The organism is Streptomyces sp. PSU-S4-23 (assembly GCF_055632315.1).
In genome coordinates, this window is sequence record NZ_JBVMUU010000002.1 from 1,800,430 (window position 1) to 1,855,774 (window position 55,345).

The 55,345-nt window shown below is 72.1% G+C and carries 54 protein-coding genes and 1 pseudogene (2 of these 55 running past the window's edge); 20 read left to right on the forward strand and 35 right to left on the reverse strand.

The features are described 5' to 3' along the window. Together ACZ79I_RS09015 and ACZ79I_RS09020 are read left to right on the forward strand one after the other, a co-directional pair. Positions 1-631: the 3' portion of a maleylpyruvate isomerase family mycothiol-dependent enzyme gene (locus ACZ79I_RS09015; protein ID WP_471495837.1), read on the forward strand. It extends 56 nt beyond the left edge of the window; only the last 631 of its 687 coding nucleotides appear in the window; its start codon lies beyond the left edge, outside the window; the stop codon is at positions 629-631. 43 nt (positions 632-674) lie between these two features. After that, a complete protein-coding gene (locus tag ACZ79I_RS09020; protein WP_471495838.1) occupies positions 675-1,331 on the forward strand; it encodes an MBL fold metallo-hydrolase in 657 nt (218 codons plus the stop codon). 376 nt (positions 1,332-1,707) lie between these two features. On the opposite strand, the gene aroQ is transcribed toward ACZ79I_RS09020, so the two are convergent. Next, positions 1,708-2,181 (reverse strand): type II 3-dehydroquinate dehydratase, encoded by a 474-nt coding sequence (aroQ, locus tag ACZ79I_RS09025; protein ID WP_471495840.1) that lies wholly within the window; start codon positions 2,179-2,181, stop codon positions 1,708-1,710. A 103-nt stretch (positions 2,182-2,284) separates the two neighbouring features. Between aroQ and ACZ79I_RS09030 the strand changes: the two genes are divergently transcribed. Continuing rightward, the gene (locus ACZ79I_RS09030) at positions 2,285-3,331 is read left to right on the forward strand and encodes a S66 family peptidase (RefSeq protein ID WP_471495841.1); all 1,047 of its coding nucleotides are present in this window, start codon (positions 2,285-2,287) and stop codon (positions 3,329-3,331) included. A 132-nt stretch (positions 3,332-3,463) separates the two neighbouring features. Further along, positions 3,464-4,735: an MFS transporter gene (locus tag ACZ79I_RS09035; protein WP_471495843.1), complete on the forward strand. Its 1,272-nt coding sequence runs from the start codon at positions 3,464-3,466 to the stop codon at positions 4,733-4,735. 75 nt (positions 4,736-4,810) lie between these two features. Here the strand turns inward: ACZ79I_RS09035 and ACZ79I_RS09040 are convergent, their stop codons facing one another. From ACZ79I_RS09040 to ACZ79I_RS09065, 6 genes are all read right to left on the reverse strand, one after another. After that, positions 4,811-5,917: a calcium:cation antiporter gene (locus ACZ79I_RS09040; protein WP_471495845.1), complete on the reverse strand. Its 1,107-nt coding sequence runs from the start codon at positions 5,915-5,917 to the stop codon at positions 4,811-4,813. 172 nt (positions 5,918-6,089) lie between these two features. Beyond that, positions 6,090-7,082 (reverse strand): TerC/Alx family metal homeostasis membrane protein, encoded by a 993-nt coding sequence (locus ACZ79I_RS09045; RefSeq protein WP_471495846.1) that lies wholly within the window; start codon positions 7,080-7,082, stop codon positions 6,090-6,092. 273 nt (positions 7,083-7,355) lie between these two features. Further along, positions 7,356-9,320 (reverse strand): TerD family protein, encoded by a 1,965-nt coding sequence (locus ACZ79I_RS09050; RefSeq protein WP_471495848.1) that lies wholly within the window; start codon positions 9,318-9,320, stop codon positions 7,356-7,358. A gap of 46 nt (positions 9,321-9,366) precedes the next feature. Next, positions 9,367-9,945 (reverse strand): TerD family protein, encoded by a 579-nt coding sequence (locus ACZ79I_RS09055; RefSeq protein ID WP_381083390.1) that lies wholly within the window; start codon positions 9,943-9,945, stop codon positions 9,367-9,369. Between the two features lie 159 nt (positions 9,946-10,104). Continuing rightward, positions 10,105-12,252, reverse strand: coding sequence for an excinuclease ABC subunit UvrB (gene uvrB / locus ACZ79I_RS09060; RefSeq protein WP_471495850.1), 2,148 nt, complete (start codon positions 12,250-12,252; stop codon positions 10,105-10,107). Between the two features lie 40 nt (positions 12,253-12,292). Continuing rightward, a complete protein-coding gene (locus ACZ79I_RS09065) occupies positions 12,293-13,144 on the reverse strand; it encodes an MHYT domain-containing protein (protein WP_471495852.1) in 852 nt (283 codons plus the stop codon). Positions 13,145-13,420: 276 nt separating this feature from the next. On the opposite strand from ACZ79I_RS09065, the gene ACZ79I_RS09070 reads away from it, so the two are divergent. Continuing rightward, on the forward strand, positions 13,421-14,293 hold the full coding sequence (locus ACZ79I_RS09070; RefSeq protein ID WP_471495854.1) for a glycerophosphodiester phosphodiesterase: 873 nt from the start codon (positions 13,421-13,423) through the stop codon (positions 14,291-14,293). 161 nt (positions 14,294-14,454) lie between these two features. Continuing rightward, on the forward strand, positions 14,455-15,009 hold the full coding sequence (locus tag ACZ79I_RS09075) for a methylated-DNA--[protein]-cysteine S-methyltransferase (RefSeq protein WP_471495856.1): 555 nt from the start codon (positions 14,455-14,457) through the stop codon (positions 15,007-15,009). 66 nt (positions 15,010-15,075) lie between these two features. On the opposite strand, the gene ACZ79I_RS09080 is transcribed toward ACZ79I_RS09075, so the two are convergent. Beyond that, entirely contained in the window at positions 15,076-15,504 is a 429-nt protein-coding gene (locus ACZ79I_RS09080) for a VOC family protein (RefSeq protein WP_471495858.1), read from the reverse strand. Positions 15,505-15,610: 106 nt separating this feature from the next. Here ACZ79I_RS09080 and ACZ79I_RS09085 point away from each other — a divergent pair, with 106 nt between their 5' ends. From ACZ79I_RS09085 to corA, 3 genes are all read left to right on the forward strand, one after another. Then, positions 15,611-16,507, forward strand: coding sequence for a pseudouridine-5'-phosphate glycosidase (locus ACZ79I_RS09085; RefSeq protein WP_471504837.1), 897 nt, complete (start codon positions 15,611-15,613; stop codon positions 16,505-16,507). Then, positions 16,504-17,394, forward strand: a complete 891-nt coding sequence (locus ACZ79I_RS09090; protein ID WP_471495860.1) for a carbohydrate kinase family protein — start codon at positions 16,504-16,506, stop codon at positions 17,392-17,394. The genes ACZ79I_RS09085 and ACZ79I_RS09090 overlap by 4 nt, the downstream gene beginning before the upstream one ends. 423 nt (positions 17,395-17,817) lie before the next feature. Then, positions 17,818-18,945 (forward strand): magnesium/cobalt transporter CorA, encoded by a 1,128-nt coding sequence (gene corA / locus ACZ79I_RS09095; protein WP_471495862.1) that lies wholly within the window; start codon positions 17,818-17,820, stop codon positions 18,943-18,945. 61 nt (positions 18,946-19,006) lie between these two features. On the opposite strand, the gene ACZ79I_RS09100 is transcribed toward corA, so the two are convergent. From ACZ79I_RS09100 to ACZ79I_RS09110, 3 genes are all read right to left on the reverse strand, one after another. Further along, positions 19,007-19,435 (reverse strand): CBS domain-containing protein, encoded by a 429-nt coding sequence (locus tag ACZ79I_RS09100; protein WP_381083407.1) that lies wholly within the window; start codon positions 19,433-19,435, stop codon positions 19,007-19,009. A 126-nt stretch (positions 19,436-19,561) separates the two neighbouring features. Next, a complete protein-coding gene (locus tag ACZ79I_RS09105; protein WP_471495864.1) occupies positions 19,562-20,002 on the reverse strand; it encodes a PPOX class F420-dependent oxidoreductase in 441 nt (146 codons plus the stop codon). Positions 20,003-20,072: 70 nt separating this feature from the next. Further along, on the reverse strand, positions 20,073-20,714 hold the full coding sequence (locus ACZ79I_RS09110) for a nucleoside/nucleotide kinase family protein (protein WP_471495865.1): 642 nt from the start codon (positions 20,712-20,714) through the stop codon (positions 20,073-20,075). Between the two features lie 310 nt (positions 20,715-21,024). Between ACZ79I_RS09110 and ACZ79I_RS09115 the strand changes: the two genes are divergently transcribed. The 3 genes from ACZ79I_RS09115 (at position 21,025) to ACZ79I_RS09125 (ending at position 24,546) form a co-directional block, all read left to right on the forward strand. After that, positions 21,025-22,260: an acyltransferase family protein gene (locus ACZ79I_RS09115; protein WP_471495867.1), complete on the forward strand. Its 1,236-nt coding sequence runs from the start codon at positions 21,025-21,027 to the stop codon at positions 22,258-22,260. A 211-nt stretch (positions 22,261-22,471) separates the two neighbouring features. After that, complete coding sequence (locus tag ACZ79I_RS09120) at positions 22,472-22,951, forward strand: anthrone oxygenase family protein (protein WP_471495869.1); 480 nt, start codon at positions 22,472-22,474, stop codon at positions 22,949-22,951. 104 nt (positions 22,952-23,055) lie between these two features. Continuing rightward, positions 23,056-24,546 carry a glutamate synthase subunit beta gene (locus ACZ79I_RS09125; protein WP_471495871.1) on the forward strand — a complete coding sequence of 497 codons (1,491 nt, stop codon included), beginning with the start codon at positions 23,056-23,058 and terminating at the stop codon, positions 24,544-24,546. Positions 24,547-25,181: 635 nt separating this feature from the next. On the opposite strand, the gene ACZ79I_RS09130 is transcribed toward ACZ79I_RS09125, so the two are convergent. Then, complete coding sequence (locus ACZ79I_RS09130) at positions 25,182-25,436, reverse strand: DUF397 domain-containing protein (protein ID WP_471495873.1); 255 nt, start codon at positions 25,434-25,436, stop codon at positions 25,182-25,184. Continuing rightward, complete coding sequence (locus tag ACZ79I_RS09135; protein WP_471495875.1) at positions 25,437-26,297, reverse strand: helix-turn-helix domain-containing protein; 861 nt, start codon at positions 26,295-26,297, stop codon at positions 25,437-25,439. A gap of 266 nt (positions 26,298-26,563) precedes the next feature. On the opposite strand from ACZ79I_RS09135, the gene ACZ79I_RS09140 reads away from it, so the two are divergent. The 3 genes and pseudogenes from ACZ79I_RS09140 to ACZ79I_RS09150 all read left to right on the forward strand — a co-directional run. Next, the gene (locus tag ACZ79I_RS09140; protein ID WP_471495877.1) at positions 26,564-27,289 is read left to right on the forward strand and encodes an ATP-binding protein; all 726 of its coding nucleotides are present in this window, start codon (positions 26,564-26,566) and stop codon (positions 27,287-27,289) included. Further along, on the forward strand, positions 27,280-27,738 hold the full coding sequence (locus ACZ79I_RS09145) for a hypothetical protein (protein WP_471495879.1): 459 nt from the start codon (positions 27,280-27,282) through the stop codon (positions 27,736-27,738). The genes ACZ79I_RS09140 and ACZ79I_RS09145 overlap by 10 nt, the downstream gene beginning before the upstream one ends. Before the next feature lie 471 nt (positions 27,739-28,209). Beyond that, positions 28,210-28,750 (forward strand): annotated as a pseudogene (locus tag ACZ79I_RS09150) (ATP-binding cassette domain-containing protein); the annotation flags it as partial. A gap of 23 nt (positions 28,751-28,773) precedes the next feature. Here the strand turns inward: ACZ79I_RS09150 and ACZ79I_RS09155 are convergent. The 10 genes from ACZ79I_RS09155 to ACZ79I_RS09200 all read right to left on the reverse strand — a co-directional run bounded on the left by ACZ79I_RS09155 (position 28,774) and on the right by ACZ79I_RS09200 (position 36,762). Next, positions 28,774-28,947, reverse strand: coding sequence for a hypothetical protein (locus ACZ79I_RS09155; protein ID WP_381078591.1), 174 nt, complete (start codon positions 28,945-28,947; stop codon positions 28,774-28,776). Positions 28,948-29,074: 127 nt separating this feature from the next. Next, positions 29,075-29,656: a TetR/AcrR family transcriptional regulator gene (locus ACZ79I_RS09160; RefSeq protein ID WP_471495881.1), complete on the reverse strand. Its 582-nt coding sequence runs from the start codon at positions 29,654-29,656 to the stop codon at positions 29,075-29,077. Positions 29,657-29,687: 31 nt separating this feature from the next. After that, positions 29,688-30,407 carry an ABC transporter ATP-binding protein gene (locus tag ACZ79I_RS09165; RefSeq protein ID WP_471495883.1) on the reverse strand — a complete coding sequence of 240 codons (720 nt, stop codon included), beginning with the start codon at positions 30,405-30,407 and terminating at the stop codon, positions 29,688-29,690. Next, complete coding sequence (locus ACZ79I_RS09170) at positions 30,404-31,528, reverse strand: ABC transporter permease (RefSeq protein WP_471495885.1); 1,125 nt, start codon at positions 31,526-31,528, stop codon at positions 30,404-30,406. The genes ACZ79I_RS09165 and ACZ79I_RS09170 overlap by 4 nt, the downstream gene beginning before the upstream one ends. 20 nt (positions 31,529-31,548) lie before the next feature. Further along, positions 31,549-31,860 (reverse strand): antibiotic biosynthesis monooxygenase family protein, encoded by a 312-nt coding sequence (locus tag ACZ79I_RS09175; protein WP_471495887.1) that lies wholly within the window; start codon positions 31,858-31,860, stop codon positions 31,549-31,551. Between the two features lie 121 nt (positions 31,861-31,981). Next, positions 31,982-33,355 carry an amidohydrolase gene (locus ACZ79I_RS09180; protein ID WP_471495889.1) on the reverse strand — a complete coding sequence of 458 codons (1,374 nt, stop codon included), beginning with the start codon at positions 33,353-33,355 and terminating at the stop codon, positions 31,982-31,984. Between the two features lie 652 nt (positions 33,356-34,007). Then, the gene (locus ACZ79I_RS09185) at positions 34,008-34,739 is read right to left on the reverse strand and encodes a DUF7873 family protein (protein WP_471495891.1); all 732 of its coding nucleotides are present in this window, start codon (positions 34,737-34,739) and stop codon (positions 34,008-34,010) included. A 40-nt stretch (positions 34,740-34,779) separates the two neighbouring features. Continuing rightward, entirely contained in the window at positions 34,780-35,562 is a 783-nt protein-coding gene (locus ACZ79I_RS09190; RefSeq protein ID WP_471495893.1) for a nucleotidyltransferase domain-containing protein, read from the reverse strand. After that, a complete protein-coding gene (locus ACZ79I_RS09195) occupies positions 35,559-35,987 on the reverse strand; it encodes a hypothetical protein (RefSeq protein ID WP_471495895.1) in 429 nt (142 codons plus the stop codon). The genes ACZ79I_RS09190 and ACZ79I_RS09195 overlap by 4 nt, the downstream gene beginning before the upstream one ends. Positions 35,988-36,060: 73 nt before the next feature. Beyond that, a complete protein-coding gene (locus tag ACZ79I_RS09200; RefSeq protein ID WP_471495897.1) occupies positions 36,061-36,762 on the reverse strand; it encodes a uracil-DNA glycosylase in 702 nt (233 codons plus the stop codon). A gap of 100 nt (positions 36,763-36,862) precedes the next feature. Here ACZ79I_RS09200 and ACZ79I_RS09205 point away from each other — a divergent pair, with 100 nt between their 5' ends. Further along, positions 36,863-37,660, forward strand: coding sequence for an RNA-binding S4 domain-containing protein (locus tag ACZ79I_RS09205; RefSeq protein ID WP_471495899.1), 798 nt, complete (start codon positions 36,863-36,865; stop codon positions 37,658-37,660). A 70-nt stretch (positions 37,661-37,730) separates the two neighbouring features. Here the strand turns inward: ACZ79I_RS09205 and ACZ79I_RS09210 are convergent, their stop codons facing one another. From ACZ79I_RS09210 to ACZ79I_RS09220, 3 genes are all read right to left on the reverse strand, one after another. Beyond that, the gene (locus tag ACZ79I_RS09210) at positions 37,731-38,177 is read right to left on the reverse strand and encodes a DoxX family protein (protein WP_471495901.1); all 447 of its coding nucleotides are present in this window, start codon (positions 38,175-38,177) and stop codon (positions 37,731-37,733) included. A gap of 150 nt (positions 38,178-38,327) precedes the next feature. Next, positions 38,328-39,008 (reverse strand): class I SAM-dependent methyltransferase, encoded by a 681-nt coding sequence (locus ACZ79I_RS09215; RefSeq protein ID WP_471495903.1) that lies wholly within the window; start codon positions 39,006-39,008, stop codon positions 38,328-38,330. A 105-nt stretch (positions 39,009-39,113) separates the two neighbouring features. After that, positions 39,114-40,100: an acyltransferase domain-containing protein gene (locus ACZ79I_RS09220; protein ID WP_471504839.1), complete on the reverse strand. Its 987-nt coding sequence runs from the start codon at positions 40,098-40,100 to the stop codon at positions 39,114-39,116. A 110-nt stretch (positions 40,101-40,210) separates the two neighbouring features. Here ACZ79I_RS09220 and ACZ79I_RS09225 point away from each other — a divergent pair, with 110 nt between their 5' ends. Next, positions 40,211-40,480: a DUF6343 family protein gene (locus ACZ79I_RS09225; RefSeq protein WP_471495905.1), complete on the forward strand. Its 270-nt coding sequence runs from the start codon at positions 40,211-40,213 to the stop codon at positions 40,478-40,480. A gap of 36 nt (positions 40,481-40,516) precedes the next feature. On the opposite strand, the gene ACZ79I_RS09230 is transcribed toward ACZ79I_RS09225, so the two are convergent. The 4 genes from ACZ79I_RS09230 to rpsA all read right to left on the reverse strand — a co-directional run bounded on the left by ACZ79I_RS09230 (position 40,517) and on the right by rpsA (position 44,660). Then, complete coding sequence (locus ACZ79I_RS09230) at positions 40,517-40,897, reverse strand: tetratricopeptide repeat protein (RefSeq protein ID WP_381078546.1); 381 nt, start codon at positions 40,895-40,897, stop codon at positions 40,517-40,519. A gap of 50 nt (positions 40,898-40,947) precedes the next feature. Continuing rightward, the gene (coaE, locus tag ACZ79I_RS09235; RefSeq protein WP_471495907.1) at positions 40,948-41,556 is read right to left on the reverse strand and encodes a dephospho-CoA kinase; all 609 of its coding nucleotides are present in this window, start codon (positions 41,554-41,556) and stop codon (positions 40,948-40,950) included. A gap of 107 nt (positions 41,557-41,663) precedes the next feature. Beyond that, positions 41,664-42,602 (reverse strand): PAC2 family protein, encoded by a 939-nt coding sequence (locus ACZ79I_RS09240; protein WP_471495909.1) that lies wholly within the window; start codon positions 42,600-42,602, stop codon positions 41,664-41,666. A gap of 567 nt (positions 42,603-43,169) precedes the next feature. Next, the gene (rpsA, locus tag ACZ79I_RS09245) at positions 43,170-44,660 is read right to left on the reverse strand and encodes a 30S ribosomal protein S1 (RefSeq protein WP_471495911.1); all 1,491 of its coding nucleotides are present in this window, start codon (positions 44,658-44,660) and stop codon (positions 43,170-43,172) included. Between the two features lie 352 nt (positions 44,661-45,012). Between rpsA and ACZ79I_RS09250 the strand changes: the two genes are divergently transcribed. Together ACZ79I_RS09250 and hrpB are read left to right on the forward strand one after the other, a co-directional pair. Further along, the gene (locus tag ACZ79I_RS09250; RefSeq protein WP_471495913.1) at positions 45,013-45,876 is read left to right on the forward strand and encodes a class I SAM-dependent methyltransferase; all 864 of its coding nucleotides are present in this window, start codon (positions 45,013-45,015) and stop codon (positions 45,874-45,876) included. A 70-nt stretch (positions 45,877-45,946) separates the two neighbouring features. After that, positions 45,947-48,454, forward strand: coding sequence for an ATP-dependent helicase HrpB (gene hrpB / locus ACZ79I_RS09255; RefSeq protein ID WP_471495915.1), 2,508 nt, complete (start codon positions 45,947-45,949; stop codon positions 48,452-48,454). Here hrpB and pgfA read toward each other — a convergent pair. The 3 genes from pgfA to ACZ79I_RS09270 all read right to left on the reverse strand — a co-directional run bounded on the left by pgfA (position 48,444) and on the right by ACZ79I_RS09270 (position 51,544). Beyond that, on the reverse strand, positions 48,444-49,436 hold the full coding sequence (gene pgfA, locus ACZ79I_RS09260) for a cell envelope lipid trafficking protein PgfA (RefSeq protein WP_471495917.1): 993 nt from the start codon (positions 49,434-49,436) through the stop codon (positions 48,444-48,446). The two genes, hrpB and pgfA, sit on opposite strands and share 11 nt — an antisense overlap. Before the next feature lie 70 nt (positions 49,437-49,506). After that, positions 49,507-49,641 carry an SPW_0924 family protein gene (locus tag ACZ79I_RS09265; protein WP_388372235.1) on the reverse strand — a complete coding sequence of 45 codons (135 nt, stop codon included), beginning with the start codon at positions 49,639-49,641 and terminating at the stop codon, positions 49,507-49,509. 169 nt (positions 49,642-49,810) lie between these two features. Then, the gene (locus ACZ79I_RS09270; RefSeq protein WP_471495919.1) at positions 49,811-51,544 is read right to left on the reverse strand and encodes a lytic transglycosylase domain-containing protein; all 1,734 of its coding nucleotides are present in this window, start codon (positions 51,542-51,544) and stop codon (positions 49,811-49,813) included. A gap of 269 nt (positions 51,545-51,813) precedes the next feature. Between ACZ79I_RS09270 and ACZ79I_RS09275 the strand changes: the two genes are divergently transcribed. Beyond that, entirely contained in the window at positions 51,814-52,686 is an 873-nt protein-coding gene (locus tag ACZ79I_RS09275; protein ID WP_471495921.1) for a DUF4184 family protein, read from the forward strand. On the opposite strand, the gene ACZ79I_RS09280 is transcribed toward ACZ79I_RS09275, so the two are convergent. Together ACZ79I_RS09280 and polA are read right to left on the reverse strand one after the other, a co-directional pair. Beyond that, complete coding sequence (locus tag ACZ79I_RS09280) at positions 52,683-53,066, reverse strand: hypothetical protein (RefSeq protein ID WP_471495923.1); 384 nt, start codon at positions 53,064-53,066, stop codon at positions 52,683-52,685. The two genes, ACZ79I_RS09275 and ACZ79I_RS09280, sit on opposite strands and share 4 nt — an antisense overlap. A 225-nt stretch (positions 53,067-53,291) precedes the next feature. Further along, positions 53,292-55,345 carry the 3' portion of a DNA polymerase I gene (gene polA, locus ACZ79I_RS09285; protein WP_471495925.1) on the reverse strand. Its footprint extends 673 nt past the window's final position, so the window shows 2,054 of its 2,727 coding nt (coding positions 674-2,727); the start codon falls outside the window, past its right edge; the stop codon is at positions 53,292-53,294.

Consider the following 55,345-nt stretch of genomic DNA (forward strand, 5'->3'; position numbering starts at 1 on the left):
CACCGCAGTCTCCGCCCTGGACAACGCCGCCGTGGCCGAGCCGTCACGACTGCCCGGCTGGTCGCGCGGCCATGTCCTCGCCCACCTCGCCCGCAACGCCGACGCGCTCGTGAACGTCCTGGAGGGACGTCCCATGTACGTCTCGGCGCACGCCCGGGACGCCGACATCGAGCGGGACGCCCCGCGCGCCCTGGACGCCCAGCTGGCCGACCTCCGCGAGAGCGCGGCCCGCTTCCAGAAGGCGGGCGAGGCACCGGCGGACTGGTCGCGCACGGTCGAACTGCGCAACGGCGTCACCGACTCCGCGGCCCGCGTACCGTTCCGGCGGCGGGCCGAGGTCGAACTGCACCATGTCGATCTCGGGGTCGGCTACGAGCTGGAGGACTTGCCGGCCGAGTTCGTGGAGCGGGAGATCGACTTCCTCGCCGAGCGGTTCCGCGGACACAAGGACGTGCCCTCGACCACGCTGGAGGCCGGCGGCCGGGCCTGGACGACCGGTGGAGGCGCCGAGGGCGGGACCCTCGCCGTGCGCGGTTCCGCGCCGGACCTGCTCGGCTGGCTCTCCGGCCGCCGGGACGGGTCCGCGCTGAACGTCGGGGGCGGAGGGCTGCCGGCGCTCCCCCCGCTGTAGGTCGGGGACGGCCCCGGCCGGTGGCCCGCTATAGGCTGCCGCCATGACGTACAGCGGAGCGGTGAAGGTCGGCGGCCCCGCCGACGTGCACGAGCTGCAGGACCTGATGATCACGAAGATCGCGGTCGGCCCCATGGACAACAACTGCTATCTGTTGCGCTGCCGGGCCACCGACGAGCAACTGCTGATCGACGCGGCCAACGACGCGCACACCCTGCTCGGCATGATCGGTGACGACGGCATCGCGTCCGTCGTCACCACCCACCGCCACGGCGACCACTGGCAGGCGCTCGCCGAGGTCGTGGCGGCCACCCGCGCGCGCACCTACGCCGGGCGCTACGACGCCGAAGGCATCCCGGTACCCACCGATGTCCTCGTCGACGACGGCGACACGATCCGCGTGGGGCGCGTGGAGCTCACCGCGCGCCACCTCGTGGGCCACACACCGGGCTCGATCGCCCTCGTCTACGACGACCCGCACGGACACCCGCATGTCTTCACCGGGGACTGCCTCTTTCCCGGCGGCCTGGGCAACACGCGCAAGGACCCGGCCGCCTTCGCCGACCTGATCCACGACGTCGAGACCAAGATCTTCGACGTGCTGCCGGACGAGACCTGGGTCTACCCCGGGCACGGCAACGACACCACGCTGGGCGCCGAACGCCCGCACCTGCCGGAGTGGCACGCGCGGGGATGGTGACCGCGGACGCGACGTCCGGGCTGCCCGGCGTGAGTTCGGGGGGCCCGAACTCACCGGCGTGACACCCGAGACACGCGCCCCGTGTGAACCGTGCGCACGCGCCCGCGCCCCGCGCACGCTCCCGGCGCGCCCGGACGCGCGGTCGACTGGAGGCCGCCCTGCGCGGGAAGACGGCTTCCGCGCGGACGGGCCGCCGGTCGCCCGGTCTCCGCCCCCGGCCGGCGGCCCCGGCGGTCCCGGCGGCCCCGGGCCTGCTCCCGCGGTCGTCCGGCACGGGCCGTCCGCCGACGACGTTCACGGGTCGGTCGTGACACCCGGCACCGACGGACTCCCCCCCCCCCGGTTCGCCTCTCCCCCGCACGCCGGTGACGGAGTGTCACACTTCCGCCCGTGTCGCCCCCGCCAGCGTCGCGACCCGCTCCACCGCGAACGCGTACCCCTGCACCCCGCACCCGGCGATGACACCGTCGGCCCGCAGGGAGACGTACGAGTGGTGCCGGAACTGTTCGCGCTGGTGGATGTTGGAGATGTGGACCTCCACCACCGGCATCCCGTCACATGCGCTGAGTGCATCAAGGATCGCGACGGAGGTGTGCGAGTAGGCGGCCGGGTTGATGACGATCCCGGCGTGGTCCAGCCGCGCCTCCTGGATCCACTCCACCAGTTCGCCCTCGTGGTTGGACTGCCGGAAGTCCACCGTGCCTCCGTACACGGCCGCCGTCCTCACGCACAGGGCCTCGACGTCCGCGAGGGTGCCGGAACCGTAGATCTCCGGCTGCCGCTGCCCGAGAAGGTTCAGATTGGGGCCGTTCAGGATCATGATCGGGGCGTCGGCGAGGGTGCGGGGCACGGTTCCTCCGGTCCGTTCAGGTCTGCCGGCCCAGGAAGGACCGCTGCTCAGCCCCCGGTTTATCACGATGCGCCGGGCGGGCGGCGCCCCATACCCTCGGGCCGTGACGCAACCGACGTACCCGCCCAAGCCGGTGCCGGGCGACCGGGTCGCCGTCGTCTCGCCGTCCGCCGGGCTCCCCGCCCTCCTCCCTCGCCCGTACGAGCTGGGCCTGGAGCGGCTGCGCACCGAGTTCGGTCTCGAACCGGTCGAGTATCCGACGACCCGGACGATGGGCGCGACGCCGCGGGCACGGGCGGACGACCTGCATGCCGCGTTCGCGGATCCGGAGGTCAAGGCCGTGATCGCCTCGATCGGCGGCGACGACCAGATCACCGTGCTGCCGCTGCTGGACCGGGAGTTGATACGCGCGAACCCCAAGCCGTTCTTCGGACACAGCGACAACACCAATCTGCACGCCTTCCTGTGGAACACGGGCGTGGTGAGCTATCACGGCGGCACCGTCATGACCGAGTTCGGCCGCCCCGGCGCCATGGCGCCTTTGACCGCCGCGTCGTTGAGGGCCGCCCTGTTCACCTCCGGGGAGTACGAGCTGAAGCCGGCCGGGCGCTGGCGGGACACGGACCGGGACTGGGCCGACCCCGCGACCTTCGACGCGGAGCCGGAGACCCGTCCCGGCTCCGGCTGGACCTGGCTGAATGCGGACCACGTCGCCGAGGGCCGCAGCTGGGGCGGGTGCCTGGAGATCGTCGGCTGGCTACTCATGGCCGACCGCGAGGTGGCGCACGATGTGACGGTCCACGACGGCGGAGTGCTCTTCCTGGAGACGTCCGAGGAGTTGCCGAGCGGTGAGGAGGTCTTCCGTGTCCTGCGGAACATGGGCGAGCGCGGACTGCTCCGCCGCTTCTGCGCGCTGCTCATGGGCCGTCCCAAGACCTGGTCGTTCGCGTGCCCCAACAGCCCCGAGGCAAGCGCGCGTTACGCGGCGGACCAGCGTGGGGCCGTCGTGCGTGCCCTGAGGGCCTACGCTCCCGACACCATGGCCGTCTTCGATGTGGACCTCGGGCACACGGATCCGCAGGTCGTCATCCCCTACGGGGGCACCGTACGCGTGGACGGTCCCGCCCGGCGCATCACCGTGATCTACTGACCCGGCTGCCGCACCGGGCGCACGCCCGCCCTCACGGTGAGTGAGCCGAGCCACCACACGCCCCCGTGACGACCGATCACGGTGGGTAGTTGACTCGGCATGCACGACGTACGCACAGTAAAGGGCTCGGCCATGCTCCGGCTCGCGGCCGCCTCGCTCGCGGGGACGGCCGTCGAGTTCTACGACTTCTTCGTCTACGGGACCGCGGCCGCCCTGGTCCTCGGCCCGCTGTTCTTCCCGACGTTCTCGCCGCTGGCGGGCACACTGGCCGCGTTCGGGACCTTCGGCGCCGGCTTCGTGGCGCGCCCGCTCGGCTCGGTGCTGTTCGGCCACATCGGGGACCGGCGCGGGCGACGCCCGGTCCTCCTCGTCTCCCTGCTGCTGACCGGAGCCGCAACCGTGGCGGTCGGCTGCCTGCCGACGTACGGCACCATCGGCACGGCCGCTCCCGTTCTCCTTGTCGTGCTGCGTTTCCTGCAGGGGCTGGGGCTCGGCGGGGAGTGGGGCGGTGCGGTGCTGTTGACCACGGAGCACGCGCCGGCCGGGCGGCGCGCCTTGTGGTCCAGCTTTCCGCAGGTCGGCCCATCGCTGGGATTCCTGCTGGCCAACGGCGTGATGCTGGGGCTGTCGGCCACGCTGTCGGACGCTCAGTTCGCTTCCTGGGGATGGCGGATCCCGTTCTGGGCGGCGGGTGTCCTTGCCGCGGCGGGCCTGTGGCTGCGCCGTTCGCTCACCGAGAGTCCGCTCTTCCTGAAGATCGAGGACCACGCGCGCGTGCCGCTCGCCGAGGTCGTACGCGGCCACTGGCGGCTCGTCCTGCTGACGGCCGGCGCGCTCTCGGTCGGATATGCGGTCTTCTACACCGTGACGACCTGGTCCCTGGCGTACGCGACGGACCGGCTCGGCGTGAGCCGCACCGTCATGCTGGTGTGCGTCATGGCCACCGTCGTGGTGCAGGGCGTCCTGACCCCGTTGCTGGCGCTCGTGGGTGACCGCTACGGGCGGCGGCCGCTGTGTCTGACGGGCTGCGCCGGCGTGGCCCTGTGGATGTTCCCCATGGTCGCGCTGCTGTCGACGGGCGTGCCGCTGCTGATCTTCCTCGGCTTCCTGGGGGCGATGACCGCCTTCATCACGATGTTCGCCGTGATCGCAGCGTATCTGCCGGAGCTCTATGAGCCCCGGGTGCGCTGTACGGGTGCCGCGGTGGGCTACAACCTCGGCGGGGTGCTCGGGGGCGCCCTCACTCCGGTCGTGGCCACCGCGCTGGCCGAGCACGGGGGCAGGGTTCCCTGGGGTGTCGGCGCCTATCTGACGGTGTTGGCTCTGCTCAGCCTCGGATGCTTCGCGCTGCTGCCGGAGACCCGCCCCCTGCCGGTGGCGGTGACGGAACCCGCTCCCGGGTGAGGCACAGCCGCGCGTGCCGCACGAACGGCCGCCCGCACGCCGCCCGGGAAGCGACGGTGCGCCGCACGGCGGCGGCTACGGGTTGACCGCCAGCTCCAGGTACGCGGCGAACACCACCAGATGAACGCCCCCTTGGAGCGGCGTGGCCCGGCCCGGTACCACCGTCAGGGAGCTCACGACCACGGTCAGGGCGAGCAGCACCATGTGGACGGGGCCGAGGCCGAGCACGAGAGGGCCCGAGAGCCATACGGTCGCCACGGCGACGGCGGGGATGGTCAGTCCGATGCTGGCCATCGCTGAGCCGAGGGCGAGGTTGAGGCTCGTCTGGACCCGGTCGCGGCCCGCCGAGCGCAGTGCTGCGATGGTCTCGGGCAGCAGCACGAGCAGTGCGATGACGACACCGACGACGGCCTGTGGCATGCCCGCAGCCGCGACGCCGGACTCGATGGTGGGCGACACGCCCTTGGCGAGTCCCACGACCCCGACGAGGGCGAGAGCGAGCAGGCCGAGGCTGAGGGCCGCGGCGCCGGCGGAGGGCGCGTCGGCGTGGCTGTCCGCGCGGATCACCTCACCCTGCCGGGTGACCGGGAGGAAGTAGTCGCGGTGGCGTACCGTCTGGGTCGCCACGAACACGCCGTACAGGACGAGTGACGAGAACGCGGCGAAGGTGAGCTGGGCCATGGAGAACTCCGGGCCGGGCTTGCTCGTGGTGAACGTGGGCAGCACCAGGCTGAGGGTGGCCAGGGTCGCGACGGTGGCCAGAGCGGCACCGGTCCCCTCGGGGTTGAAGAGCGCGGTTCCGTGGCGCAGCGAGGCGACCAGGAGGCTCAGGCCGACGACGCCGTTGCAGGTGATCATGACGGCGGCGAAGACCGTGTCGCGGGCCAAGGTCGCGCTCTTGTCGCCGCCGTCCGCCATGAGGGTGACGATCAGCGCGACCTCGATGATCGTGACGGCGAGGGCGAGGACGAGGGAGCCGAAGGGCTCACCGACCCGGTGCGCGATCACCTCCGCATGGTGGACTGCGGCCAGCACCGATCCGGCGAGGACCAGCGTCATCAACGCGACGACCGCTCCGGGCATGTCGCGCCCCCAGGTCAAGGCGAGCAGCACCACCGCGGCCACCGGCATGACGGCCACGGCCGTCCACCGCGTCACGAGTGACCGGACCCGGACGATCATGCAGCGATCGTTGCAGAAGCGCCTGTGACGCGCATGCCAGGTGCCTGCGTCCCGCGGATCGCGACCGCGCACACCGGCGGAACGCCGTGCCGTGGCGTTCGCCGGCGGGCCTGGCACACACCCGTCGCTCTCCTGCGGGATCACACATCCCGTCGGCCCGACTCCGGCACCGTCATGCGTCGATGCTCTCCCGGGCCTTCGTCTCCTCCGGCGTCTCTTCGGCCGTCTGCTTCCTGGAGGCGATCAGGCTGGTGATCGTCGTGACGGTCAGGACGGTGCATATCACGCCGAGGGAGACCGGGATGGAGATCTCGGGAACGGGGGCCCCGGATTCGTGCAGCGCGTGCAGTACCAGCTTGATGCCGATGAAGCCGAGGATGACCGACAGACCGTACGAGAGATGGACCAGCCTCCGGAGCAGACCGCCGATGAGGAAGTACAGCTGCCTCAGGCCCATGAGGGCGAACGCGTTGGCCGTGAAGACGATGTACGGGTCCTGGGTGAGACCGAAGATCGCGGGGATGGAGTCGAGGGCGAAGAGGACGTCGGTGGTGCCGATCGCCAGCATCACGACCAGCATCGGCGTCATGACGCGCTTGCCGTTGTGCCGTATCCACAGCTTGGTGCCGTGGTACCGGTCGGCGACCCCGAAGCGCCGCTCGGCGGCCTTCAGGAACTTGTTCTCCTCGTACTCCTCGTTCTCCTCGCCGCCCTTGGCCTCCTGGACGAGCTTCCACGCGGTCCAGATCAGGAACGCGCCGAAAAGGTAGAAGACCCACGAGAAGCTCGCGATGATCGCGGCGCCCGCGGCGATGAACACGGCCCGCAGGACCAGGGCTATGAGTACACCCACGAGGAGTACACGCTGCTGGAACCGCGAGGGCACCGCGAACTTCGCCATGATCAGGACGAAGACGAAGAGGTTGTCGACGCTCAGCGACTTCTCGGTGATGAAACCGGCGAAGAACTCTCCGGCGGGCTGCCCGCCGCCGAGGACGAGCAGGCCCAGTCCGAACAGTGCGGCCAGGACGATCCAGACGATCGTCCAGATACCGGCTTCCTTGATCGAGACGTCATGCGGCTTGCGGCCGATGAAGAAGTCGACCGCGATCAGGGCGGCGAGGCCCACCACCGTGAGGACCCACAGGGTCATCGAAACATCCATTGCGCCTCCGGCAGTACGTCAGTCATGGCATGTCAGCGTCGCTACCGGAGGTCTCTTCCACCCGCCGTCACCGGCGCGTCATGCGCCGCGTCCGCGGGCCGGCGCCCCGGGATCCGTTCTGATCCGTATTGACGGGTACGCCGCAGGCGGGAGTACTCCCCTCCGTGTGGAAGAGACTACCCGAACACCAAGGAAAGGTAAAGAAGTAGGTAAAGAAAGACCCAAATCGGCAGGTCGGATCCTCTTTGCCTTTCCTTGAAAGAAGGGATGGTGTCAGCGGTTCCAGGAGCGGCGGGCCTCGGCCACCTGAGTCAGCACATGCTGCAGCACCTGGCTCCCCCGCGGGACGCGCGGCGGCTCAAACGTCCAGGCGTGGCCGACCCAGGGGTCCGCGAGATGGTCGTCGGGCACGGGGGTGAGCCGCAGCAGTGAGCGCCAGAGCGGGTCGAGCAGCGGCCCGTAGGCGGACGCGTCCTCCCGGTCGGCGACCATCATCAGATGGACACCGACTGCCGGCCCCTCGTCCGCGAGATAGCGCAGCTGGGTCACCGCCCGGTCGTCGAAGCCGTGCGGGAAGTCGTTGACGATCAGCAGGTGCTCGGCCGTGTCGAGGTCGGGCGGCAGCGAGTCTGACGCACCGCCGCGCACCGCCATCTGCACCAGATCGACCCGCTGGGCAAGCCGGGTCAGCACATCCGCCACGGCCGCCGCACCGGCGGCGGGCGGTCCCGCGAGCACACCGGCCTGCACGAGCGGCGCGAGCGCCGAGGTGCCCGATCCCGCCGGGTCGATGACGTGCACCGTGAACTCGCCGGGCGGGTAGACGGCGAGCAGCCGTGCAGCGTGTGTCACCGCCGTCTCCATCGCGAGCCGGCGCAGGTCACCGGAGTCGGCGACCGGGTCGAGGGAGCCGGAGCGGCCGCTGTCGATCCACAGCCCGCGCTCCAGCGGCAGCCGGACCAGCATGGGGATACGCAGGCTCTCGCTCTCGGGCAGGTGGAGATCGCCGAGGCGCACCGCCATGGGGATCTCCATCGGCACCCGGTAGCCGTGCCAGACCGGGTTGTCCCAGCCCGCGAACGCCGGAGGCAGCGCGGGCTCGACGACGTCGGACTCGGCGATGAGCTGGGTGAGATCGCGGTCGAGGGCGGCCCGGGCCTGGTTGACGAGGTCGGTGTGCTTCGCCTGGGCCGCCTCGCGTGCGGCGTCGCCCTGCCCGCCGATGCGGCTGCGCGGGTCGGACAGAACCCGGTCCAGCTCCTGCTCCATGCGCGAGTCGGCGAAGTCGACGGCGCTGCGGTACGCAGCCGCCGTGCGCGCCAGGTCCTCGAACATGCCCCACACCTGGTTGTACAGCCGCTCCTCCATGGACCAGCCCGTCGCGTCGCCCGCCACGGGCTGGGCGGGCTGCCCGGGCGGGGCCGGCGGCGCGACGGGCGGGGGCGGTGGCGGCGCCGTGGTCTGCCGACCGGGGTGGGTGTAGTTGACCGGTCCGCCGGAAGCGGGCTGCGGGACGGGGCCCGGAGAACCTGTGACGTCGTAGGGGGATCCCTGCTGCGGCACGGCGGGCGTGCCCTGCTGCGGGGGTACGGCACCGGAACCGCCGGGAGGTGACGCCGGGGCCGCCGCCTGACGTGTGCGGTCGCCCTCCGGCAGGCGCGGCGGAGGTGGTGCCACCGAGCGTGCCAGGCCCTGGGACACCGCCTCGTTGATGCTGCCCGCGAGTTGCCGGGCCTCGGGAAGGCCCTGGTCGGTCAGCAGCGCGGCGAGCCCGCCCGCGTACCCCTGGCCGACCGCGCGGACCTTCCACGCGCCCTGGCGGCGGTAGAGCTCCAGCGCGATCACGGCGGACTCGGCGTCCAGGCCCGTGATGGTGTAACTCGCGACCTCGGAGCCGTCGAGGCCGGTGACCGCGACGAAGGGGGCGGCGAGGGCTCCGAACCGCACCGGGCCGCCGATCCCCGTCGGCAGCGCGAGCAGCACGGTCACGCAGTGCACGCTCTCCGGAAGGGCGTCCAGGTCGAAGGCGAGGCGATGGTCGGCCGCCGCCTGCTTGGAGACTTCGAGGCCGGGCAGCGTGGAGGCGCCCGGGTGGGCCACCCAATCGACGCCGCGCACCTTGCCGTGCGCGTCACTGAGCGTGGCCGCGGCCACGATCGGCTTGCCGGCCGACACCCGTACTTCAAGTCGGACCTGGGGCAGCGGATGGTTCTGCCCCCGGACCAGCTCGGCCGTCATCGCCTCGTCCCCCTACGTCGCTTCGTCTACCCCGGTGTACGGCCGCCTACAGGTGCGGCAGGATCGCCGGCATCAGGTCCTGGAAGGTACGGCCGTTGGCCGGAGTGCCGAGGGCTGTCATCGTCCAGCCCGCGCCCGCGCGGTGCACCTTCGCCATGATCTGCGCCGTGTACGCGCCGCCGCCCGCCAGCGTGTAGCGGGCCAGCTCCTGGCCGTTGGTCTCGTCGACGAGGCGGCAGAAGGCGTTCTGCACCTCCTGGAAGGTCTGGCCCGTGAAAGAGTTCACCGTGAAGACGATCTGGTCGATGTGGACCGGGACGCGCTGCAGGTCGACGAGGATCGCCTCGTCGTCGCCGCCCTGGCCCGCACCGCCGACGAGGTTGTCACCGGTGTGCCGCACGGAGCCGTCGTCGCTGACGAGGTGGCGGAAGAACACCACGTCCACCGGCTGCTTGTCCGCGAACAGCACGGCGGACGCGTCGAGGTCGATCTCCCGGGTGCGGGAGCCGAACAGCCCACGCCGGGGAGCGGCCTGCCAGCCGAGCCCCATGCGCACCGCATTCAGCGTGCCCCCGTCGTTCTTCTGCAGACTGATGGCCTGACCCTTGGTCAAGTTGACGGTCACGCGCTGGTCCTCTCTCGAGCTGTCCCCTGTTGGCCGCGGACTCCGCGGATGCCAGAACCCTACGGTTCGCCACTGACAGTGCCGAACCCCGGGCCGTGCTTTGTGTCGGTCTTGCAACACACTGCGGGTCCACCGGGGTCCGTCACGGACGGGGCGATGTCAGGCCAGGCCCGCTTCCCTCATCTGTCGCAGTTCCTTCTTCATCTCGGAGACCTCGTCGCGCAGCCGGGCCGCGATCTCGAACTGGAGGTCGGCAGCGGCAGCCCGCATCCGCTCGGTCAGTTCCTCGATCTGCTCGGCGAGTTCGGCCGCGGGGCGGTCGGTGGGCACCGTCTGCTTGGCCTTGCCCTTGGCGGACTTGGCGGGCTTGGCGCCCTTCGCCGCCTGGCCACCGAGCGAGGGGACGGGGCTCCTGGTGCCCCGGCCGTCCCTCCCCTTGCGGTAGCCCGAGCCGAGCAGCTGCTCCGTGTCGACGTCCTCACGGGCGATCTGCGCCACGATGTCGTTGATCTTCTTGCGCAGCGGCTGCGGATCGATGCCGTGCGCCGTGTTGTACGCGATCTGCTTCTCCCGGCGGCGGTTCGTCTCCTCGATGGCCTTCTCCATCGCCGGGGTGATCTTGTCGGCGTACATGTGGACCTGGCCGGAGACGTTGCGTGCGGCCCGGCCGATGGTCTGGATGAGCGAGGTCCCCGAGCGCAGGAAGCCTTCCTTGTCGGCATCGAGGATCGCCACCAGGGAGACCTCGGGCAGGTCGAGGCCCTCCCGGAGGAGGTTGATGCCGACCAGCACGTCGAACTCACCCGACCGCAGCTCGCGCAGCAGCTCGACACGGCGCAGGGTGTCCACGTCGCTGTGCAGATACCGCACCTGGATGCCCAGTTCGAGGAAGTAGTCGGTGAGGTCCTCGGCCATCTTCTTGGTGAGCGTGGTGACCAGGACGCGCTCGTCCTTCTCGGTGCGCTTGCGGATCTCGTGCACCAGGTCGTCGATCTGGCCCTCGGTGGGCTTGACCACGACCTCGGGGTCGACGAGACCGGTGGGACGGATGATCTGCTCGACGAATCCGTCCGCGCGCGAGAGCTCGTACTTGCCGGGGGTCGCCGACAGGTACACGGTCTGTCCGATGCGCTCCTGGAACTCCTCCCACTTCAGGGGCCGGTTGTCCAGGGCGGACGGGAGCCGGAAGCCGTGCTCGACGAGGGTGCGCTTGCGGGAGGCGTCACCCTCGTACATGGCACCGATCTGCGGGACGGTGTTGTGCGACTCGTCGATGACGAGCAGGAAGTCGTCCGGGAAGTAGTCCAGCAGCGTGTTGGGCGGGGAACCGGGCTCACGCGCGTCGAAGTGCATCGAGTAGTTCTCCACGCCGGAGCAGCTCCCGATCTGACGGAGCATCTCGATGTCGTACGTCGTGCGCATGCGCAGCCGCTGCGCCTCCAGGAGCTTGCCCTGCTTCTCCAGCTCGGCCAGGCGCTCCTCGAGCTCCTTCTCGATGCCGTTGATGGCGCGCTCCATGCGCTCGGGTCCCGCGATGTAGTGGGAGGCCGGGAAGACGTACAGCTGCCGGTCGTCGCTGATGACCTCGCCGGTGAGCGGGTGGAGGGTGGACAGGGCCTCGATCTCGTCGCCGAACATCTCGATCCGGACGGCCAGCTCCTCGTAGACCGGGAAGATCTCGATGGTGTCGCCGCGCACCCGGAAGGTGCCGCGTGTGAACGCCACGTCGTTGCGCGTGTACTGGATGTCGACGAAGCGCCGCAGCAGCTGGTCGCGGTCGATCTCGTCGCCGACCGTGAGGCTGACCATGCGGTCCACGTACTCCTGCGGCGTACCGAGACCGTAGATGCAGGAGACCGAGGCGACCACGACGACGTCGCGGCGGGTCAGCAGCGAGTTGGTTGCGGAGTGCCGCAGGCGCTCCACCTCCTCGTTGATCGAGGAGTCCTTCTCGATGTACGTGTCCGACTGCGGGACGTACGCCTCCGGCTGGTAGTAGTCGTAGTACGAGACGAAGTACTCGACCGCGTTGTTCGGCAGGAGCTCTCGGAACTCGTTGGCCAGCTGGGCGGCCAGCGTCTTGTTCGGCGCCATCACCAGTGTGGGGCGCTGGAGCCTCTCGATCATCCACGCGGTGGTGGCGGACTTGCCGGTGCCGGTCGCGCCCAGCAGGACGACGTCCTTCTCACCTGCGCGGATGCGCTTCTCCAGCTCGGCGATGGCCGTGGGCTGGTCACCGCTGGGCTGGTAGGGGCTGACGACCTCGAAGGGCGCCACCGTGCGTTCGATCTGTGAAACGGGCCGCATGCCATCCACCGTACGACCCCGCACTGACAACGGGGCCGGGTCACCGGCTCTGCGGGCTGCGGGAGCCCCGCTGGCCGGCGCGGGGCAGCGGACTCCGGTCGGCGCGGGCGGCCTCGGGATGGGCCGGAACCCCCGGCTTGCGCTCCGCCGGGATCCGGCCGGATCTGCCCATGACCATCAACGGGTCGAACAGCACGACGGCGCCGGCCAGGCACAGGAAGACGAGCGGACCGATCATCATCGGGGCGAGCAGGGCCGCGGGCGAATCACCGGCCGGGTCGCCCGTCCCGTGCAGATGGACGCTGAGGGCCGCCATGCCCGTGTAGTGCATGCCGGTGACCCCGAATCCCAGGACGAGGCTCGCGCCGACGCTCCACAGGAGCCCCCGGACCCGTCCGGCCACCCAGAAGGCCGCGGTCGCGGCGACGACCGCTATGACGACGGAGGCGGCGACGGTGAGGGTGTTGTACCGGAGCACCCCGTTGAGGCGCATCCCGGCCATGCCCAGGTAGTGCATCGTGGCGACGCCCAGGCCGGTGATGGTGCCTCCGGTGAAGAGGGCCACCCCGCTCGCTCCCCGATAGCCCACGATGAAGACTCCGAGGCCGACCATGACGATGCCGAGGGCAAGGCTCGCGAAGGTGATCGTCTTGTCGTAGTGGATGGGGGTCTCCTTGACGGTGAACCCCATCATCGCGATGAAGTGCATGGTCCATATGCCGGACCCGATCGCGGCGGATCCCAGAGCGAGCCAGACGGCCCGCCACGAGTGGACAGCCAGCATCGATCTCGTGGTGCAGCGCAGACCGAGCGCACCGCCGAGGCAGGCCATGAGGTACGCCACCACCGGTGTGACCAGGCCGTAGCTGAAGCCGTCCACGGTGCCCTGCATACGCGGCTGCCCTTCCCACCCTGAAACGTCCCTGAACTCCGGAAATATCCCCGTCCCCAGGACCGTGACGACGGTCAGGGTTGCAGCAGAGCGTATGGCCCCCACCGGAACGGTCGAACGATTATCCGGCAAAGAATCACGGCGCTGCCGCACTTGTGCCGTGGCTGTGAGCGGCTTCGGGCAACTCCCGCCAATCTGTGGCCTTCCCGCACACGCTATTTTTACTCTCTGCTGTCACGATGACGCTTTCTGTAATCGACCCCGGCGAGGAGAAGCATGCACGCGCGCGTTGCCGCCGCCACGACCGTCGCCCTCTTCGGAGTCGGCGTCGTCATACTGCCCGCGGCGCAGGCCGGTGCGACCGCCCGTGACCGCCTGGCCGTCGTCTGCCATCGCGGGGCGTCCGCATACGCTCCCGAGAACACCCTGGCCGCCGTCGACCGAGCGGCCGCGCTCGGCTTCGGCTGGGTCGAGAACGACGTGCAACGCACCAAGGACGGGCGGCTGGTCGTCATCCACGACGCCACGCTGGCCCGCACGACCAACGTCGAGCAGGTGTTCCCGGGCCGAGCGCCCTGGAGGGTGAAGGACTTCACCGCCGGGGAGATCGGCCGCCTGGACGCGGGCAGCTGGTTCGGCTCCCGGTACGCGGGCGCGCACGTGCCGACGCTGACGCAGTACATGGAGCGCGTGTCACGCAACCATCAGAAGCTGGTTCTGGAGATCAAGAACCCGCAGCTGTATCCGGGGATCGAGCGCCAGATCCTCGGGCTGCTGGGCAGGGAGGGCTGGCTCGACCGCGGCCACCTCGGGAACCGGTTGATCGTCCAGAGTTTCAGCGCGGACAGCGTGCGGACCGTACACGGGCTGAGGCCCGGGATCAGGACCGCCTACCTGGGCACGCCGCGGGTGGCGGAGCTGCCGTCGTACGCGCGGTTCGCCGACCAGATCAATTCGGCCCAGGCGCCTCTCTCCGCCGGCTATGTCTCCGCGATCCACACGATCCGGGGACCGCACGCCAAGCCGATGAAGGTCTTCGCCTGGACCGTCGACCGCGCGGACGACGCCCGCCGCCTGGCCGGCCTCGGTGTGGACGGCATCATCACGAACACGCCCGACGTGGTCCGGCGAGCGCTGAGCGGCTCCTGAGCGGACGGGGACGGAGCGCGCGGAGGGGCGGGTGCGCGGAGGCCGGTGCGGGGACCGCCGCCCGGTCCGCGGCCGGTCTGCACCGGTCCGCAGCCGGTCCGCGCCCCGCTGTGTTGCCGGTGGCCCGCTGCGTTGTCAGTGGCTCGCCGTACGGTGGGCGCATGGACAGTCATGGGCAGAACGAGCAGCAGGTGGTGTGGACCGTCGTCGCCACCGGCATCGGTCCGCTGCTGCTGGCCGCGACGCGGGACGGCCTGGTGAACGTGGTGTTCCACGCGACGGACACCGTGCGCGACAAGGCGCTGGAGAGGCTCGCGTCCCGGCTCGGCGCCCGGCCGGTGGAGGATCCGGACTCCCCGCTCCTGGCCGAGGCGATACGCCAGGTGGCGGCATACTTCGCGGGTGAGCGCCACGACTTCGAGCTGCCCCTCGACTGGTCGCTGATCAGCGGGTTCAACCGCCAGGTGCTGCGCGAGCTGGCGTCGGGCGTGCCGTTCGGGACGGTGGTGGGGTACGGCGACCTGGCCGGGCGGGTCGGTCAGCCCGGCGCGGCCCAGGCCGTGGGGGTGGCGATGGGCTCGAACCCGCTGCCGGTGGTCGTGCCGTGCCACCGCGTGGTCGAGAGCGACGGCGGCATAGGCGGGTTCGGCGGCGGGCTGGAGACCAAGCGGAAGCTGCTCGCGTTGGAAGGGGTGCTGCCGGAGCCCCTGTTCTGAGCGGCTGCGCCGTGCCGCCCGTCAGCGTGTCCTCACACCCGAGGCGCCCCACGCGCACCCCTGCCCCTACTCGTAGTGACGTGCCTCGAAGACGTTCCCGTCCGGGTCCCGGAAGTAGAAGCTGCGCCGTGCCGCGCCCCTGGCTCCGAAGGCGTCGTACGAATAGCCCGAGACGGGTACGGCCTGCTCTTCCAGGCGGGCTCTCAGAGCCTCGAAATCATCTCCCGTCAGGGAGAGGCACACGTGGTTGACCGGATGACCCGCGCTCTCGGCGGCCCCGGGCACCATCGTCATGCGCTCCGCCAGCGAGAACGGGGCGAGGTCGAAGACGGTCTCGTCATTGAGCCGTACGGAGGGGAACGACACCTTCCCCGCGGCGAATTCAGCGACCCTGAGTGGCTCCAGCCCCACCGCCTCCTCGTAGAAACCGGCGGCTGCGACCGGGTCCCGGACCCAGAGGACGACGTGGTCGAGACGTGGCGAGTTGTCCGTCATGCCCCCAGGCTGATGCCGTGGGCCGCGACCCGCAAGGGTTTGGCCGGACGCGTCGCCCGCCAGAGATGAGGAAGGACCGACAGACAGGAGGCAGCACGTGCTGGTGATGTCCGAAGAGGTGCGGGAGGCGCTCGCCGCGCGCCGCCCGGTGGTGGCTCTGGAGTCGACGATCATCGCTCACGGACTGCCTCGTCCGCGCAACCTCCAGGTGGCCCTGGAGTTGGAGGGCGCCGTACGGCAGGAGGGTGCCGTACCGGCGACGATCGCCGTGCTGGACGGACGGGCCCATGTCGGGCTGGACAAGGAACAGGTGGAGCGCGTCGCGAACGAGGACGGGATCCGCAAACTGGGGCACCGCGACCTGCCGCTCGCGGTGGCGGCGGGTGCCAGCGGGGCGACGACCGTCTCCGCGACGGCCCTGCTGGCGTCCCTCGCGGGCATAAGGGTGTTCGCGACGGGCGGGCTCGGCGGGGTCCACCGGGAGTGGACGGTGAGCCAGGACGAGTCCGCCGACCTGCGTCTGCTGGCACAGACCAGGATCACGGTGGTGTGCGCGGGCGTGAAGTCGATCCTGGACGTGCCGGCGACGCTGCAGCGACTGGAGACCCTGGGCGTGGCGGTGGCCGGGTACCGCACGGCGCGCTTTCCGGGCTTCTACCTCTCCGACTCCGGGTATCCGGTCGACTGGACGCTGGAGTCGCCGGGGCAGGTAGCAGAGGTCATGCGTGCCCAGGATGCGCTGGACGGTCCCGAGTCGGCGCTCATCGTCGCGAATCCCGTCCCGGAGGAGGAGCAGCTCGATCCGGAACTCCACGCGCGCGTGCTCACCGACGCGCTGGCCGCCTGCAGGGAAGCGGGCATCACCGGTCAGGCGGTGACGCCGTTCCTGCTCGACCACTTGGTCCGGCACACCGACGGGGCGTCGTTGAGCGCCAATCTGGCGGCCGTCCGCGGCAATGTGCGGCTCGCGGCGCGGATCGCGGCGGCCTGGGCCGAGGCGTGAGCGGGGCACTGCTCGTCGTCGGGGACGTCGTCACGGATGTCGTCGCCCGCCACCTGGGGCCGCTTGCGGCGGGCACGGACACGGCCGCCGTCGTCCGGACGCTGCCCGGGGGCGCGGGTGCGAACGTGGCGTGCTGGGCGGCCCACCGGGGCTGCCCGGACGTGCGGCTGCTGGGACGCGTCGGGTCCGAGGCGGCCGCCTGGCACGAGCGGGAGCTGACGGCGGCGGGCGTCAGAGCACATCTCGTCATCGACCCCGAGGCGCCCACGGGGACGGTGATCTGCCTGGTGGACACGGGCGCCGCGGCGGAGCGGACCTTCCTCACGGACAGCGGGGCGTCGCTGCGGCTGGCCCCCGGCGACTGGTCGGACGCACTGCTCGACGGCGTCGCACGCCTGCACCTGTCGGGCTACCTCTTCTTCTCCGAACCGAGCCGGGAGCTTGTGACGGTGGCCGTCGAGGCCGCCCGCGCACACGGAGTGCCGGTGAGCGTGGACCCGGCTTCGGCGGGATTCCTCACCGAGTTGGGCGTCGACCGGTTCCTGGCGCTCGCCGACGGAGCCGACGTGCTGCTGCCCAGCCGGGACGAGGCACATCTGCTGACCGGGCTGCCCGATCCGGCGGACGCGGCGGCCAAGTTGAGCCGCCACGTTCCGCTGGTGGTGGTCAAGCAGGGCGCGGAGGGGGCACTGGTGGCCGTGTCGGGGAAGGTCAGGTCGCGGATCCCGGCGATCGCCGCCGTCCCCCGGGACACGACGGGCGCGGGCGACGCGTTCACCGGGGCGTTCCTGGCGGCGCTGCTCGCGGGGGCGGAGCCCGAAGAGGCCGCGGCGGAGGGGTGCAGGGCGGGAGCGAGAGCAGTGGAGAAGGTGGGAGGCAGGCCATGACAGACCTGCGGGGCGCGGAACGGCGTGCCGGCCTCCGCGCCCGCGTCGCAGGTGCGTGCCCCCGCCGGGGCGCGCACGGGCTGTGTCACCCGCCAACCGCCCCTTCCGCTCAGCCCGACCGCGACGGTCGCTGACACCTTGCCTGCCGACCTCGCAACGCCGAACACACGACACGGAACACACGACACGGAACACAGCGTACGCAACTGGCAACTCGGGACTCGGGACTCGGGACTCGCCACCCGGAACGGTCGCGGCGAGCTGGCACCGCGCCACCGCGGCACCGGCCTCACCGAGCCCGAACTCCTCAGCCGAAGCGGAATGTTCCTTATCCACAGGCTTTTCCGGCAATCGGCGCGGACTGGCAGACTGGCTCGCGAAGGCGCGGATGCGGCGCGAGGAGATCCACGCAGGGAGATCCAGATGTCCATGGCAGGGAATCTGCGGAAGGTCAGGGGCCTCAGCAAGGTCGGCGGCTTCCGCAAGGTGGCACGGTTGGCGCGGCGTCGTCCACGCGTTGATCTGAGTCACCCCGCCCGGTCACCACTGGGCTCCGCGGTGGTCAACTGCGTGACGTACAAGGACGGTGTGCGCATCCCCGGCGACGGCGATCTGTTCGAGACCGTCGAGCGGGTCCGCAGGAGCGACCACGGGTTCGTCTGGCTCGGGCTGCACGAACCGACCGTCGAGGAGTTCGCGGGTGTGGCCGAACTCTTCGACCTGCATCCGCTGGCGGTCGAGGACGCGGTCGAAGCCCATCAGCGCCCGAAGCTGGAGCGGTACGGGGACACGCTGTTCGCGGTCTTCAAGACCGTGTGCTACGTGGAGCACCAGGAACTGACCGCGACGAGCGAGGTGGTGAACACGGGCGAGATCATGGTGTTCGTCGGGCCTGCCTTCGTCATCACGGTGCGGCACGGACGGCACGGTTCGCTCGGCCCGCTGCGTGAGGAACTGGAGACCGAACCGGACCAGCTCGCAAAGGGCCCCGGCGCGGTCCTGCACGCGGTCGCGGACCATGTGGTGGACGAATATCTGCACGTCACGAACGCGGTGCAGGAAGACATCGACCAGGTCGAGGCCGATGTCTTCGCGGAGAACGGCGCGCGGGCCGATCCCGGGCGCATCTACCAGCTCAAGCGTGAACTGCTGGAGCTGAAGCGGGCCGTGACTCCGCTGGACCGTCCCATCCAGGAGCTGGCGACCCGGCCGGTCCGCGCGATCGACCCGGAGATACAGGCGTACTTCCGGGACGTCTCCGACCATCTGCTGCGCGCCATCGAGCAGATAGCCGCCTCGGACGAACTGCTCAACTCGATCCTGCAGGCGCATCTCGCGCAGGTCAGCGTCGCGCAGAACGAGGACATGCGGAGGATCACGGCCTGGGCCGCACTGATCGCGGTGCCGACCATGGTCACCGGGGTGTACGGCATGAACTTCACCTACATGCCGGAGTTGCGCTGGAGGTTCGGCTATCCGCTGGTCCTGGTCGTGATCGCCGTCGCCTGCGTCGCCCTGTACCGGGGGTTCAAGCGCAACGGCTGGCTGTGACCGCGGCGCGCTCCTCGCCTGGTGCGTCGGGCCGGACGAGGAGCGGCGGCGAGCGGGCCGGTCAGTGGGACGGGGTCCGGGCGTAGACGGTCTCGACCCACATGGCGAGCTGGTCCTCCGTCAGATGCTGGGCGAGGTCCGACTCGCTGATCATGCCGACGAGACGCTTGTTCTGGATGACGGGAAGCCGGCGGATCTGGTGCTCCTCCATCTCATGGAGCACTTCGCTGACATCGGCGTCGGCGTTGATCCAGCGCGGCGTTCCCTTCGCCATCTGGCCCGCTGTCACGCGTGAGGGATCGTGGCCCATGGCCACGCAGCCGACGACGATGTCGCGGTCGGTGAGGATGCCGCAGAGCCGTTCGTTCTCGTCGCTGATGGGCAGCGCACCGACGTTGAGTTCGCGCATCAGCTGGGCGGCGCGGTCCAGGGTCTCGTGGGCGGGGATCCACTGGGCACCACGATGCATGATGTCTCCGGCGGTGGTCATGGAGTACCTCCCGGTGCCGGACGGCCGGCGCGGCACGGGACGCACCGCATGTCCCGGCGTCCTCAATTCTCGCCGGGTCCCCGGTGAAACGCACCTGGAACGTCGTGGTCGCGACGGCGCCCGCGCTCAGGCCGGGAAACGCACGATCTTCCGCGGGACCACACGGACGATCACACGGACCTCGTCGTCCTTCTCCGCGGGAGGGTCGATGCCCAGGTACTTGTGCGAGAGCTCGTGCGGGAGGCGCTTCTGCGGGTCGGGCAGGATCTCGGCGACGCCGCGGATCTCGACCGAGGTGTAGGGGTCGGCGAGGTCGAAGACGGAGAGGCTGACGCGGGGGTCGCGGCGCAGGTTGCGCACCTTCTGGCGGCGGTCGGTCGAGGAGAAGAGGACGGTGTCGCCCTCGCGCTTGATCCAGACCACGGAGTTCTGCGGGGCGCCGTCCGGGCCCAGCGTGGCGACGCCGGCGAAGTTCCTGGCGTCGAGGAGGGCGCGGACGGACTCGTCGAAGGAGACCGAGGCGGTGGAAAGGGCCGAAGAGCCGGAGGGACCGGAGGAGGGCGTCATGGGATCATCATAATTACATGCATGCGCATGTAAAGTCGGTGCGGGACGGAATGCGGGACGGGACGCGCGATCAGCCCGTCCACGCCGGGTGGCGCGGGTCGTCCGCGCGGATGAGTACGTCGGCGACGGCACCCGGGTCCGTCTCCGCCTCGTAGCGCACGAAGGCGGGGAGGGTCCAGTGCTCGGACTCGGGGGTGCGGCGGCGGAGGGCACCGGGCGAGAGGAGTACGTGGACGGTCAGGTCAAAGGGGAACCAGTGCCGCAGGAGGAGGGGACCATGGAGCAACAGGATTCCGCCGGGCGGGAGTTGGACGTAGGGGCTGCGGGTGGCACGGTCGGTGGCCGGGTCCCACAGGTCGGGCAGGACGCGGCCGTCGCCGCCGGGTTCGAGATGGCCGAACACCTCGCGCCACAGGGCTCCGGTGTCGAGCCAGCCGTCGTAGTAGGAGTCGGGGTCCCGGTGGCCGTGCTCGAAGCGGAGGGACGCGGGTCGCAGAAAGCCCTCCGCGCCCACGACGAGCGACGACCGGCCGCGTATCCGCAGCGCGCCGGACACACGGCGGGCGAGGTCACCGGGGCGCGCGGCCGGAGCACCGTCGAAGGCGACGCGTGGCCAGGAGCTGCCGTCGACGGGCTTCACATCGAGCAGCCGGTCAGCGAGGAGGTCGCCGAGCCGTTCCCAGGTGATCGCTTCGAGTCGCACAGGGCCCATGATGCCGCGCCGCGGCGGCGGAGACCCGGCACGGCGGCTGCCGGGCCCCGCCCGCGACATCGCGCCGGGGCCGCGGCCTGCCGCATCCGGCGTCGCACTGTAGGCCCTGAGGGCACGGGTGGGACTCGGTTGAACTGCTCAGCCGAACGCCACGTACCAGTCACTGTGGGTGGCACCGTGCCGCCCGGCGCACCGCCGGGGAAACGGGTCGGCGGGGCATGCGCCTGTCGCAGGTTGCATCGTGCGGCCACTGCCTGGGCTTCGGCGGCGTGCGGCAGACGCGGGGCCCGGAAAGGATTGGACGATTCCAGTGGATCCGAGCCATCCGGTCAGCGGCGCTCTCGGCCTGGCCGCCCCCGCAGGGCAGGAGGAGAGGGCGAGCGAAGCACACGTCCGCCGGCACATGCTGGGCCTGGATGGTCTCCGCGGCCTGGCGGCACTCTATGTGGTCCTGTTCCACTGCTGGTTGTACACGTTCCCCGGTTATCCCGACAGTTCGGCGCCTCCGTGGCTGGACGTGCTGATGTTCGGGCGCGTCGCCGTCGTCTTCTTTCTGGTGCTGTCCGGCTTCTCCCTGGCGATCTCCCCGGCGCGTCACGGTTGGCGGTCGGACGGCGCCGCCCGGTTCCTGCGCCGGCGCGCCTGGCGCATCCTGCCTCCCTACTGGGCGGCGCTGGCGATGAGCCTGGTCATGTCCTGGTTCGTGGTGCCGGCTTCGCGCTTCGGACCACCTACCGGCGCGTCCATGCTGGTGTACGGCCTCGTTGCCCAGGACGTGTTCACCGCCCCCACACCGAACGGCGCATTCTGGTCGATCGGAGTAGAGGCCGAACTCTATGCCCTCTTCCCCCTCCTCCTTTTTGTTCGGCGGCGGTGGAGCGCGGTGGTCCTGGTCGCCTGCGTGACACTTCCGGTGATCGCCCGTGGCCTGACGGCGGCAGACGCATCCCCCGTGGAGGGAGACAACTGGCTGGCTCCGCATCTGGCCCCCGTGTTCGTTGCAGGGATGATGGGCGCAGGGGTCGTCGTTGCGTCGGACAGAGTCCGGCGCCTGCCGTGGGGACGGTTCGCCGTCCTGGCCGCCATGCCTGTCCTGGCTCTCTGCGTCATCCGGGGTTCCGTGTGGACGGTGCACCACTACTTCTGGGTGGATCTCTCCATTGCTCCGGCCATGACGATGCTGCTCGCCGCGGTCGCCACGGGCAGACCCGCCGTCCTCGTACGGCTCCTGACCGCGCGCCCCGTTCGGAGCCTCGGCGGCTTCTCCTACAGCCTGTACCTGGTCCATCTCCCGATCGTCATGGCCGTGATTCGCCGGGTGGCCCCGCATTTCGTACCGTCCGGCCTGCCGACGTTCTGGTTCACGCTTCTCCTGGCCCTGCCGGTTTCGATGCTTTGGGCATGGCTGTTCTCGCGGATCTTCGAGATGCCCTTCAAACGGAACAGGTCCTGGAAATCCATGATCGCACTGGGTCGTTCCCACTGGACGGGTATGAGCGCGAAAGGCCGTCAACGGCTCTATGGGGGGCGACCTCGCGAGAACTGACGGTGTGCGCCGCGGGCCGGGCGCTGTCGCCGGGCGCTGTCGCCGGAGCCCGTGACGGCCGCGGTCCGGGGCGAGACGGGCCCGGTGGACGCTTGCGCATGCGCCCGCACCGGCCGCGTATGGTCACCGATCCGATACCGGGCTTCACTTGTAGTGATGGGCCGGGGCGGGAAGGATCTCCGGGTTCCGGGGGATCGACGCGGGAGCCGACATGATCGATGGGCCGTACTTCGTACTGACCGTGCTGGGGGTGCTCGGCACCGGGCTGACGGCAGGGGTGTTCTGCGGGTTCTCGACCTTTGTGATGAAGGGGCTCGGCTCGCTGCCGCCCGCCCAGGGTGTGGCCGCGATGAACGCGATCAACAGGGCCGCCGTGTCACCGGCGTTCATGATCGTGTTCTTGGGGTCGGCCGTGGTCTGCGCCGTCCTCGCCGTGGTGACGTTCGTGCTGTGGCCCGACGACGGCACGGTCGGACTGCTGACGGGCAGCGCCCTGTATCTGATCGGCGGGTTCGGTGTGACGGCGGTCGCGAACGTGCCCCGCAACGAGGCGCTCCTGCGGATGGACCCCGGGTCCCCCGAGGCGGCCGTGTACTGGCGCACCTACGTGAGCGAGTGGACCCTGTGGAACCACGTCCGCACGGTCGCGTCGGCCGGAGCGGCAGTGTGCTACGCCCTGGCCCTCAGTTAGCCCCGAGGCCCACGCAGACGCCCCGGTGACGAGGGGCGCGGCCCGTGCGATGACGTCGTATCGTGGCACGAGACGGTCCCGTATGCGTAGCAAGGGGGACGGTCATGGCCGATCCCAAGGGTTTCCTGACCACGCCCCGGGAGGAATGGCCCCGCAGGCCCGTCGAGGAGCGGGTGCGGGACTGGAACGAGGTGTACGTCCCGGGTGCGCTGCTGCCGATCATCAGCAGGCAGGCGAATCGCTGCATGGACTGCGGGATCCCTTTCTGCCACGAGGCCTGCCCGCTCGGGAATCTCATCCCCGAGTGGAACGACCTGGTCTCGCGCGAGGACTGGCGGGCGGCCGGCGACCGGCTGCACGCCACGAACAACTTCCCCGAGTTCACGGGGCGGTTGTGTCCGGCGCCGTGCGAGGCGGGGTGCGTGCTCGCCATCAACCAGCCCGCGGTCACCATCAAGAACGTGGAGGTGGCCATCGCGGACCGCGCCTGGGAGGAGGGGTTCGTGCCGCCGCGTCCGCCGGAGCGGCTGTCGGGGCGGACCGTCGCGGTGGTCGGATCGGGGCCCGCGGGCCTCGCGGCGGCCCAGCAGCTCACGCGCGCCGGGCACACGGTGGCGGTGTACGAGCGGGCGGACCGCGCCGGAGGGCTGCTGCGCTACGGGATACCGGCGTTCAAGATGGAGAAGCGGCATCTCGACCGGCGGCTGGAGCAGATGCGCGCCGAGGGGACGAAGTTCCGTACGTCGACGGCCATAGGGCAGGAGATCGGGGCCGCCGAGTTGCGGGCGCGGTACGACGCCGTGGTGATCGCGACCGGCGCCACCGCCTGGCGGGAACTGCGGGTGCCCGGGCGGGAGCTGGCCGGGATCCAGCAGGCGATGGAGTACCTGCCGCTGGCCGACCGGGTGTGCGAGGGGGACCTCGGTGTCTCACCGCTGTCGGCGGCGGGGAAGCACGTCGTGATCGTGGGCGGCGGGGACACCGGTGCCGACTGCCTCGGCACGGCGGTGCGCGAGGGGGCCGCGTCCGTGACCCAGCTCGACATCTATCCGCAGCCGGAGCCGGAGCGGAACGAGGACACCGAGCCGTGGCCGACGTATCCGAAGATCTACCGGTTGTCCGCAGCGCACGAAGAGGCGCGCGATCTGCGGTCGGCGCCCGCGGCGGACACGGACGCGCGGCTCTTCGCGGCGTCCACGCTCCGCTTCACGGGGGATGCCGGCGGGCATGTACGGGCGCTGCACCTGGTCGAGGTGGACGAGCGGCGGCGGCCGCTGCCGGGCAGCGGGCGGACGCTCCGCGCCGACCTCGTGCTGCTCGCGCTGGGCTTCTGCGGACCCGACCACGGGGACGGGCTGATCGAACAGCTCGGGCTCGCGCTCGACGGGCGCGGGAGGATCGCGCGGGACGCGGACTTCGCGACGAACGTCCCCGGCGTGTACGCCGCCGGGGACGCCGCGCGCGGGCAGTCGCTGATCGTCTGGGCGATCGCCGAGGGACGGGCGGTCGCGGCGGCGGTGGACCGGCGGCTCACGGGCGGTGCGTCGCGCCTTCAGGCGCCGATCGGTCCGTACGACCGGCCGATGAGGGTGTAGCCGGGACCGCGCCCGCCGGTGACCGGCCGTCCGCCGCCCGGGCCGGCACCGAACCCTGCCGGCCCCGCCAGAGCCGGAAGCCCGGCGGCTCCCGGCAGCCCCCGTACGACGGCCGTCGGCGGCGGACGGCGCAGTGCGTACGCCAGACGGCGCAGTGCGTACGCCAGACGGCGCAGTACGCCTCCCTGCGAACGCGTTACGGCCCCCGACGGCGCCGTGCGCCCCCAGAGCACCGTGGGACGTCCGGCGCACGCGCAGGCGTCCCACGGCGCAGGGTCCCGGTCGAGGTCCAGGACCTGCTTGGCCGCCCTCCATGACGGCGACGGCGGCCGGGTCGCGCACATCGGCCCGCAGAGACGCGGTCACCGCCGTGGACGTGCCGCGCAGCAGCGCCTCCGCGTGGGCAGCCACGGCGGGGGTCGTTGTCGCGGTGGACGACGCGAGCGCCGCCGGGGTGCCAGTCGTGCACGCAAACCGGGTGGCGCTCGCCGGTGTCGACGGCCACGGCGTCCCGGGCGGGTTCCTGCCCGGTCATGAGGAACTCCGTGCGCCTGTGGGGGGAATCAGTACTCAAGTGAATGCCAAGTCAGGGGTGTGGATATCAACGTGCGTGCGGGGCACGCAGAACACGGGAGTCAGGAGAGCAGGAAGTCCGCCTCCCCGGCCTTGGCCCCTTCGATGAACGCGGTCATCTCCGCGGAGGTGTAGATCAGCGCGGGCCCGTCCGGGTCGGTGGACTGGCGGACGGCTATCCGGCCGTCGGCGAGCTTCATCGCCTCCAGGCAGTTGCCGCCGTTGCCTCCGCTCCACGGCTTGTGCCAGCCCTCGCTGCCCAGTTCGCGGGAGGGCATGCCGTTGTAGACGCGCTTGCGCGGCGTGATGCGTTCCATTCACAGCTCCTTGCGGAGATCCCCGAGGATCTCCTTCGTGCGTTGTGCCGTAGCGGCCTGGGCCGCCATGCGGTCCATGACCTCGAGGTGGGTCGCCACCTCGGCGCGCGCGTCCAGGTAGACGGCACCGGTCAGGTACTCGCTGTAGACCATGTCCGGCAGTTCTGACATGGCAAATCGGAACAGTACGAAGGGCCCGTAGGTGCCGGGGTGCGGGCCCGAGGAGAACTCGAGCACCTGCAGCGTCACATGGGGCAGCTTCATGATCTCCAGCAGCCTGTCGACCTGGGCGCGCATGACCTCCGGGCCGACGACCGGACGGCGCAGCGCGGTCTCGTCCATCACGGCCCAGATGTGGGGAGCGTCGTCACGCGTGAGCAGCTCCTGGCGCTGCATGCGCAACGCCACGTGGCGTTCGATGTCCTCGGGTCTTGTCTGCCCGATGGCGCCCGACCTCAGGACACCCCGGGCATACTCCTCGGTCTGCATGATGCCGGGCACGAAGTGGGGCTCGTACTGGCGGATGAGTCCGGCCGCGCCCTCCAGGCTGACGTACATCGAGAACCAGCCCGGCAGGATGTCGTGGAACCGCTGCCACCAGCCCGGTCTGTTGGCCTCCTCGGCCAGCCGGACGAATGCGTCGGCCTCCTCGTCGCCCACCCCGTACGCCTTGAGCAGCAGTTGCAGATACGGGATCTTGAGACCGACCTCCGCGGTCTCCATGCGGCGGACGGTGGCGGGGGCGACACGCAGGATGGCCGCGGCCTCCTCCCGCTTGAGGCCCGCGCGCTCGCGCAGGTCCGACAGGCGTCGCCCGAGGACGACCTGACCCACCGTCGGCGCCGATCGCGGCTCGCTCATCTCACACCTCCTCCCGTCCTCCGGTGTTCCGGCGCTCTGCACGACGACGCCGTGCCCGGCCCTCTTCGCACCGCCTCCGCGCCCGGGTTGGCCTGCGATCCACAAGGTCCTCGGGCGGGCGCGGGGCCTGACGACCTGTACTTGAAACCTTAACTGCCGTCGCCCGGCGCATTGTTGCGAGCAGTGTGCCACGGCCCTTCACCGCGTCACACCGCACTCTGCAATTTTCAGAGTGGCCCTTGCCAAGTGTTCACGCCGGGGAGATAGTGGCAAGCGTGATTCCGTCCGCGCCGTTAGGAACAGACGCCGCGGACCGGTTCGGGCCGGTCCGCGCCCCAGGGTTGCGCCCCGGCGCGGCCGCCGAGCGCCGGTTCCGCTTCGAACTGGCCGCGCAACCGGGCTCCGTCGCACGGGCCCGCCGGCTGACGCGTGCCCGGCTGTCCGGCTGGGAGGTGTGCGAAGACACGTGCGACGCGGCCGCCTTGGTGGTGTCCGAACTGGTCACCAACGCGATCGTGCACACCGCCGGGGAGTTCGTCGTCTGCGAACTGCACGACGAAGACGGCCTGGTGCGCATAGCCGTGCGCGACGAGGGCTGCGCTCCGGGCGAGCCGCACCCCGCCCCGCAGCGCCCCGAGGAGGAGCACGGAAGGGGACTGCTTCTCGTCTCGGCCCTGTGCCGGGCCTGGGGGGCCCAGGAGGCGGGCCCCGGGCTCGTGGTCTGGGCCGAGCTGGCCCGGGAGGCCGAGCAGCCGGCGTCCGGCGAACGGCCTCGCGCCGCGCAGCCGTCCCGGGACCTGTCGTGTTCCGGCGACAGGTCCCGGGCGACCGAGGACACCGCCGCGCGGTCCGACCTCGGCTGGAGCGCGAAGAAGCCGCCGGCGGACGGAGGCGCCCGCTCCGACCTGGGCTGGAGCGCCAAGAAACCCCCGGCGGACAACCGGGGTTCCGGGGCCGGGGCGCCCCGCGGAACGGGGACCGCATGGGTGTGAGGGGTACGCAGGCCACAGGACCCGGGACCGCGCAGGTCCTGACCCTGGACTCGCTGGTCCGCCTCCGGCGGGCACAGCGGACGTCCGCGACGGTGTCCAGACGCCTCCCCCTGCCCGAGGACATGGCCGTTCCGCTCGGCTTCGACGCGGTGGCCGTGCCCGCCCACTACGGCCCCCTGCTGCTGCCCCGGCTGCCGCGGGTGGGGTGCGTGTACGCCGACCCGGCCGACTGGTGGTGGATCGTGCCGTCGGACTCCGATGTCGCGCTGGAATGGCCGGCGCCCGCGCGGTACGCCACGGGAGCGCTCGTGCCGCACGCGCCGGGCACCCCCGGGCTCATCCACCGGCCGGACGGCACCGTCCCCTACACCCCGCCCATCCCCCTCTATCTGGCACTGTGCCGCATCACGGGCACGACGCCGGCGTGGTCGCGTCCGCTCAGCGCGTGACGGTACGGCCGTCCGGCCACCGCGTATGAGGCGCGTGCGCCCCGCGGCCTCCCCTGCCCGAAGACCGCCGCTCGTACCGAAACTCCGTCGCCGGGGCGGGGGACGAGCTGCCTCCCTGGGGAGATCTCGTTCGTCCGCACTCGGGGGAAGTCATGCGTGGCGAAGAAGTCCGGCGCGAAGAAGTCCGGCTAGAAGAATGCCGATGAGACGGGGCTGCCGACGTCCGAGTCGGAGTCACTGCTCTTCGGCGGTCCGCTGCGCTGCGACACGGGCTGGTCGCAGCACTCCGACGCGTTCCTGGAGCTGAACTTCCGGGCCGTGGTCGCCCGGCTGCCGTCGCTGCTGGCGGCGAGCTTCCGGCTCGCCTGGCAGGCGGACCGGCCGGCCGCCCGGCTCGTTGGGCGCCGAGGCGGGCCGCGGCGTCGCGCAGGCGGTGACTCTGCTGGCGGTCAACTCCGTGCTGACGCGTAGACGGCGCTGGTCGAGCTCCTCGCCGGGCTCTACGCGCCCGACCGCGGCCGGATCCTGTGGGACGACGTCGACGCGGCGTCCGCCGACCGGCAGCGGCTCGCCGAGCCCATCGCGATGGTGGCGCAGGACTTCCAACGGTGGCCGTGCACGGCGCGCGTCGACGTCGCGGTCGGGCGTACGACCGCTCCCCTCACCGAAGAGCGTCTCGCCTCCTCGGTCGCCCAGGCCGGAGCCCAGGACGGCTGGGTATCGCGCGGGCCGCCTACCGGCACGGACAGATTCTGATCGTGGACGAGCCCACGGCGGCCCTCGACGCCCGGGCCGAGCCGGAGGTCTTCGAGAAGATCCGGGCGCCGGCGGGCTCGGGCCAGACGGTGATCCTCATCACGCACCGGCCGGCGTACGTCCTGGAGCAGGGGTGCCTCGTCGAGTCCGGCGCCCCGGACGACCTGCTCGCGTCGGGCGGCGTGTACGCGGAGCTGTACGCGCCGCAGGCGCGGAGCAGTTCGCGGCGAAGGTTCCCTTCCGGGAGTCCGGCTGAGGCCGGCTGAGCTGAGGGACGGCTCACTCGGCGGCGTCGGCCCCCCGGACGATCACCAGGAACGCGTCGGTCGCGAGGTCCATGACAACCTCCGCGGGCTGCCCCTCCAGGCGGCGCGCCTGCGCGTACTCCTCCGCCGGCCACGAGCCGCGCGGCCCGCCGGCGGGAAAGCGCGCCAGCACCGTTCGCCCGTTCACCCTGTACCTCCTTGTGGCCTCGCTCCCGGTCCGTCGGCCGGTCCGGATCGGCTCGTAGAGTCAAACGCCTTCTCCGGGGTGAACGGCTCGTGCCGTGACGGTACTGAGACCCATTCGACACGGGCCGTCAGCCGGCGGACCCGATGCCGTGGTGGATCAGATCGAGGGTGCGGCCGATGACGTCGGCGGGCCGGGCGCCCTGCTCGACGGCGCCCATGGCGGCCTGGAGGAGGCCGCCGATCAGCCGCGCGGTCAGCTCGGGGTCCACCGGGTCCCGCTCGGCGATCGCGGCCAGCAGGGGGGCGGCGTGCTGCTGGTGCAGTTCGTGGACCCGGTTGCGGCACTCGGGGGGCAGGTCGGCGTGCATCAGGGCGGTGGCCGGGCGGTGCATCCCCGTCGCGGCGAGGTGCAGTTCGGCGGTGATGTAGGCGTCGATGCGCGCCAGGGGCCCCTCGATCCCGTCCAGGGCCTGGCCGACGGCGGCGTCCGCCTCGGTGAAGGAGTCCTCGACGATGGCGGCGATGAGCGCGGCGCCGGACGGGAAGTACTGGTAGAAGCTGGAGCGGGCCAGGCCCGCGCGGGCGCCGACCGCCGCCGGTGTGACGCCGGCGGCGCCCTGTTCGACGAGGATGTCGACGGCGGCCCGGACCAGCGCGGCGCGTTGCTGGGCGCGGTGCTCGGCAACGGTGGCGGCGCTGATCTTGGGCATCGTGCGGCAGCTCCTCGCGGCTGGGAACGGTTCAGCTCAGACGGCCGTCGCGGAGGGTCAGGACCCGGTCGGCCGCATCCATTATCTCGGTGTCGTGGGTGACCATGACCGTCGCGGTGTTGTGGGCGCGGGTCTGCTCGGCGAGCAGGTCGACGACGTCCCTGGCGCGGGCACGGTCGAGGGCAGAGGTCGGCTCGTCGACGAGCAGGACGTCCGGAGCCGGCATCAGGGCGCGGGCCAGCCCCACGCGCTGGCGCTCACCTCCGGAGAGCTGGTGCGGACGGTGGCCGGCGCGTTCGGCCATCCCCACCGCGGTCAGGAGTTCGTCCGCCCGCGCGCGGGCCGCCGCGTCGAGCCGCCCGCCGAGATGCGCCGGGAGCAGCAGTTGCTCGCGGGCGGTGAGCGAGGCGAGGAGGTTGGCGTGCTGGAAGACGTAACCGATGTGGCGGCGCCGGTGGGCGGTGCGCTGCTTCTCCTTGAGCGTGGTCAGGTCGGCTCCGGCGACGTGGATCCGGCCCCGGGTGGGGACCTGGAGTCCGCCGGTGACGGCCAGCAGGGTCGACTTGCCGGAGCCCGAGGGGCCGACCACGGCGACGAACTCGCCGGGCCGCACCTCCAGGGTGACCTCGTCGAGGGCGGTGACCTGCTGGTCGCCGCTGCCCAGGAGCACGGTGACGTCGGCCAGTCGCAGCGTCGCGGTCCCGCCCGGGTCCGGGTCGGTGCTGAGGGTGTCGGTTGCGGGCGTGTTCATCGGTGTGCTCCGAGCGCGGTCAGGGCTTCGACGCGGGTGATGCGGCGTACGGCGACGGCGGCGCCGGCGAGGCCGAGGACGATGAGCAGGGCGGCCGCGGCGGCGACCTGTGGGGCGCGCAGGGAGAACGGCGCGGAACCGCTCATGGCGCTGCCCAGGGCCACGCCCACCGCGGTCCCGGCGGCGGTCGCGGCTATGAGGACGACGGCGGCCTGGGTCAGCGCGTCGCGCAGGATGTACCCGGTGCCGGCCCCGATCGCCTTCAGCAGGGCGATCTCCTGGCCGCGCTGGATGGTCCAGACCGTGAAGAACGAGCCTACGACCAGGGCGGAGATGGCGTAGAGGAAGCCGCGGATCAGGGTCATGGTGCTGGACTCGGCCGCATACCCGGGAGAGGCGTTGTAGGTGCCGGCCTTGTCCACGGTGTGGGTGCCGAGCCGGCGGTCGATCGCCTGGACGTCGGCACCGGGGGCGAGTTGCAGCGCCACGGTGGTCGCCTGCCGGGTGGCCGCCTCCGGGAGGGGGCCGGAGAGCCCGTAGTGGAGCCGCTGCCACAGGGGCAGGGGCGCGTAGACGACGCCGACGTGCCCGAAGGAGGCGTGGCCGACGGTGCCGACGACGGTCAGCGGGGTGCCCGCCTGCCCGGCGATCAGCCGGTCGCCGACCTTGACGCCTTCCTTGGCGATCTCCTGGCTGATGAGGATGCCGTCGGCGCGGGCGGTCAGCGGCTTGCCGGTCAGTGGGGCGGGAGCCAGGAACCCGCCCGGTTGCACGCCGAAGACCGCGAGGTCCAGTTGCCTGGCGCCGTCCGGGGTGCCGGCCGTCCGGGCGTGGACGAGCTGGTTGCCGAAGGGCTCGGCCCGGGTGACTCCGTGCTGGGCCGCCCATGTCTGCCAGGTGCGTGCGGTGACGGTGGAGCGGGAGAACAGTTCACCGGTGGCCGACTTGTCGAAGGCCATGTGCGTCACCGGGAGCGTGCGCAGCGCGGAGACTCCGGCGTCGGCCAGGCCGCTGGCCAGACCCGAGAGGATCACACCCAGCACCGCGATCAACGCGACCACGGCACCGACGAGGGCGAAACGACCGCGGGCGAACCGCAGGTCGCGCAGAGCGAGAAACATCGAACCACTCCGCCTTCGGCTCAGGCGCCGACGGCGGCGACGGTGTCGAACGCCTCGACCACACCGGCCGCGCCCTGGCCGGCTCCGCCGGACGCCCCGCCGTGCGCGGCGCGGAAGGACTCCGACTCCCTCCAGGCCGCGAAGGCGTCCTCCGACGTGAACTCCATGACCGCGACATACGGGGCACCGGCCGTGCGCGGGCGCAGCAGCCGTGCGCCGACCAGGCCCACCACACCGTGCAGCGTCTGGTTCATGCTCTGCGTGAAACGCTCCTCGAACGCCGCCGCCCGTTCGGCGGGGACGTCGATCCGGTTCATCACCGTGTACACCACGGGAAACCACCACCTCATGACTCGCACCCGCCGGCATCTTGCCGACGGTGGTGTCAGCATCATAGGCCGTTTTCCAGACACTCATGTCGGCAAGATGGGTCCGGGCCGGATGCCGGGGCGATCAGGTGTCGTACTCCTGGATCCGCGTGCCGTGGCCGCGGTCGACGAGCGCGGGCAGCCGCTGGCCCAGCTCCCGCACGGTGGCCGGGACGTCGACGGTCAGCAGCTCGCGGTCGCGCATGAGGACGCGCCCGTCGACGACGGTGGTGCGGACGTCCGCCGCTCGGGCGCTGTGCACGAGGGTGGCGGCGAGGTCGTGGACGGGCTGGGTGTGCGGTCCGGTGAGGTCGACCAGCACGATGTCCGCGCGGCGTCCCGGGGCGATGCTGCCGATACGCTCACCGAGCCCGACGGCACGGGCGCTCTGCAGCGTGGCGTGGTGCAGGGCCTGACGTGAGGTCAGCCAGCGTGGGTCGCCCTCGGCGGACTTCTGTGCCAGGGAGGTCAGCGCCATGGACTCCCAGACGTCCAGCGAGTTGTTGGAGGCGGCGCCGTCCGTGGCGAGTCCCACCGGGACGCCGATGGCGCGCAGGGCCCGTACCGGGGTCGTGGTGGGCCAGGCGAACTTGAGGTAGCCGCGGGGCGCGGTCGCCACGGCCACGTCCCCGGCCGCCCGCTCCAGCACGGGCAGGTCCCGCTCGACGATCCCGGTGCCGTGCGCGATGAGCAGGTCCGTGTCGAGGAGTCCGGCGGCCTCCAGGACCTCGATCGGTGTACGGCCGTGCCGCGCCAGGCTGGTGTCGGTCTGCTCACGGTTCTCGGCGGCGTGGATGTGCACGGCCAGGCCGTGCTCGCGGGCGAGCGCGGCGGTGGCGGCCAGGTCCGCGTCGTGCACGGTGTACGGGGCGTGCGGGGCGAGCGCGGTGGTGATGCGGCCGCCGGCGGCGCCCCGGTGGCGCAGCGCGAACTCCAGCGACCTCTCACGCCCTCGCGGGCCCTGCGAGGAGAAGTACGCCTCGCCCAGGTGCGCGCGCAGTCCGCTGCCGGCCACGACGGCGGCGACGACGTCCATGGAGAAGTAATGGTCGGCGAAACAGGTGACGCCACCGCGGATCATCTCCGCGCAGGCGAGCCGGGCGCCCAGTTCCACGTCCCTGGCGGTGAGGTTGGCCTCGATGGGCCAGATGCGGTCGTTGAACCACTCCGCCACGGGCAGGTCCTCGGCGATCCCTCGCAGGGCGGCCATCGGGGAGTGTGTGTGGCAGTTGATCAGTCCGGGCAGCGCCACCTGGCCGCGTGCGTCGATGCGTTCGGCCGCGGGGCGGTCGTGTACGTCCCCGGCGGGCGTCACCGATTCCACCGTTCCGTCCCGGACGACGATCGCGGCGTCCTCCGCGAAGCCGATCCGCTCGTGCTCGTCGTGCACGAGGACGGTGCAGCCGGTGATGACGAGGTCGGCGGGAGCGGGCGGCCGGTCGGCCGGGGTCGGCGTCATGAACCCCACCGTACGGGGCCCGTCGGCGCCGTCACCGTGTCATACGGCCGGCGGCGGGCCTGGGCTGCCGCCGGCGCCGGGTCCGGTGTGCCTGCGCCGCTCTGCGAGTTCGTCGAGGAGTACGGCGAGCGGTTCGCGGTGGCGTGGCGGCAACCGCCCGCTGGGTCCATGCCGTCCGTATGGCGGCCGCGGGCGGGGAGTTCGAAGGCCGGCGCACGGCAGCGCTCTTCGGGCCGTGGCCCTGGGCTGACGAAGGCGGGCCCGAGGGCGTAGCCGGCCCCCGGGCCCTGTAATGCCGCCCATGTGGGCACGCCGGCACGCTTGAGGACCCAGGTCAGTCGTCATGTCGCCGCGTCCTGCCTTTGGACCACCGCGCATCGAGCTGCGCGGGCTGGACTTGAACCAGCAATTCGGCGTCCCGGGGCCTGGGCCCGGTCGATCCGGCGATCGGCGGCGAATGCTGAGTCTGGAGCGAGAGTCTGAGATTGATCGCGGTCTGCCTCTGCCGGATTGGGCTACCGCGGCAAGGATCTGTGCCGCGGGGAGGACTCGAACCTCCACTCGAACCGCGCCGTCACGACAAGCTTCAGCTTCAGCTTGCGCTCCTCGCGCACCCCGGCCGTCGTGCACGGTGGCCGGGGAGTTCCTGAGGCTACCCGAACAGGTAGCCGAACACGGCGTCCCCGACGCGCTGGTCGACGACGTCCGCGCCGTTCGCCTCCTCCCGGGCGAACTTGACGGCCTGCTGCAGCTTCTCCGCCCGGTCGAGGAGCTCGTTCACGCGCCGCGCGGGCAGTGCGCCGGAGAACTTCACCGTCGTCCAGTATCCGACGGGCACGTCCTCGTAGTACACCTCGACCTGGGCGGGGTGCTTGTCGGTGGCCTCGGCCTTGACGTGGTTGCGGGGCACCTTCTTCGTGCGCACGGTCCGTACCGGCTCCGTCTTCCAGGAGTCGGTGGACGGGTCCTGCACCCAGGACTCGGAGGCGTCGAGGACCGGCAGCTTGCGGACGAACGTGATGAGGTCGACGAGCTGCTTCTCCAGGAAGAGCAGATACGCCACCGGGACGTCGGCGATGAGCACGCGCCCGTCGACCGTCACATCCGCGGTGGCGGAGCAGTTGGCCCAGTCCTTCGTGGCGGTCACGTCGAACAGCCGCGTAAGGGTCGCCGCGGTCTGCCGCAGCACGTCCTCGGCCTTGACCTGAACCCGCGTGGACTCGGGCGGCAGCTGCTCGCCCTCTTCGTCCTTCGGCTGGTACGTACGCGAGATCCCGGCCAGCAACGCGGGCTTCTGCAGCCCGTGGTGAGCGGCCGTCAGGTCCTGATGGGACTTGGACTTGATGCCCTTCTCGACTGCGATGATCTGATTGAGTTTCGCCACGCCGAGACCGTAGCAGCGGGCCGGCCGGGGTTTCGAAGGATTATCGGCCGTCCGTCTCCCCCGCGGAGGCGAGCACGCTCTCGAAGAGGTCCTCCCCCGACGCCAGAGCCCTTGCGAGCGTGTCCGGTTCGGCGCTCAGCCCCGCCACGAGCGCGTCCGTCTGCCGCAGCCCGGCCCGCTCCAGCAGCCTCTTCTCGTTCGTCACCCACTGCCCGCGTGCCGCCAGCGCCGCGTGCCCGGCCTGCACGGCCGCCGTGGCGAGGGCGCCGGCGACCTCGGTGAGGCGGGACTTCGGGGCGTGGTTGGCCTTCGCGTACGCGAGCGTGGCACGGGCCGTTCCCCGCCAGCGTTCGGCCGCGGAGGCGCGCAGCTTCCGCGGGTACGCCTCCGGGCGCGGGAGCGTGCCCCGCAGCGCGCGGTTGACCGCCAGCTCGGCGACGATCAGATAGCTGGGGATGCCGGCGAGATGGAAGAGCAGCGGCTCCACGTGGAAGCGGCCCTCCCCGGCCTCCGCCAGCTCCCGCTCCACGACGTCGAGATCGCGGTAGTGGACGTCCACTCGGCGGCCCTCGACGGTCAGCCAGGCCCCGCCGTTGAAGACTCCGCCGCCCCAGCCGCCGATCTCGGAGACCTCGCCGGGCCAGCCGACGGCCCGGAGGCCGGCGGGGTCGAAGTCCGGCCCCCGGTAGTAGACGGCGAGGTCCCAGTCGCTGTCCGGGCGGTGGGTGCCTTCCGCCCGGGAACCGCCGAGCGCGACGGCCCCGACCCCGGGGAGGGCCGCGAGACGGTCGGCCACCGCGTCGAGGAACGTCTCGTCGTTCATGCTCGCCCGCGGTCGTCCTTGATGGTCAGATCGCCCATCTTGTTCACCTGGATGACCGTGCCGTGCTGCTCCCCGCCGCTGATGATGTTGGTCCCTCTGGCCCCGGTGTCCGTCCCGGGCGCCAACTCGTCCAGCAGCGACCGGAGTTCGGCGAGAGCCTGCGGGTCGTTGCGCAGGGTGCGGCGCAGCCGGCTGCGCCACTCGTCCTGGACGTCGGACACGGTCTCGGCGTCACCCGCCTCCCTCGCGGCGACCAGAACCGTGCGGGAACGCTCCAACTCCCCCTGGACGGCCTCCTCCTCATCGGCGCGCCGGCGGGCGAGTAAGGCGGCGACCCGGTCCCGGACCTGCGCCCACCCGTCGGTCACCATCTGTGCCACCAGCGTCGTCGCACCGGCCACCGCGAGCTCCGTCAGTTCGTCCACCGTTCCCCCTTCGTCACGGCCACGACCACCCACCGTAGCCCGCCGACGCCGGCACGTCGGTGGAGATTCCGGACTACGGCGCGACCGGCAGCGCCGCCGCCCCGGCCGCCGTGCGCAGCACGTCCCGCAGCATCGCGGGGGTGAGCCGTCCCGTGAAGGTGTTGCGCTGGCTGACGTGGAAGCAGCCGAACAACTCCAGCCCGTCCAGCGTCACCCGGACCCCGTGCCCGAAGACGGGACGCGGCCGGGGCACCGTCCAGCCCGCCCCGGCGAGCGCGGTCAGCGCGGACTGCCAGCCGAACGCGCCCAGCGCGACCACCGACCGCAGGGACGGCCGCAGCAGCCGCAGCTCCTGTACGAGCCACGGCCTGCAGGCGTCCCGCTCCCGGGGGGTCGGCTTGTTGGCGGGCGGGGCGCAGTGCACGGGCGAGGTGACGCGCACCCCGTGCAGTTCGAGGCCGTCGCCCGGGGCCACCGACGTGGGCCGCGATGCCAGTCCCACGGCGTGCAGGGCCGCGTACAGCACGTCACCGGACCGGTCCCCGGTGAACATCCGCCCGGTCCGGTTGCCGCCGTGGGCCGCGGGCGCCAGACCGATGACGAGCAGCCCGGCGTCCGGCGGCCCGAAGCCCGGCACCGGCCGGCCCCAGTAGGTCTGGTCGGCGAACGCGGCGCGCTTGGTACGGGCCACCTCCTCACGCCATGCGACCAGGCGCGGGCAGGCCCGGCATCCGGTGATCCGCTCCTCCAGCACGGCGAGGCTGCTGCTGTCCATGGCCCCACCGTAGGGCCCGGCGGGGGAGCGCGCGGGCCTCGGTGGGGTCGCGCGCAAAACGGGTCCGAGCCGGCCGGCTCAGGGGGCTAAGGTCGGAAGCATGGCTGCTGAAGGTGCGGACGACGACAAGACGGCCGGGGCCGGCGGGACCGGGGCGGCGGCCGCGATGGGCCGGGGAGCCGGGGCGCGCCGGGCTGGGGAGGCGAACCGCGGGGAGGCCGGCGCGGGTGAGGAGGATCGGGTGAGCGACGCGCATGGCGCGGCCCGCGCGCAGGCCGGCGATCTGCGGAGCGGCGGGCCTGCGTCCGGGGGCGCCGGGACCGCCGGGACGAAGGCCGGGGACGCGAAGACCGCGGCCGCGGTGGCCGCCGCCGCGGCGGCCGGTCCGTCGAACGGCGAGAGCGTGCGCGTCGACAGCTGGATCTGGTCCGTGCGGCTCGTGAAGACGCGTTCGATGGGTGCCGCCGCCTGCCGGGGCGGGCATGTGCGGGTGAACGGCGAGCGAGTGAAGCCCGCGTACTCCGTGCGGGTCGGTGACGAGGTGCGGCTGCGGCACGAGGGCCGGGAGCGGGTCGTCGTGGTGACGCGGCTGATCCGCAAGCGGGTGGGGGCTCCCGTGGCCGTCCAGTGCTACGTCGACAACAGCCCGCCCCCGCCGCCCCGCGAGGCCGTGGCCCCGGCCGGAATCCGTGATCGCGGTATGGGCCGCCCCACCAAGCGGGACCGCCGCGAGATGGAGCGTCTGCGCGGTCTGGGAGCAGCACCGGGCAGCCCCTCCGCCGGCTTGGGCGGCTACGGCGCCCCGGGCCGGTCGGGGGGCCAGAGCCGGTCGGGAGGGCAGGGGCGCCCGGGAGGCCGGGGTCGGTCCGACGGCCGGAACGGCTCCGGCGGGCTCTGACCGGAGGCGGCGGCTCCCCCGGGGGCGGAAGACGGGGCACCGGAGCGCCGTGGCGCATCCCGGTGCCTGGCTATGCCCTGCCGCGTACGAGGCGTACCAGGTCCGCGGTGCGGTGCCGTCGGGCCCACGCGATCACGGCCAGCGGCACGATGAGGATCAGCGGGGTCGCCGCGTTCTGACCGTCGAAGACGGTGAGCTGCACGATGAACGCGCCCACCATCAGCGCGGACAGCGCCACCGCCGCGACCGACGACAGCAACGGGATCACCAGCGCGATCGCACCGGCCAGTTCGAGCGTGCCGATGGTGTACATCCCCGCGCTCCCCCAGCCGATCTTGTCGAAGGACTCGGCGGCGGACGGGTGCGCGATCAGCTTGGGCAAGGCGCTGGCGACGCCGTAGAAGAGCGCGAGGACGATCTGCAGGGCACGCAGCGAGATCTCGGCACGCCGGCCACGGCTGTGGTGGTGGCGCACCGACGGGGCGGCAGGGGTGTTGTGCGGGGTGGTCTCGGACATGGGGTTCTCCTGTGGGAAGCAGGTCCTCGGTGCTGTGCTGTCACAGAGGCAGACCGGCCCGCACGCCTGGACTCATCGCTTCGCGCCGATTCTCTCCGCCCGAGGCCCGTTCCCCACTGCCCCACTGCCCCACTGCCCCTGCCGGCACCTCTACGTCCGCAGCACCGCCCTCACCCAGATCCGGTCCTGCGTGAGGTACCGGTCCACGGCCAGCCCTGCCTCCGCGAGCGCCCCCTCGAACTCCTCCCTGCTCAGCGGCCTCGACAGGAACGTCTGAGTCCAGGTCGCGTCCGGGAACTCGTACTCGGCGCGGACCAGGTCGACCCCGTCCCCCACCGGCCGCGCCGATACGATCCGTATCGTGAGGCCGCTCGGGTCGACGCGCTCACGCGGTACGTTCGTGTGGTAGTCCTCTCCCTCGCGCTGGACCAGCACGCACCCGTCGTCCGCCACGTGCCGGGCGCACGCCCGCAGCAGGCCCTGTCGCACCCCGGTGTCCCCCGCGTGCACGAGGAACGACGCCAGCATCACCACGTCGAACGTCTCGCCGAGGTCGAGGGCCTCGATGGGACTGCATATCGTGCGTGCCCCCCGCACGCGCTCCAGCATCTCCCGCGACTCGTCCACCGCCGTGACCGTGAATCCGCGCTCCAGCAGCGGATGGGTCATGCGTCCCGCCCCGCTGCCCAGCTCCAGGATGTGCGCGCCGGCGGGCACGGCCGCGGCGATGATGTCCGGCTCGTCCCCGGCCGGCAGCCGCGCGTACAGCTCGACCGCGCAGCCGTCGGGTGTGATGGGGCCGGGCCCCGTCCCCTCGTATCCCTCTCGCATGTTCGGGCTCATATCCGTCCAACGGGCCGCCCGCAGCGCTCCGTTCCTCTTTCGTGTTCACCCGATGAGGTGAAACGTGCGGTGTCGCAGGACCCCGGTGACCGGTCACAGCGCGAACCAGCCCTGCGCTCCGTACCAGTGCCCGCCGGCGCGCAGATGGTCCCCCACGGCCCGCTCGACACCGCTCCGCCGGGGCAGCTCCGCCACCGCGAGCTCCGGGTCGCCGAAGACGAAGCCGACGGGCGCCCCGTCGTCGGGGACGGTTTCCACGGAGGTGACCTCGAAGCGGTCCTGGAAGCGGATGGTGTTGGAGTCGGCCGGCAGGTACCGCCTCAGCTGGGGATCCAGCAGCCAGGAGTGGCAGACGGCGATCTCGTGGTGCTCGTCGGGATAGTGACGCGCGAAGAACTCCCGGGCCAGCGCCAGGGACCGCTCGCAGGCGGACGGCGAGAGCGGGCCCCGGAAGTCGGGGATGTGCACGCTCAGACAGGGGTCTCCGGGCCCCGGCCCGAGACCTGCGGCGGCGGCCGCCCGCCCGGTGCGCCGCCCCAGCCGAGCGCGCTGGAACTGCAGCCGCCCCAGCTGGAACAGCTCCCCGTGGAAGGGCAGCGCGATCCACCAGGGGAACAGCAGCCCCGGGGTGCCGCACCGCCGTCGGTGCACCGCGACATGCCGTCCGAGGTCGGCGAGCGTGCGCCGGGACACCTTGTCGGGGATTCCGCGCTGCCGGTGGTAGGCGCGCACGTACGGGAGCGCCGCGACGAAGAGGTACACGTGGAAGAGCCGCCCGGACTCCCCCGCCGACTCGGGGAAGGGCGGCGGCTCCCAGCTCCTCCCGATCTCCCCCATGTCCCGTACGAAGCGGCTGAGGCAGCGTGACAGCAGCGTCATCGTGTCGGCGTCCCGCCCGAACCGGGCGCGCAGCGCGACGAGCGCGTTGATGTCCTCGTGGGGCACGGACAGGTCGAGCAGGACGTCGGGCAGCTCGTCCGCGTCGGGCAGGACGGCCTCCACACCCGCCTCCCCGTCGTTCTCCAGGTCCCGCAGCCAGTCGGCGAGCCTCGCGTCCGCCCGCAGCGCCTCCAGCAGCACCCTCACCTCCCCCGTGGATCCGGCCGCCGCCTGTGCGCGGTGCGCGGATCGCGTCGTCGTGTCGTGGTGAACCTGCACCCCGAAGAGTACGTTTGCCCGTAGGAGCGGTGATGGCGATGCGTACCGGCAGTGAACCGACGACGGCGCGCAGTGCCCTGCGGGCGCGCATGTGGCTGAGCGTCTGGGGGCTGGTCTGGGCGACGTTCGGCACGGTCGTGTTCTCGCTCGTCGGACGGCCCGGCTGGGCCGCCGCGTGCGGTGTGCTGTGGCTGATCGTCACCATGGACATGACCGTGATCGTGCGCCACCTCCGCCAGGGCCCCCACTGGCAGCCGGGCCGGGACATCCCGCCGTACCTGCCACCGGATCGCCGCCCCTAGGCGGCGGCCGCGAGCGCCGCGGTCCCGCGTGCGGGGCTACGCGTCGAAGCGGGCCGCCTTCAGGTACTGCGGATTCGGGTCGAGCGCTGCGGCCAGCCTGAAGTGCCGTCTGGCCTGCTCCGGACGCGCCTGGCGCTCGTAGGTGCGGGCCAGCGCGAAGTGCGCGAACGCGTTGTCCGGCTCGCGCTCCAGCACGATGCTGAACTCCAGTTCGGCGGGCCGCAGTTGCGCCGCGGCGAAGAAGGCACGCGCGCGCAGCAGGCGCGCGGCCGTGTTCTCGGGATGGGCGGCTATCACGCCGTCGAGCAGCTTCACCGCACCGCGCGGGTCCCGCGCGGCGAGCAGCTGCTCCGCGGCACGGAAGTCGATGACATGCGTCTCCGGAGTACGTCCGGCCGAATCGCTGGTCTCGGGCACGGCAGAGTCCTTCCCTTGCTGCGGGGATTCAACGCCCCCGGCGGCCACCCCTATTCCTGCGACCCGTGGGCTCTTCGCACGAGATCCGCCCATACGTCCCTGACGCGCCGCTCCAGCTGCTCCAGGGGCACGTCGTTGTCGATGACGATGTCCGCGATCTCCAGGCGCTTCTCGCGCGCCGCCTGGGCGGCCATGCGCGCGTGTGCGTCCTGCTCGGTCATGCCGCGCAGGCGCACGAGCCGGTCGAGCTGGGTGGCCGGGCTCGCGTCGACGACGACCACGACGTCGTAGAGAGGAGCGAGCCCGTTCTCGGCCAGGAGGGGGACGTCGTGGACGACCACCGCGTCCTCGGCCGCGGCGGATTCGAGTTCGCGGGAGCGGGCGCCCACCAGGGGGTGCACGATCGCGTTCAGGGCGGCGAGCTTCTCGGGGTCGGAGAAGACGACGGAGCCCAGCTTGGGACGGTCGAGGCTGCCGTCCGGCGCGAGGACGTCCTCCCCGAAGGCCGCGACGACCGCCGCGAGCCCGGCGGTTCCGGGCGCGACGACCTCGCGCGCGATGCGGTCCGCGTCGATCAGCACGGCTCCGCACTCCACGAGCAGCCGTGACACCTCGCTCTTGCCGGCACCGATACCGCCGGTCAGGCCCACCTTCAGCATGACGGGAAGCCTACGGCCTGCCACCGGCACCGCGGCAGGCCGTGCGTCCGGCCGTCCGAGCGCCCGCCCGCCCGTGTGCCCGGACCGTGTGCCCGGCCACGGGTCGTTCAGCCGTCGCCCTCGCGTTCGGCCAGGAAGCGCTCGAATTCCCGCCCGATCTCGTCCGCGGACGGAATCTCGACGGGCTCCGCGAGCATGTTGCCGCGCGTCTCGGCGCCGGCGGCGGCGTCGTACTGGTGCTCAAGGCCCTGCACGAGCGCCACGAGGTCCTCGTCGCCCTCCCGGATCTGCCGCTCGATCTCCGTCTGCGTGCGGTGCGCCTGAGTGCGCAGCGCGTGCGCGACGCCCGGCAGTACGAGTCCCGTGGCGGCCGTGATGGCCTCCAGGACCGTCAGCGCGGCGTCCGGGTACGCGGAGCGGGCGATGTAGTGCGGGACGTGCGCGGCGACGCCCAGGACGTCGTGTCCGGCCTGCATGAGCCGGTACTCGACCAGGGCCTCGGCGCTGCCGGGAACCTGTGCCTCCTCGAAGGGGCTGCGGTGCCCGGGAACGAGGTCGGTGCGGTTGCCGTGCGGGGTGAGGCCCACCGGGCGGGTGTGCGGCACGCCCATGGGGATGCCGTGGAAGTTCACGGACAGGCGGACGCCGAGCCGCTCCACGATCTGCCGGACGGCCACGGCGAAGCGCTCCCACTCCACGTCCGGCTCGGGTCCGGACAGCAGCAGGAAGGGCGCTCCCGTGGCGTCCTGGACCAGGCGCACGTCGAGGCCGGGGTCCTCGTAGTCGGTCCAGCGGTCGTGCCGGAAGGTGAGCAGCGGGCGGCGGGCGCGGTAGTCCACGAGCCGGTCGTGGTCGAAGCGGGCCACAACCTGCTGGGGGAGCGCGTCGAGGAGCCGGTCCACGATCTGGTCACCGGTCTCGCCGGCGTCGATGTACCCGTCGAAGTGGTAGAGCATGACCAGGCCCGCCGACTCCTGGGCGAGTGCCGTGTCGACCACGGCGAGGCCCTTCGGCTCCCATGCGTACAAACCCTGCGGATCAAGCACTGTGACCGCTCCTCCTCGTGTCCGTACTGCTCAACAGGCCCCAGGGCGCGGGCATTCCCGCCCGCGCCCGTCGCTCCGGTCCGATGCCTCTCACTGCCCTGCCGGGCCGTGCCCATGGCTTCACGACGCCCGGCACGCGCGTGTGGAGCGCGGTCACCGCCTTGCGGGCCGGAGGCGATGCGCCGTGCTGCCAGGCATGGGGGTGGGTGAGCCCCGGGTGAGCCGGTCGCCGGGCACACCAGACCCGCCGGTGGTCGAACGGCCGCCGCGGAGGGTGGAGTTGCGGCGGCCGGTACGGTCGCTGGCACGGTTCCTGGCCTCCAGGACCGTGCAGTCGTAGCCCGCCTTGCCGAGTTCGTACACGCAGACGTGCTCGGCGACGCCGCCGCCCGTCGTTCGTATGCCCCCGTGTTTCCCTCCCCGCACACAGGGCGCGGGAGGCCGCCTCGGCGCCCCGCGGGCGCGCACCGCGGGTCCCGGGAACACGGCTGCGGGCCCGCACCCCGAAGGGTGCGGGCCCGCAGTCATCGGCTCACTCGGCGGCTGTGAGTCTCCCGGCGGGAAACCTCAGCTCTGGCCGCCGGCCAGCTTCTCACGCAGGGCCGCCAGGGCCTCGTCCGAGGCGAGGGCACCGGAGTTGTCGCCGCCCTCGGAGGAGTACGAACCGCCGGACGCAGCCGGAGCGGCGGCCTCGCCACCCTCGGCGGCGGCAGCGGCGTCCGCCTCGCGGGACTTGATGACCTGCTGCTGGTGCTGCTCGAAGCGGGTCTGCGCCTCGGCGTACTGGTGCTCCCACTCCTCGCGCTGCTTCTCGTAGCCCGGCAGCCAGTCGTTGGTCTCCGGGTCGAAGCCCTCGGGGTAGATGTAGTTGCCCTGGTCGTCGTAGGACGCGGCCATGCCGTACAGGGTCGGGTCGAACTCGACCGCGGCCGGGTCGGCGCCGAAGGACTCGTTGGCCTGCTTCAGGGACAGCGAGATCCGGCGACGCTCCAGGTCGATGTCGATGACCTTGACGAAGATCTCGTCGTTGACCTGGACGACCTGCTCCGGGATCTCCACGTGGCGCTCGGCCAGCTCGGAGATGTGGACCAGACCCTCGATGCCCTCGTCCACGCGGACGAACGCACCGAACGGAACCAGCTTGGTGACCTTGCCCGGCACGACCTGACCGATCTGGTGGGTGCGCGCGAACTGCTGCCACGGGTCTTCCTGGGTCGCCTTCAGCGACAGGGAGACGCGCTCGCGGTCCATGTCGACGTCGAGGACCTCGACGGTGACCTCCTGGCCGACCTCGACGACCTCGGAGGGGTGGTCGATGTGCTTCCAGGACAGCTCGGAGACGTGGACCAGACCGTCGACGCCACCCAGGTCCACGAAGGCACCGAAGTTGACGATCGAGGAGACCACACCGGAGCGGACCTGGCCCTTCTGCAGGGTCGTGAGGAACGTCTGGCGGACCTCGGACTGGGTCTGCTCCAGCCAGGCACGGCGGGACAGGACCACGTTGTTGCGGTTCTTGTCCAGCTCGATGATCTTGGCCTCGAGCTCCTTGCCGACGTACGGCTGGAGGTCGCGGACGCGGCGCATCTCGACGAGGGAGGCCGGAAGGAAGCCACGGAGGCCGATGTCGAGGATGAGACCACCCTTGACGACCTCGATGACGGTACCGGTGACGATGCCGTCCTCTTCCTTGATCTTCTCGATCGTGCCCCAGGCACGCTCGTACTGGGCGCGCTTCTTCGAGAGGATCAGGCGGCCTTCCTTGTCCTCCTTCTGGAGGACGAGGGCCTCGATCTCGTCGCCGACGGCAACGACCTCGTTCGGGTCGACGTCGTGCTTGATCGAGAGCTCGCGGCTCGGGATGACACCTTCGGTCTTGTAACCGATGTCGAGCAGGACCTCGTCCCGGTCGACCTTCACGATGACGCCGTCGACGATGTCGCCGTCGTTGAAGTACTTGATCGTCTCGTCGATCGCTGCGAGGAAGGCTTCCTCGTTACCGATGTCGTTGACCGCTACCTGCGGGGTGGTGGCGGTGGTCTCGGTGCTGCTCGTCATGTGGGAAAGGGCTCCGGTACGGACATTGAAGTCGTAGGCACTGCTTACGCCGGGAGCCCGTTTCGCTCTGCAGAAGCCGGACAGCCTAGGAAGCGCCACTTTTGGACACCGGGTGCCCGGTGGCGCCTCGACAACCGAGGGGACATACAACAGATGCGAGCGCAGCCTGCTACGTCTGAGGTGCGCAGGCCCGCAGCGCAACTTGTAGCATACGGGGGCAGCCGGACAGGGTCAATGCGCGAAGAGGCACAGCCGGGGCGGATCGCCGCATTCCCGGCACAAGACCCCGCGCGGCACCACCCGTTCACCGGACAACCGTACGCGGCCGCACGGGTGCGGGGACACCTCTTCCGTGACACCGCCGAGACGGGTCGGACGGAAGATTACGACGAGGGAGCCGATCATCCAAGAGCCCGAACAGTTCGAACCGGAAGCCACCCGGCGTCCGGCCGGAGTCACGGAGAGTTCCCGGGCCAGCCGGGGCTGGTGGGACCGGAACGCGGACGAGTACCAGACCGAGCACGGCACGTTCCTCGGGGACGACCGCTTCGTCTGGGGCCCCGAGGGCCTCGACGAGGTCGAGGCCGGGCTGCTCGGCCCACCGGAGGAGCTCAAGGGCAAGGACGTGCTGGAGGTCGGCGCCGGCGCGGCGCAGTGCTCGCGCTGGCTGGCCGGCCAGGGGGCGCGTCCGGTGGCCCTGGACCTCTCCCACCGCCAGCTCCAGCACGCACTCCGCATCGGCGGGGCCCGCTTCCCCCTGGTCCAGGCCGACGCGGGCGCCCTGCCCTTCCGGGACGCCTCCTTCGACCTGGCGTGTTCCGCGTACGGGGCGCTGCCGTTCGTCGCGGACCCGGTCCTGGTGCTGCGGGAGGTGCACCGGGTGCTGCGGCCCGGCGGCCGCTTCGTGTTCTCGGTGACGCACCCCCTCAGGTGGGCGTTCCCGGACGAGCCGGGGCCCGAGGGCCTGACGGTGGCCGCCTCGTACTTCGACCGCACGCCCTACGTCGAGCAGGACGAGCGGGGCCGTGCCGTCTACGTCGAACACCACCGGACGCTCGGCGACCGGGTCCGGGACGTCGTGGCGTCGGGTTTCCGGCTCGTGGACCTGGTCGAGCCGGAGTGGCCCGCCTGGAACACCTCGGAGTGGGGCGGCTGGTCGCCCCTGCGCGGCGGGCTGATCCCGGGCACGGCGATCTTCGTGTGCGAGCGGGGCTGAGGCGGCCACCACCGCGAGCGGGACCGAGACGGCGGGCCGGCCGCCGAGGAGCGACTGGAACACTGGTGCGGTGATCCGCCACGACGAGCTCGGCCGCCTTCCCGTCCGCTCCGCCGTGCCCGCTCTCCGGAGCGCGCTGGACGAGCGCGGTGCCGCGGTGCTGTGCGCGCCGCCCGGTACCGGCAAGACCACGCTCGTGCCGCTGGTCCTCGCCGGGCTCGTCGGCGGCGGCCCGGCACGGCGTGTGGTCGTGGCCGAGCCGCGCCGGATCGCCGCGCGTGCCGCGGCGCGCCGCATGGCGTGGCTGCTCGGGCAGACGCCGGGCGGCAGCGTCGGGTACACCGTGCGCGGCGAGCGGGTGACCGGGCCGCACGCGCGCGTGGAGGTCGTCACGACGGGTGTGCTGCTGCAGCGGCTGCAGCGGGACCAGGAACTGGCGGGCGTCGACGTGGTGATGCTCGACGAGTGCCACGAGCGGCACCTGGACGCCGACACGGTCGCGGCCTTCCTCCTCGACGTGCGGGAGACCCTGCGCCCGGAGCTACGGCTGGTGGCGGCCTCCGCGACGACGGACGCCGGGGGCTGGGCGCGGCTGCTGGGCGGGGCACCGGTCGTGGAGGCGGACGGCGTCTCGCACCCCGTCGAGGTCGTGTGGGCGCCGCCCGCCCGTCCCCTGCGGCCGCCGCACGGGTTGCGGGTGGACCCGGCGCTGCCGGCGCATGTGGCGGCGGTGGTGCGGCGGGCCCTCGCCGAGTGCGCGGGGGACGTGCTGTGCTTCCTGCCCGGGGTCGGGGAGATCGCGCGTGTGGCGGGGCGGCTCGGGGACCTGGGCGATGTCGAGGTGCTCCAGGTGCACGGGCGGGCGCCGGCGGCCGTGCAGGACGCGGTGCTGTCCCCCGGCGCCGGGCGGCGTGTGGTGCTGTCGACGGCCGTCGCCGAGTCGTCGCTGACCGTGCCCGGGGTACGGGTGGTCGTCGACTCGGGGCTGGCGCGGGAGCCGCGGGTGGATCACGCACGGGGGCTGAGCGCCCTGACGACGGTGCGTGCCTCGCAGGCGACGGGACGGCAGCGTGCGGGCCGTGCCGGGCGTGAGGCGCCGGGCCGGGTGTACCGCTGCTGGTCCGAGGCGGAGGACACGCGGCTGTCCCGGTTCCCGGCGCCGGAGATCCGGCTGGCCGATCTCACGGCGTTCGCACTGCAGGCGGCGTGCTGGGGCGACCCGGACGCGTCCGGGCTGGCGCTCCTGGACCCGCCGCCCGGCGGGGCGATGGCGGCGGCACGGTCGGTGCTGACGGCGATCGGCGCCGTGGACCCGGCGGGCCGTGCCACCGGACGTGGCGCGCGGATGGCCCGGCTCGGTCTGCATCCGCGGCTGGCCCGGGCGCTGCTGGACGCGGCCCCCGAGATCGGCGCGGAGCGCGCCGCGGAGGTGGTCGCCCTGCTCAGCGAGGAGCCGCCGCGGGAGTACGGGGACGATCTGGCGGCGGCGTGGCGGGCGGCCCGGCGCGGAGGCGACGCGTACGCGGCCCGCTGGCGGCAGGAGGTGCGCCGGCTGCGGGCGGCGGGCGGCCTGTCCCGCGACGCGGACGGGGCCGGGCAGGCTCCGGACGACCAGGTCGCGGGGCTCGTCGCCGCCCTGGCCTTTCCCGAGCGGCTCGCGCGGGCCGATGGCGGTTCGTACCTCATGGTGAACGGCACCCGCGCCGAACCGGGGGCCGGGTCGGGTCTGCGCGGTGCGCCCTGGCTCGCCGTCGCCGTCGCCGACCGGCCCGTGGGAGCGGGGCACGCGCGCGTGCGGCTCGCCGCCGTGGTGGACGAGGGCGTGGCGTGCCGGGCCGCCGCGGCGCTGCGCTCCGAGGCGGACGAGGTCCGCTGGAGCGGAGGGGACGTCGTGGCCCGGGGCGTGGAGCTGCTCGGGGCCGTCGAGCTGACGGTGCGGCCGCTGCGGGAGCCCGCACCCGCGGCCGTACGCCAGGCCCTGCTCGACGGGCTGCGGGAGGAGGGGCTGGGGCTGCTGCGGTGGTCCCCGGAGGCCCGGGTGCTGCGGCAGCGGCTCGCCTTCCTCCGGATGCGCCTCGGTGGGCCGTGGCCGGACGTCTCCGACGACGCGCTGCACGCGCGCGTGGACGCCTGGCTGGAGCCCGAGCTGAGCCGCGCCCGGCGGCGCGCCGATCTGGCGCGCATCGACGCCGGAGACGCCCTCGCCCGGCTGCTTCCCTGGGCCGGCGGGGATGCGGCCCGCCTCGACGAGCTCGCGCCCGAGCGGATCACCGTGCCGAGCGGGTCCAGGATCCGGATCGACTATGCCGATCCCGAGCGGCCCGTCCTCGCGGTCAAGCTGCAGGAGATGTTCGGGCTCCAGGAGTCACCCCGCGTCGCCGGGGTGCCCGTCCTGGTCCATCTGCTCTCCCCCGCCGGGCGGCCGGCCGCCGTCACGGCCGATCTCGCCTCCTTCTGGCGGGACGGCTACCGGGCCGTGCGGGCCGAGCTGCGCGGCCGCTATCCCAGGCACCCCTGGCCCGAGGACCCGGCCGGCGCGGAGCCGACCCGGCACACCAACGCGCGCCTCAGGCGGTGACCGGCTCCGGCTCCGCGGCCTCGGCGGGCGCCGGATCTCCGGGGCGGCGGCCGCGCGCCTCCAGCCAGAGGGACAGGCACAGCAGGCAGGCGCCCAGCACGAGGAAGCCCCACGGCAGGTAGGACGTCAGCATGAGGATCAGCAGACGGTTGTGCTTGACGAGCGCGACCGTCGACCGGATGTAGTCCTCGCGCATCTTCACGTGCCCGGCGAACGCCGTGACCCGGTCTCGGCCCCCCAGGAGCGTGCCGCCGCGCAGCTCCTCCTTGTGGATCTCCTCGCCGTACACGGGTGCGCCGGTCACGGGTTCGACCCAGAACCTGCGGACCGTGGTGTACCAGCGGGTCGTGCCCGTCTTGGCGACCGACTCGGGGGTGATGCCCTGGACGGGCATGGTCCTGGGGAAGGAGACCTTGGTCCAGGGGATGGTCTGCTCGAAGTAGTAGACCTTCAGGCCGCGGAAGGTCCGGGTGCCCCGGTAGTGGATGGGGGCCGTGGTGCGCGTCTGCGCGTCGAAGTACTCGTAGTCCCTCTTCTGCGTCAGGAAGGGCCACTTGAACTCGATGCCGTCGCGGCGGACCGGGTCGCCGTCGACCATCTCGCCGGTGGCGTGGACGGGTTCCTGGCTGTGCGCGTCGAAGATGTAGCGCTCGGGGATGCGGGAGACCATCTTGCCGTCCGGCCCCTGGACGTAGGACAGGCCGTCCCAGACGACGACGTCCCGGCCCGCCGTCCTCTCGATCTTCTCCGATGCCTCCACGTCGCCCTTGAGGGTCTGCACGATGGTGACCTCGGGGACCGTGCGGGCCTTCATGGTGCCGTAGTCGAGCAGGGTGGCGTTCCTCGCCTCCAGGACCACGGCCTGGTACTGGTTCGCGGGGATCTTGGCCAGGCGCGGAAAGGCGTACCAGCGCAGCAGCGGGGACAGCGCCGTGAAGAACACGGCGAAGGCGAGCAGGACCAGACCGGCCTTGCGGCGCATCTCGGCTTCCTCCCTGTGCGTGCGGTACGGGTTCCCGGGCCCGTGCGTCATGTCGCCCGGGCCCGGTGCGTCACGGATGACTGGGGACCGTCGTCAGCAGCGGTTTCGGGGAGGTCGTGCCGGACGGTGAGCCCATGGCCGTCATGGTGAACACCAGGGCGAGCGCCACCGCGAGACCGATCGCGGCTGCGACGAGGGCGCGCATACGGGCCTCCCCGGGCCGGAGCCAATGCATCTGATAGTTCGTCAGGTCCGGCACCGTAGCAACGGGCGCGCGAGATGAGAACACGTCGCGCGCACAGTCCCGCACACGACGGCGGCGCCCCTCCTCGCCGGAGGGGCGCCGCCGTCGTGTGCGGGCGGACCGGACCGCCCTAGGAGGTGGATCCCGCCGACGGAGTGGCCGGCGGGGTGGTGGTGGCCGGCGGGGTGGTGGCCGGTGCCACCGCCAGTTCGACCGTCAGGGTGGCGCCGCCCGCGGTGGTGATGCGCAGCAGGAACGTGCCGGTCGTGTCGTCGGCGTACAGCTTCGGGAGCTTCAACAGCCCGTCGGCGTCGGTCGTCAGCCCCGTGAGGGTGCGTACGGTCTTGCCGTCGGCGTCCTTGAAGTAGGGGCCCTTGTCGTTCTCGGCCGGGTCGTCGGCCGCCTTGACGAGGGTCGCCGTGGCCGCGACACCGTCCGCGGCGGCGCCCTTGTACGTGGCCTTCACCTCGACCTGGTCGGCGAACTCGCCGCCCGGGGTGCAGCTCAGCGGGGTGTCACTGGTGCGCGCGAGGGCATCGGCCTGGCGCTCGGTGACGGTCGCCGTGTAGGCGAGGCCGGTGACCGTGCGGCCCACCACGAGGGCGCGGACCGCGAAGGCACCGGTCTTCTCGCCGGCGACGAGCGCGGGAGCGGTGGCCTTTCCCGCGCTGTCGGTGACGACGGTCGCCACCTTCTCGCCGCCGGTGAAGGCGGCGTCCGTGTCGCCGCTGATCACGAACCGGACGCGGACCTTCGGCACGGCCTTGCCCGCCTTGGTCACGGCCTTCACCACGATGTCGTGGTCGAACGTGTCGCCCGCCATGGCCGAGAGACCGCCGGTGCCGCCGTCCGCCAGGTGGTCCACGGTGTCGGTGCTGGTGGGGGGCGGCGTCGGCGGCTTGGTGGGCTTGCCGGGCGACGACGGAGGCGTGCTCGGCTTGGCGGGACCGCCGGTGGCGGGCTTCGCGGGCTTCTTCGGCGGCCGGGTGGGCGTGGTGCCGGGGCCGGAGGTGGCGTCGCTGCGGTGCGAGGGGAGCCTGCCCGAGCCGTCCGGGATGGAGTGCGTGCCCTTGCGGTAGTACTCGTACCAGGACAGGACGGTGTTCAGGTACGCCTGCGAGTTGTTGTAGCCCAGGATGGCGGCGTTCATGTCGGTCTGGACCGACAGGTCGCGGTCTGCGCGGCAGAGGTAGTGGGCGGCGGCGAGGGCCGCGTCGTAGACGTTGTTGGGGTCCTTGACGCCGTCGCCGTTGCCGTCGCGGCCCGCCCAGGACCAGGTCGAGGGGATGAACTGCATGGGGCCGACCGCGCGGTCGTAGGTGCTGTCGCCGTCGTAGGCGCCGTGGTCGGTGTCCTTGATGCGGGCGAAGCCGTTGCCGTCGAGGACGGGGCCGAGGATCTTCGAGTAGGTCGTGCCGTTCGCGTCGACCCGTCCGCCACGGGCCTGGCCCGACTCCACCTTGCCGATGGCGGCGAGGAGTTCCCAGGGCAGGTTGCAGCCCGGCTTGGACTGCCGGATCTCCGCTGCGGCCTTCTTGTAGGCGTCGAGGACGGTGGCGGGTATGCCGCCCTCACCGGAGGTGTCGGTGGTGGGGCCCGTGCTCGCGGCGGGCGGGTCGGTGGGGCTGTTGAGCGGCGGGAGATCGGTGTAGTAGCCGCCGTTTCCGGTGGCGGTGTCGTCGCCGCCCCGGCCCGCACCGGTGTTGTCGGCATCGGGCGTGGCCTCGGCGCCGGTGGTCCGTCTGCCCTGGTCGTCGGTGGTCACTCCCGGAGCCTGGGACGCGGCCAGAGCCGCGACCGCCGCCGCGGCCACCGCTGTGGTTGCCGCACCCTTGCGCAGCCTCCTGCCGAAATGCGCCGCCATTGAGCGAATCCCTCCCGTCGACGACCCTGCGTGTGCGGTTGTGCTGGTGCCCGTGTCCGGCCGCGCCCGGCGCGGCGACCCAGTGACACTACGACAACTTCCCTTGCCCGGACACCTGCTGGTGCCCGGTTTTCACCGGTTGTCCATGTGGCGTTGGCCCGGGTACGGGACCCGGGTGGAGCGCCTCACCCTTTTCTTGCGTCCCTCATACTGACGTTTGTGATCGCCGGGTGGTTGTACCCGGCCAGCTTCTGCCGCGGGGGCCGACCTTGCCGTTCACTCTGAGCCATGCAGCGGCCGTGCTCCCGGCCGTGCGCCGCGACGGGTCGGGCCGGGGGCGGCTGGTGCCCGCGGTCCTCGTCGCGGGTTCGTTCGCGCCCGACATGACCTATTTCGCGGCGAGCATGGTGCCCGGAGCGATGGAGTTCGGCACGGTCACGCACTCCTTCGCCGGGGTGTTCACGGTCGACGTGCTCATCGCCTGGGCCCTGGCCGGGGCATGGCTGGTACTGCGGGAGCCGCTGGTGGCGCTGGTGCCGCGGGCGGTGCGGGGGCGGGTCGCGGTCCTGGTGCGCTGTGGCGCACCCCGGCGAAGGCTCTCGCCTGCGCCGGCCGTCCGGTGGTATGTCTCCGCGGCGCTGGGCGCGCTGACGCATGTCGTGTGGGACGCGTTCACGCATCACGACCGGTGGGGGGTGCGGCTGTTTCCCGTGCTGGGGCGGGAGTTCGCCGGCGCGCCGCTGTTCTGGTACCTGCAGTACGGGAGTTCGGCGCTGGCGGCCGTGGGGATCACGGTGTTCGTGACGGTCGCACTGCGGCGGACGCCGGCCCGATCGGCCCGGGTGCCGGGGGTGCCGGTGCTGTCGCGGGCCGACCGGTGGCTGGCGGGCGCGGTGATCGGCGGCTGCGCGGTGGCGGGGGCGGTGCAGCGGGCGTCGCGCTGGTGGGACTACTGGGGGGCGACCGCGAAGCCGTGGGAACTGATCCCGACGGTGTGCTTCGGCTCGGGCGCGGGTCTCCTCGTCGGGCTGGCGCTGTACTCGGCGGGGGTCAGGGGATGGCGTCCGGCCACGGCCGGCCATGACCGGGCGGGCACCGGGCCCCGTCGGCCGGTGTCCCGCCGCCCGCCGCCCGCCGCCTAAACGGAGCGGCCCGGGAAGCCGCGGCGGGCCGACGGTCCACGCACCTTCCCCCGGACCCGGGCGAGGACGGCGCGCACCCGGGAGGCGGCAGCGACGCCCGGCGGGCGGGCAGGCCGGGGGCGGACACCGGCGCCGACGGGGCCGGAGGTGTGCGGCGAGGCCGGCGACAGGGCCCTGAGGCGCGGGACGAACACGGTCCGGACGGTGCGGAGGCCCTGGCAGATCCGGACGGTGCATCCGAGGAGCCGGGCCGAGCCGTGTGAGGCGGGCACACGGACCGTGCTCGCGCCGAGGGCGTAGGCCGGGACGGAGGGCACCGGAGCCGCGAACACCGCGGGCACGGGGGTCGCCTTCCGGCGAGGGAACGTGCGTATACCCATGGCCGCCTTTGTACGCCGGCCCCGGCGGAACGGCGTCTTCACGGGGGCCGCCCGGGTGACGGCTCCCCGCAGCGGTGGGGCGGGGCACCGGCTGACCGGGCGCCCCGGCCCGCCCACGGGACCCGATCGCCCCGGCTGCCTCCACCGTCCCACGCCACAGACCACAGACCACAGACCACAGACCACCGGCCACCGGCCACCGGCCACCGGCCACCGGCCCGGAAGCTAGTGCGCCGCCGATTCCCAGTCCCCGCCGGCGCCCACCGAGACGTCCAGCGGTGCCCTGAGGTGGACTGCGCCCGCCATCTCGCGGCGGACCACTTCCTCCGTCTTCTCGCGCTCGCCCGGGGCGATCTCCAGGACGATTTCGTCGTGGACCTGGAGGAGCATGCGGGACGTGAGGCCGGCCTCCCGCAGGGCCCGGTCCACGTTCAGCATGGCGATCTTGACGATGTCCGCGGCGGTGCCCTGGATCGGGGCGTTCAGCGCCATGCGTTCCGCCATCTCCCGGCGCTGGCGGTTGTCGCTGTTGAGGTCGGGCAGGTAGCGGCGGCGGCCGAAGAGGGTCTCCGTGTACCCCGTCGCCCTCGCCTCGTCCACCACCCGGCGCAGATAGTCCCGTACCCCGCCGAAACGCTCGAAGTAGGTGTCCATCAGGGCACGGGCCTCCGCCGCCTCGATGTTCAGCTGCTGCGACAGGCCGAACGCCGACAGACCGTACGCCAGTCCGTACGACATTGCCTTGATCTTGCGCCGCATCTCCGCGTCCACCGCCGAGCGTCCGACACCGAACACCTGGGAGGCGACCGTGGTGTGCAGGTCCTCACCGGAGGTGAACGCCTCGATCAGGCCCTCGTCCTCCGACAGGTGCGCCATCACCCGCAGTTCGATCTGGCTGTAGTCGGCCGTCATCAGGGAGTCGAAGCCGTCGCCCACCACGAAGCCGCGCCGGATCGCCCTGCCCTCGTCGGTCCGCACCGGGATGTTCTGCAGGTTCGGGTCGGTCGAGGACAGGCGGCCCGTCGCCGCGACCGTCTGGTTGAAGGTGGTGTGGATCCGGCCGTCCGCGGCGATCGTCTTGATCAGGCCCTCGACCGTCACCCGCAGCTTCGCCTGCTCCCGGTGGCGCAGCATGATCACCGGCAGTTCGTTGTCGGTCTGGGTCGCCAGCCACGCCAGCGCGTCGGCGTCGGTCGTGTAACCCGTCTTGGTCTTCTTCGTCTTGGGCAGACCCAGCTCACCGAAGAGGACCTCCTGGAGCTGCTTGGGCGAGCCCAGGTTGAACTCGTGCCCGGCGGCCGCGTACGCCTCCTTCACCGCCTGCTGGGCGGCGCCCGCGAACATCTGCTCCATGGCCTCCAGGTGCGCGCGGTCCGCCGCGATGCCGTGCCGCTCCATGCGGGCGAGCAGCGCGGAGACGGGCAGCTCCATGTCGCGCAGCAGGTCCGCCGCGCCGACCTCCCGCAACCTCTCCTCGAACGCCTGGCCGAGGTCGAGGATCGTGCGGGCCTGAATCATCAGCGCCTCGGCCTCGGCGCCCTCGTCCGCGCCGAAGGCGAGCTGCCCGTCGGCCGTGGCCGCCGGCGCCAGCTCCCGGCCCAGGTACTCCAGCGACAGCGCGTCCAGCGCGAAGGTGCGCCGTCCCGGCTTGACCAGGTAGGCGGCGAGTGCCGTGTCCATGGCCACGCCCTCGATGGACCAGCCGTGCTCGGGGAAGACCCGCATCGCGCCCTTGGCGTTGTGCAGCACCTTCGGCCTGGCGGGGTCGGCGAGCCACTCCGTGAACGCCCTCTCGTCCGCCTCGTCCAGCTGCGTCGGGTCGAACCAGGCCGCCGCCCCGTCGGCCGCCGCGAGCGCGACCTCGGCGACCGCCCCCGTGCCCAGCGCCCATGCGTCGACCGTGGCCACGCCCAGGACCTGCAGGCCGTGCTCGGCGAGCCACGGCTTCAGCTCGCCGGCGCCCAGCACCGTCCCGTCCAGTTCGACGCCGTCGAGGACCGGGCCCGCCGTCTCGGCCTCCTCCGCGCCCGGGTCGACGGCCAGCAGCCGCTCCCGCAACGACGGATTGCGGATCTCCAGGGTGTCCAGGACCATCGCGAGGGCCTTGCGGTCGTACGGCGCGCGCTCGAGGTCCGCCACCGTCTTCGGCAGCTCGACGGTGCGCACCAGTTCCGTCAGCCGGCGGTTCGTCTTCACCGACTCCAGGTGGTCGCGCAGGTTCTGCCCGGCCTTGCCCTTGACCTCGTCGGCGCGCTCGACCAGGTCCGCGAACGAACCGA

Bases quoted from the DNA above. Each gene is read 5' to 3' on its own strand.
- ACZ79I_RS09020 (WP_471495838.1), top strand. From the start codon at position 675: ATGACGTACAGCGGAGCGGTGAAGGTCGGCGGCCCCGCCGACGTGCAC.
- ACZ79I_RS09035 (WP_471495843.1), top strand. From the start codon at position 3,464: ATGCTCCGGCTCGCGGCCGCCTCGCTCGCGGGGACGGCCGTCGAGTTC.
- ACZ79I_RS09040 (WP_471495845.1), bottom strand. From the start codon at position 5,917: ATGATCGTCCGGGTCCGGTCACTCGTGACGCGGTGGACGGCCGTGGCC.
- ACZ79I_RS09045 (WP_471495846.1), bottom strand. From the start codon at position 7,082: ATGGATGTTTCGATGACCCTGTGGGTCCTCACGGTGGTGGGCCTCGCC.
- ACZ79I_RS09050 (WP_471495848.1), bottom strand. From the start codon at position 9,320: ATGACGGCCGAGCTGGTCCGGGGGCAGAACCATCCGCTGCCCCAGGTC.
- uvrB (WP_471495850.1), bottom strand. From the start codon at position 12,252: ATGCGGCCCGTTTCACAGATCGAACGCACGGTGGCGCCCTTCGAGGTC.
- ACZ79I_RS09065 (WP_471495852.1), bottom strand. From the start codon at position 13,144: ATGCAGGGCACCGTGGACGGCTTCAGCTACGGCCTGGTCACACCGGTG.
- ACZ79I_RS09070 (WP_471495854.1), top strand. From the start codon at position 13,421: ATGCACGCGCGCGTTGCCGCCGCCACGACCGTCGCCCTCTTCGGAGTC.
- ACZ79I_RS09075 (WP_471495856.1), top strand. From the start codon at position 14,455: ATGGACAGTCATGGGCAGAACGAGCAGCAGGTGGTGTGGACCGTCGTC.
- ACZ79I_RS09080 (WP_471495858.1), bottom strand. From the start codon at position 15,504: ATGACGGACAACTCGCCACGTCTCGACCACGTCGTCCTCTGGGTCCGG.
- ACZ79I_RS09085 (WP_471504837.1), top strand. From the start codon at position 15,611: ATGTCCGAAGAGGTGCGGGAGGCGCTCGCCGCGCGCCGCCCGGTGGTG.
- corA (WP_471495862.1), top strand. From the start codon at position 17,818: ATGTCCATGGCAGGGAATCTGCGGAAGGTCAGGGGCCTCAGCAAGGTC.
- ACZ79I_RS09100 (WP_381083407.1), bottom strand. From the start codon at position 19,435: ATGACCACCGCCGGAGACATCATGCATCGTGGTGCCCAGTGGATCCCC.
- ACZ79I_RS09105 (WP_471495864.1), bottom strand. From the start codon at position 20,002: ATGACGCCCTCCTCCGGTCCCTCCGGCTCTTCGGCCCTTTCCACCGCC.
- ACZ79I_RS09110 (WP_471495865.1), bottom strand. From the start codon at position 20,714: ATGGGCCCTGTGCGACTCGAAGCGATCACCTGGGAACGGCTCGGCGAC.
- ACZ79I_RS09120 (WP_471495869.1), top strand. From the start codon at position 22,472: ATGATCGATGGGCCGTACTTCGTACTGACCGTGCTGGGGGTGCTCGGC.
- ACZ79I_RS09125 (WP_471495871.1), top strand. From the start codon at position 23,056: ATGGCCGATCCCAAGGGTTTCCTGACCACGCCCCGGGAGGAATGGCCC.
- ACZ79I_RS09130 (WP_471495873.1), bottom strand. From the start codon at position 25,436: ATGGAACGCATCACGCCGCGCAAGCGCGTCTACAACGGCATGCCCTCC.
- ACZ79I_RS09135 (WP_471495875.1), bottom strand. From the start codon at position 26,297: ATGAGCGAGCCGCGATCGGCGCCGACGGTGGGTCAGGTCGTCCTCGGG.
- ACZ79I_RS09145 (WP_471495879.1), top strand. From the start codon at position 27,280: ATGGGTGTGAGGGGTACGCAGGCCACAGGACCCGGGACCGCGCAGGTC.
- ACZ79I_RS09160 (WP_471495881.1), bottom strand. From the start codon at position 29,656: ATGCCCAAGATCAGCGCCGCCACCGTTGCCGAGCACCGCGCCCAGCAA.
- ACZ79I_RS09165 (WP_471495883.1), bottom strand. From the start codon at position 30,407: ATGAACACGCCCGCAACCGACACCCTCAGCACCGACCCGGACCCGGGC.
- ACZ79I_RS09170 (WP_471495885.1), bottom strand. From the start codon at position 31,528: ATGTTTCTCGCTCTGCGCGACCTGCGGTTCGCCCGCGGTCGTTTCGCC.
- ACZ79I_RS09180 (WP_471495889.1), bottom strand. From the start codon at position 33,355: ATGACGCCGACCCCGGCCGACCGGCCGCCCGCTCCCGCCGACCTCGTC.
- ACZ79I_RS09190 (WP_471495893.1), bottom strand. From the start codon at position 35,562: ATGAACGACGAGACGTTCCTCGACGCGGTGGCCGACCGTCTCGCGGCC.
- ACZ79I_RS09200 (WP_471495897.1), bottom strand. From the start codon at position 36,762: ATGGACAGCAGCAGCCTCGCCGTGCTGGAGGAGCGGATCACCGGATGC.
- ACZ79I_RS09205 (WP_471495899.1), top strand. From the start codon at position 36,863: ATGGCTGCTGAAGGTGCGGACGACGACAAGACGGCCGGGGCCGGCGGG.
- ACZ79I_RS09210 (WP_471495901.1), bottom strand. From the start codon at position 38,177: ATGTCCGAGACCACCCCGCACAACACCCCTGCCGCCCCGTCGGTGCGC.
- ACZ79I_RS09215 (WP_471495903.1), bottom strand. From the start codon at position 39,008: ATGCGAGAGGGATACGAGGGGACGGGGCCCGGCCCCATCACACCCGAC.
- ACZ79I_RS09225 (WP_471495905.1), top strand. From the start codon at position 40,211: ATGGCGATGCGTACCGGCAGTGAACCGACGACGGCGCGCAGTGCCCTG.
- coaE (WP_471495907.1), bottom strand. From the start codon at position 41,556: ATGCTGAAGGTGGGCCTGACCGGCGGTATCGGTGCCGGCAAGAGCGAG.
- rpsA (WP_471495911.1), bottom strand. From the start codon at position 44,660: ATGACGAGCAGCACCGAGACCACCGCCACCACCCCGCAGGTAGCGGTC.
- pgfA (WP_471495917.1), bottom strand. From the start codon at position 49,436: ATGCGCCGCAAGGCCGGTCTGGTCCTGCTCGCCTTCGCCGTGTTCTTC.
- ACZ79I_RS09265 (WP_388372235.1), bottom strand. From the start codon at position 49,641: ATGCGCGCCCTCGTCGCAGCCGCGATCGGTCTCGCGGTGGCGCTCGCC.
- ACZ79I_RS09270 (WP_471495919.1), bottom strand. From the start codon at position 51,544: ATGGCGGCGCATTTCGGCAGGAGGCTGCGCAAGGGTGCGGCAACCACA.
- ACZ79I_RS09280 (WP_471495923.1), bottom strand. From the start codon at position 53,066: ATGGGTATACGCACGTTCCCTCGCCGGAAGGCGACCCCCGTGCCCGCG.